This is a genomic window from uncultured Ruegeria sp. (genome assembly GCF_947489545.1).
Lineage (GTDB): Bacteria > Pseudomonadota > Alphaproteobacteria > Rhodobacterales > Rhodobacteraceae > Ruegeria.
In genome coordinates this window covers 55,835-112,057 of record NZ_CANLDZ010000004.1, presented here as the reverse complement: position 1 = coordinate 112,057, position 56,223 = coordinate 55,835, and the positions used below count along the sequence as shown (strand labels likewise).

The window sequence follows — 56,223 nt, the reverse complement described above, 5'->3', positions numbered from 1 at the left end:
CCGGGTCTGGGCGGGGGGGTGATACCTGTCCGTTGAACAAATCTAACTTGGGCGGAATCGGGTGATAGTCCTGCGCAAGAAACGCGATGTGTTCTGGGGACATCTCGTGCCCAACCTGCGGTGAGGGCTGATGTTCAGCAAAGGCTTTGGCATAAACCTCGGCGAATACAGCGGCCTGCGCCAGCAGACTTCTCTCGGTTTCCCGCGCGAATTGATTGCTGGACAACCGGGCCCCAAGCACGCCGACAATTGGCAAAGCCACGAGGCACAGGCAAACCATCGAAATCACCAAAGCCAGTGATGGGCGCCATTTTCGCTTGACCTTCAGCACTGACAGTTGCCTAGCTTTACCCCAACCCCATGAACGGTCTGGATTAGTTCCGGATAGCCAAGCATGCGTGCTTTTTGACGGATGTTGCGGATGTGGCTGTCTACCGTGCGACCAGAGAGATATGTGTTTTGTCCATAAACCAGCTCAATCAGCTGCGACCGCGAAAAGACCCGGTCAGGGGCTTTTGTCAGGATCGACAACACCGCGAATTCGATACCGGTCAGTTGAACCTCGGCATCTGCAAGGGTGCAACGATGGGCGGTCTCGTCCAGACGCAAATCCTGATAGACCGTTGATGTGTCTTTCGGGGTTGGCAAAACCGCTCGCGCCAGAATGGCTTTGATCCGCAGCACCAGCTCGCGCGGACTGAACGGTTTGGTGACATAGTCATCCCCACCGGTTTGAAAGCCCAGAATGCGGTCAATCTCCTCATCGCGGGCCGTTAGGAACAGGACGGGCACCGACGATGTCCGACGTAATTCCCGACACGTATCCAGCCCGTCCATATCCGGCATACCGATATCCAGCACAATCAGATCGGCGGGGTGATCTGAAAAACGCTCCAGCGCGTCCAACCCGGTTGCGGCTTCTGTCGTTTGAAACCCCGAGTCCTCCAATGCAAAGCGTACGACATCGCGAATGCGGGCATCGTCATCTACGATAAGGATGTGGTTCGCCATGGGTGTCTGCCGTTGAATTTGCGCTGTTGTGTCGATCACAGATCACACTGCCGTCGGCCCGGTCAAGTGAGACGACGGGCTGATGTTGCTGCCGTGGCACGCGCCAGTTGATGTCACCATCAAGCCACCACGCGTCAGTTTGCAGTTTGTACGGAACCCCCCTCATGCCGGTTTCCTCCGCAGACCGGTCAGGCGCAGGGTCGCAAGGGCCAGAAGGGTCAATATGCCAAACAGTGTTTGCGGCTCGGGGGTCGAGGACCCGCTGAACCCGGTCTTGGGGTAGGCTGCAGCACTGACACCCGCGACCTGAGGCGAAGGCACGGCAGTTTTCTGGGCTGGCAAGCCGCTTTCGTTAACGATGGTTTTCGAGACGGCGACAAAGGATGTGTACCGCGTCTGCAGGTTGAACCGCATCCCCAGATCGGCAATTTGCGTCTTCAATGTGTCCTTGTCACCAGCTTGCACCGCGATAGCGCGCTCCAGATCCGCAATGCGTGACCGGGCCCAGGTTAGCGGGATAGAGGCACCTTTCGACTGATCGTCTTCAGAGTCGGATTCCGCCGGTAACTTCAGCGACAAGGGCATCGCAGCCTTGCGCCCTTGTACCAGACCGTTGATCTGCACATTTGCCGGTCCGCCGCCGTTGTAGCGGGCCAACACACGTACCGATCCGCCATCAAATAGGTCGGGGACGCGCTGCGGGACCACGTCGGTGACTTGCAGTTCTCCCCAGTCGATCGAGATATCCGTCAGAACCGGCGATTTAAGATCGCGGGCCAGGGTTTCGGCCACATCGTCAGCGCGATCTGTCGGATCGACATAGCGCGCATAGCCGCGTCCTTCGTCGGCCATGGCATCAAGCAGATAGCGGTTGACCGCTGTCCCCACACCAAAGGCATAGACGCGGGCGTCGCCGATCTGCCTGCGGATCGTGCGCAACACTGTCGCTTCGTCGCCGATATAGCCGTCGCTCAGGAAAACAACCACACGCAAGGTGTTGTCCGGTCGCCGTGTTGCGAATGCGGTGCGGATGGCATTGTCAATCTCGGTCCCGCCCGAGGCGCGCAGATTTCGCACAAACCGAAGCCCCGCCTTTGTATTGCGCTCAGTTGCAGGAACCGCATCGGTGGAGAACTCAGATGCGTCCGAGGAAAACCGGATCACGCGGAAGTAGTCCTCGGGCCGAAGTCCCTTGAGGGCGGCTTGCATGAACCGTTTGCTGGCATCCAGCGGCGCACCGCCCATGGACCCGGATGTATCCAGAACAAAAACAAGCTCGCGCGCGGTGATCTGATCAGGGTCGGGGATGTCCGGGGGTTCAATCATCAAGGATACAAAGCCACCACGCGCATCATGATGGGACAGGACGCCCGCAGTCACATCTTCACCACCCAGTTCATAGCGCAGGATCACATCGCGGTTGTCGATGACACGTCCGGACAGAAAGCTTGCCTGAATCGAGTTCTCTGCCTGCTCGGTTTTAAGATCATGGGTGGGGCTGGTCAGGCTAGATACCGGAATGGCGGCTTCAAGGGTTACGTCTAGCGACACGCGGTCCATGTCGATCTCATCCGGGATGGTCAGACCCACAACTGGCGGATCGTCCGGCACTTTGGCGACCTGCCAACCACCATTCAAGACATTGGCATCAATCACCAGATCGTCGGACCCATAGAATTCTTCGGCGGATGGGGATCCCGGGGTGCTGCCTTCGTAGCGGGGCCCGACGACCAGCGGCAGAACAAGCTCATAAGCGCCATCGATCGTAGGAATCGCCTGAACGTAGCTCAGGGTTACGGTGATGGGCTGTCCGGGCATCAGATTGGCGATGTTCTGCGTGAACATGTTGGGACGGTGCTGGGTCAAAAGCGCTGCGGCCTTACCGGATTTTTCCGCATCCTTGAACGTCTCTTCCGCCTCGGCCTTGTGTTGGATCTGGGCCTCAACCATCTCCTCGCCCACCTGCATCTGCATGGCATAGATCGCGGCTTTTTGGTTCAGCGGAAACAGGTATTCCGCCGACATCGGCGCATCTGACGGGTTGGCAAAAACCTGACGAACCTGAACAGTTGCCAGATCCCCCTGAATGTCCACACTCAGGTCCGATTTCAGCAGGGGCATGTCCATTTGCCCGGAAGCGCTCGTCCCGATGACACGACCAGCAATCTCATCCGGGGTCTGAGCGTGAAGGTGTGATGCCCAAATCCCGGGCAACATGAGAAACGAGAGCGACACAATCTGACGTATCATAAGTCGGTTCCTTTGATGTTTTGAATGTCGAGCGCAGCAAGCGCCGCTGCGTCCAGGTCGCGGCGTAGTTTGGCGTCCAAAGCCCATGGCGTGATCCGTTGAATGCTGCTCCAGGTTCCGTTGGATCCGTTCATCCAGCGCCAGATCGCTTCGCCAACGCTGGGTGTGACCTGCCCGGACTGCGCCACGTAGCTGACGGCGACCAACCACTGGTCCCCCTCAGGTCCGGTGGCCTGGTAGTAGGCGCTGGGAACGCCCTCGTAGCGGGTGCCGAGGAAACGAACCGCGTAGCCCAGACCGCGCAGGCAAATTTCCGGGGCATGCAGATGCCGCAGCGGTGCGCGGGTGCTGACCACGTTCAAGCCCAAGGGACCGAACTGAACTTTCCGCGCCTGTCCGCCGTAGGTTTGGAAGTAAGACGTCTCGATACTTGTCAGCGGGACGTCGTCGGCCACAAACCCCTGAACCTGACTGGGAAGGATCGGCGGCGTGACCGATGCCGAAACGTCCACCGGATCAGCTTTTGTTGATATGATACCCAAGCTGCCCGCAAGACAGGCCAGGCAGGCTGACGCTCGGATCCATTTCGGCACAGCCGGTGTTTTGGGCCTTTGCGGTTGGGGGCGGACAGGATTGGAGCTGTAGGGGCGGTAGAACAGGGCAAAAGGCAGAACTGTTAGCCCAAGCGTCAGCAACCCGATGGCCGAATGCATTGGCTCGGACATGACATCCAGATCATGTGCAAGACCAACAGCCAAAAGCGAAATCCGCAAACTGTTGCCGATCGTTGCGCTTACAAGCACGGCAAAAAGGCTGAGGATGCCTACATGCCAACGCGGACGCATCACTGCGTTCTGTGCCACCACAAAGGCCAGCGACAGTAACAAACCTGACGCGCCGGAACATGGAAGGTCCACCAGAATGTCGCGCTGTTCCAACGTGATCCGAACACCATCACAGATCACTTCGGAGAACAGAGGTTTAAGTATTTTGCAGGATAGGTCCGCCGACACCATTTGCAGCGGAAATCCCATCGTGCGCTGCAAAACCATCTCGGTGGGCAAGGAAAACAGAAACAGCGCCGCCATCCAGAAGGGTGACAGTGCAAAGGGTCTCTGGTTTAACCGCAAAAGGCCAACCAGCGCAAACACATCAACTGCAAGGGCCAGTGCGCTTAGGATGTTGATGGCCAGAACCTGCCCAAGCAACCGGACCAGCGCCGCCAGAAACAAAAGCAGCAAAACGGGCGCTTTTGCACCAGCTGCGACGGGCTTGCCACTCAGTAAACTGGCGCCGCCAAGACCAAGGATCAGAACGACGTAAACATAGCCGTAAGATCCGTAGGCCGGGCTGACCCAGCTTTGGAAAAGCCATTGCAGCGGTTGTGCCGCCAGAATGAGTGATGCTGCGGCTAACGCGGACCAGGCAAGGGTATCAACGCTCAAATATCTCATGTCGTCTGGTGTGACGATCAGATGCGCACTTCCCCGGTCCGAGTTGTGCAGATTTTGATGAGAAATGTGTTTTCGCGCGTGTTTTGAGTTTGCTCACCGACCCCGCGAAAACGGTCGGGTCGCGCGGAAGATGGCGCGTTTGGAAGAGCAAAAGAATACGCCCGCCAAAAATGGCGGGCGTACAAATTCTACAAAGCGGGTCTCAGATCTTGTACAATTCGTACAAAATGCGTTTAGCGGCGGATGCCCAGCTTTTTGATCAGGTCCTGGTAGCGCGCTTCTTCTTTGCCCTTCAAGTAGTCCAGCAGCTTACGGCGCTGGGCAACCATCTTCAGAAGACCGCGACGACCGTGGTTGTCTTTCTTGTGGGTCTTGAAGTGCTCGGTCAGGGTGGTGATGCGCGAGGTCAGGATGGCAACCTGGACTTCTGGCGAACCGGTGTCGCCGTCCTTGGTGCCGAATTCTTTCATAACGCGTGCTTTTTCGTCAGCAGTAATCGACATCGGGGTCTCCTTTAAAGGTTAGCGTGAATGGCGCAGGCCGGGATGTCGTCCAGCACAGGCCCATGGAGAAAACCGCACCGATTCCGATGCGGATGGGCGCGTATAGGCGCTTTTTCAAGGAATAGCAAAAGGATTCTGCGGGCTCAGCCGGTCTGTCCGTATTGTGTCAGTTCAGCCTCTGATATCAACTGAATATCAGTGCTTGTTATGCCTTCCGCGCCGTACAGATGCGCCACTTCCTGACCGTTGACCAGGACAAGTGTCAAATTGGCATTCTCGTTATCGGTTTCAATCTCGATATCCGGGTCAATCGGATCGTCCCATGTGATCAAAAGCTTGTCCTGACCCGGTTGGAACCCCATGACCGTGACCTCTTCGTCATCCTCATCAGTGTCCAATATGATATTGTCACTGCCCTCGCCACCGGTTGCGACATCGCCGCCTTGGGCCAGAATCGTATCATCGCCCGCGCCACCATTCAGGAAATCGACCTTCGGCGCGCCGTCCGCATCATCGCCGTACAAAACGTCATTTCCATCACCGCCAAAAACTACATCTGCGCCCGCGCCACCGGCCAAGGTGTCATCGCCGAAACCTCCATGCAGCGCGTCATCCCCCGCACCGCCAGTCAAACTGTCGTTGCCCTTTCCGCCATAAAGCGCATCTGCGCCTTCGCCGCCGTCCAACTCATCTTCGCCAAGGTGACCATACAGACTGTCATCACCGTCATTGCCGACCAACAGATCATCACCCGCGTCGCCATGCAGGACATCGTCGCCATGCCCGCCTGACATCAGGTCAGCGCCCTCGCCGCCATGCAATACGTCGTCACCACAGCCGCCGGAAATGTCATCATCGCCGCCATATCCATTGATCTGATCGTCGCCATCCTGCCCGGTCAGGACATCCAATCCATCCGTCCCGGCAATGACAAGAGCGCCTTCAAATTCTGAGATTACAGCGCCAATCGAGGGGTCTTCTGGTTCGGATGTTTCGGGTTCCTCAACGTTCTCACCGGCCTCAAGCAGGTTCCCTTCGGAAACGTCTCCTGATAAATCATCTTCGTGTGAGTCCTCTGCCCCATCTTCGTCGGCGAGAAACATATCGCTCATCGCGTAAGCCGCGCCACCTAAAGCGGCCAATCCAAGCAATCCGGCCAGAAACATTTGAACCCTCCGAAAGCGTGCTGCCCCGAGGGTGAAATATCCCATGTCTTCAGACCTTTGGTCAAAGACTGGCTGAGGTTGTGGTTAACCCTTTGTCACTACCCCCAGGGCTCGGGTTGCTGCGTGTACGCTATATATAAAGGGTGTTTAGGGTGCCCGTCCTTGGTCAGGCCCAGATGAAACAAGGGCTGATTGGTGCCGCGAAGCAACTGTTCAACTGATGGGCCGCGCTCAAGATGTGCGCCATGGGTACCCCAGGCTGCAATGACCTGATCCGCCCAGTGCACACCGTCCAGAATAGCCGTATCATTTTCCGGTCCAACCGGATCGACTGCGGCGCGCATTTTGCGCGGATCGGTATCGCGCCAAGCAAAGATATTGGTGACCTGAAACGCCCCGAAGCCAAGCGCCCGCGCCCGCCGTTCGCAGCGTTCCACTGTCGGGTCATTCTGCACCTCGGTTGCCGTGGAGGGGTTCAGCATCACGAACAGCGCTTTGCGACCTTGCGGGTCCCAAACTCGGGTCAGGCTATAGCGGTATTTCTCGCAATCGGAATAGATGGCGGTTGAGGGCGCATCGCCCTTGGTATGGGTGCGGGTAATCATGAAATTCGCCTAGCACGGCTGTCAGCTGACGAACACCCGGCTGGGATGCAATTCGCCTGATTTGTAGATACCCACCGCCACGGCCTGACCGTCCAGCGAGGCCCAGGCTTCGTCGCCATATTCCACGTCCGAGGCCAGAACCATGCCTGGGTTGCCATTGCGCAGACGGGTGGCGCCCTCGGGCGTGCACTTCAATTCGGGTAGGTCGGTCAGGCCTGTTTCCAGCGGATGAAGATACTCGTCCAGCGCGGTGGTTTTGGCCATCTCGTCGATCTGCTCGATGTTCAGACCATCTTTGGCTTCGAACGGGCCGGACCAGATACGGCGGAGCTCGCGGACGTGGCCGTGGCATCCCAGCGCAGCGCCCAGATCACGGGCGATGGACCGGACGTAACCGCCTTTGCCGCAGGTCATTTCCAGAACGACGTGATCGTCATCAAGGCGGTCGACCAGCACCAGTTCTTCCACCCACAAGGGGCGGGCGGTCAGTTCTACGTCTTCTCCGTCACGGGCCAGTTTATAAGCGCGCTGGCCGTCGATCTTTACGGCGGAGAATTTTGGGGGAACCTGCATGATTTCACCTATGAAAGGCGACAGGGCTTGCTTGATGTCATCATCGGAAGGTCGTGCTGCGCTTTCGGCAATCACCTCGCCCTCGGCATCGTCAGTATTGGTCGCCTGACCCAGACGGACAGTGAATGTGTAGGCTTTCAGGGCATCGGTGATGTAGGGAACGGTTTTTGTGGCCTCGCCCAATGCCACGGCCAGAACGCCAGTTGCTTCAGGATCCAGCGTACCGGCGTGTCCAGCCTTCTTGGCGTCCATCGCCCAACGCACTTTATTGACCACGGCGGTCGATGTCATGCCCGCAGGCTTGTCCACCACCAGCCAACCGGAAATGTCGCGACCCTTGCGTTTGCGTCCCATCTTGCACCTTGAATCTTGCTGAGGCGCGCGACCTATCGGATCACATGGGCCCTGTCAATTTCAGGGCGCGTCTTCGACAACGCCAACAATCGGACCCAGCGAAAACCCAACATCGGAACGGTTCGCGGCGCGGTCGTAAACGCGTGAGATATTGCCGTCAAAAAACAGCGCATTTGGTGTTTCCAGCACGTCTCGAAACAGGCTGCCAAACTCGTGGAAGGTCACGTAGTCTTCTGAAATGGCAAAAACCGCGCGCGTTCCGTCTTTGCTGGTCCCAACGCCATTGCGGATGTAACGAGAGGTCGAATCGAGCAGGAACCGTGGGTGAAGCTCTCGATCGATCACCAGCATCGGGCCGGATTGGCTGGCGAAGCGGCATTCCGGTGCTTGATCGATGAAATCCAGCGTCTCGAACACATCGGCACGGCCCTCTCGGATGCAGAAGACACCGTTGGGCAGCAGGCCGAAATTCCCCGGACCGGGATTTGAGATCACGCGCATGACCTCCTGCCCGTCTTCGACATAGTGGCCGACGGGCGAGCGGTCGTCGTGATACATGCCCGCATTCATTGCAAAGGCCAAACGCTTACCTGTTGGCTCCAGCGTTTCATTCACGGATGAGAAATGCCCCAACAGCTCGTCGTTTTCGTCCTTCAGGAACAGGCGCAAGTCTTCAGTCGCGGCATCCACCTCGCAGATGGTGTACCGCTTATCCTCGTGAGTCAGTTTTTCGCAGGTGACCGCCGAGGCTTGCGCCGCCCAGAAAACAGCGCCCAGAACTACAAGCGTGCGGATCACTCGTCCAGATCGCGGCGCACCGCGTCCTGATCAAACATCCGGCGAGTGTCATCCAGACGGTCGAACGTGTCATCCAACCGGAACCGCAGATCTGGCGAGAATTTCAAACCAACCTTTTTGCCGACCATGCGCCGCAATTCGTGTTTGTTACGGGCCAGCAGCTCGATCACGTCCTCCTGCCCTTTGCCACCCAATGGCAGCACATAGGCGGTTGCGATCTTCAGATCGGGCGAGGTGCGCACTTCACCAACGGTGATCGACATGCGGTTCAGGTCGGGGTCGTGGACATCTCCGCGTGCCAACACTTCGGACAGGGTGCGGCGGATCAGCTCGCCGACACGGAGCTGTCGTTGGGACGGGCCGGGGCCATCGTGGAATTTGTTCTTAGCCATAAACCCCGATCTAAGCGCAAAGCGGGGCTTTGCCAAGCGGCCCCGAACCGGGTAGGAGGCTTTGAGCCGAATTTGACAAGAAGGACCAGCGCAATGACCCATATTCCGGGGATCGTCATCACAGGGGCTTCGGGCCGTATGGGGCAGATGCTGATCAAGACCGTGACTGACAGCGACGGGGCGCGACTGGCCGGAGTGGTCGAGCGCGAGGGTCATGACTGGATTGGTCAGGATGTCGGCGAAGCCATGGGCGGCCAGGCACTGGGCGTCACTGTGACCGACGATCCGCTTGAGGCTTTCGCACAGGCACAGGCGGTGATCGATTTCACCGCCCCTCAGGCGACACTCGAGTTTGCGGCGCTGGCGGCGCAAGCGCGCTGCGTGCATGTCATCGGCACCACCGGCATGACGGACGAACAGATCGCCGCGCTGGAACCAGCCTCGCGCCATGCTGTGATTGTACGGGCCGGGAATATGAGTCTTGGGGTCAACTTGCTGGTCCAACTGACCAAAAAGGTCGCAGCTGCACTGGATGAAGATTTTGATATCGAAGTGATCGAAGGTCATCACCACCACAAGGTTGATGCACCGTCAGGCACGGCACTGATGCTGGGCGAAGCGGCTGCCGAGGGGCGGGGCGTTAATCTGGCCGATGTGTCGGACCGGGGTCGCGATGGGATGACCGGAGCCCGCAAGCGCGGCGATATCGGGTTTCATGCCATCCGCGGTGGCGACATTGTCGGAGAGCATGATGTTCTGTTTGCCGCACCGGGCGAACGGATCGTGCTGCGCCATCTGGCCACCGACCGCGCCATCTTTGCCCGCGGCGCGCTGAAGGCGGCGCTGTGGGGGCAAGGCAAGGCTCCGGGTCAGTATGACATGGTGGATGTGTTAGGATTGTAGGCTCCGCCTTTAGATCTAGGCTGCGACAAAAGCGTAGGCAATAAACATCGAGACCCAAAACAGCCCCGCAATTACGAGTGAGGCAAACTGCAACAAGAGAAAGCGAAAACTGTTTGCGTTGGGAACGAGACGTATTGCATTTGGCATATGCTGGTCATTGCATTTCTCAACCATGAAAAAGTTGTTCGCCGCCCCATATGCATTCAGCAGAAACCTTCTGTGTGAGGGAGGGGCGCCGTGTGCTTTTGTCCAAAACTCGATAAATTCATCTTTGAAATTGAAGATCGAAATAGTCGAAGTAAGCAGAAGCATCGCGATCCATGACGAGGCAATCATGACAACCACGAAGCCAAACATAAACAGAAACAGAGCCAGCAGTTCTATTTACCTTCTGCCTCGCAAAGGTGTGGTTTTAGCTAGCGAAACGCAGTCAGGCCGGACGGCGCCACGCCGGTCTGCTCGACTTGTATCAACAGCGTGCCCAACCGTTCTTCCCATGTCGGGAACTGACCTGTCATGGCGTAAGTCAGGCGCTCAGCCCCGATGGAGATGCCAAGGGGTGCGACCTCGCCCCCAATGATTATCTCTCCGATCTCGGTCCAGTTGGGTAATGGCGGATAGGTGGCAGGCGCGGGCTCATCTGTCTCGCCGACGCGATAGTAGACACCCATGGTCACGAGGTAGTCCTCGCCAAAGGGGTCCGGAAAGAAGTATCCCGAAGCATCGCGCGCGGCCAATGCTTCGACATCGTCCCGCAGCAGAACTTTTTCTGGGAAGGGCAGGCCCATTTCGTCCAGAACAGGTCGCATATCGGTGGATTGCGGGACACTGACAAAGGCAATGCGCGCGGGGTCCAGACCAAGGTTGCCAGTCAATATGCGCACCATCAGGCGTGTGGCGACCTGACCATCCGTGCCGCGGGCTGGATGACAGCCGACTTCGTGAAACAGGGGCAGAATGTCAGCACGGACCTTTTCCGCGACATCCCCAACACGGGCTAAGGGCTGAATAACAAAGGCCTCGTTTGGCAGGGCAGATTGGTCAAAATCATGTCTCAGCCCGCCATTGTAAGCATCATCCCCGGTGACAATGGACAAAGGCTGGGTTTCAGCAAAACCGAGATCTAAAAACACGTCTTTGAGCCTGGCGAGTGTTCTCTCAAACGCCGCCTCAAAGTCCTGGTTCGGATCGATATTTGCATTAGTAACGCCTGGAAGGACTGCACCAAGCGTGGCTGCGGTGCCCAATTGCACAGCTCTGCGTCTGTTCAATTCCATGTCGCGGCCCTTCTTTTAGTGCATCTACGGTTCCATCTCAGACTATCGCAGAAGATTGGAGCAGATGTTAAGAAATTCTGAAAACCCGTTGGCAGGCCTATGACGCGGTTTTCAGATCAGGTTCTGACCGGGCCCGTTTAGGCGGCACCCAAATGCCGATCGACCATCCGCTGCACTATAGGGGCAAAATGGGGAAAATCGGGGGTCTCCATGTCGGCGCGTTTTCCAGCTTCGTCCAGGTACCGCACCTGAATGATCTCTTTCAGGTTCGGATTTGCCTCGAACTCGGTCACCTCCTCGGCACTCATCGGTCCGCCCTGTAACTCTAATGTGTGGACCGATGCCTCGGACAAACGGCTGAAATACTCAGGCTTGGTGGCGCACAGGTAGCGTTTGGCCGCGACATGATAGCGGCAGCAATCGGTGATGACGGTTGGAAAGAACTGCTCTAGCACATCTGCGCCTGCGTCTTCGTGATGGCGGTCTTCGGTATCGTCCGGGTGATAGGTGCCGAACTCGGACGTGAAATGCCCGATGTCGTGCAGCAGGGCACCGACAATGATCTCTGCGGCCATCCCATTCTGCTCGGCAATAGTTGCACCTTGCAGCATGTGTTCGGCCATGGTCACCGGTTCGCCCAGATATTCCTCGCCGCCGCGACGGTCGAAGATATCAGCGATGAACGCCACGATGTTGGCGCGGGTCAGGGTCGAAAAATCGGGTTTCATTCCGCCGCCTCCCGCTGCGTCGTTTCCATTGCCGCCAGAGTGGACAGCAGCCCGTCCTTATCGGCATAGCATCCCTGCAACCAACGCGTTCCCGAGCCGGAATAGCCCAATCGCGCGTGCAAGACACGGGTGTTGTCAACGATGAAGCTTTCGCCCGGTTCAAGCTTGAACGACACGCCCATGTTTGGGTCGTCGATAATCTCTCCCAACTGGCGATAGGCGGCATAATAAGCCTGCATCTGATCGAAGGGCACATCTACAAACGGCGCGGATGAACGGTTGTTGAACCGGATGCCGATCAGCTCACCGTCAGGCGAAAGTTCGATCATAGGGCGCCGCGAGCGCAGGCAGACACCGTCCGAACCCTTGTATTCGAAACGAGCGGGATAACCTGCGAGCAGGTCAAACCCTTGGGGATTCAGCTCATGCAAGCGCTGGGCGGCGCGAAAGCCATCGACGACAATAGAATCGCCACCTTCTGCCGAGTTTTCAAGGCAGTATAGGATCTGCAGAGTTGGCACCGGATCGCGATAGGGGTTGTCGGTGTGGGCCTGCAACCCAAGGCCGGTATAGGCTAGGTTGGTTGGGTTCACCTCGGTCCGGACTTCGAAATAGGGCCCATAGTTGGTTTCGCGCACATAACCGAACAGATCGGTCATCTGCAGCAGAGACTCCGGATCGGTGGGGCCGCCGGTCAGCTTGGCAAATCCAAACTCTGCAACAGCGGCCAGCCAGTCGCGTTTGGCGGTCGGGTTGGTGTGTACGTCGGACCAGTCGCCGCTGGGCGCGTCAAAACCACGTTGCCAGGTGGTCAGACCGGGCGTGAGCCAGCCGTTTTTTTGCACCCTGTCCCAGTCATAATTATGCGCGGCCAGCCAATCGGCAGGGAAGGTGACCGTTTTGCCTTCGGGTTGAAACGTGACGATCAGATCGCCATTGCTGATCGTGGCGGCGCTGACGGAAATGTCGGTTGGGATATCGCCGATTGTGATCAGGCGTTGGCCATTTCCGGGTGCGCGGGTTTCAGGGTCAAGCGCGTTGTCGCGCAGCCAGATGGCGTGGAAACGAGCCTGGGTATCGGTGTCGAACTCAACAGTCACGACCGAGGCGTCAAAAGTAGCGGAGCGCAGCATTGGGGATCTCCTGTTCAGCGCGGGCTTTGCTTGAGCACATACGCCCCTTGTGACATTACGACAATTAATCCTTCTTTCTGCTGAGGTATGGAAAATCTAATGGCTGGGAAAAAGATCGGACTGCCTCCGCTGGACTGGCTGCGCGTGTTCGAGGCGGCCGGTCGGCTAGGCGGATTCTCCGCAGCGGCGCGAGAGTTCGGCCTGACGCAAGCGGCAGTCAGCCAGCGGATCGGCAATCTTGAGGCATGGTTGGGTCGGTCCCTATTCGTGCGCGAGGCACGCGGCGTGTCGCTGACCGTTGAAGGCGAAAGCTATCTGCCGTTGGTGCAAGACAGCCTGCAGGCCTTGGAGCGCAATACTGAAGAGTTGTTCGGAAAATCGCCCCGCGCGTTACGGGTGGCGGCGCTGTCGTCACACATTCACGCGCTGGTATTGCCCTGTCTCGCGCGATTTCAAGAAACGCGCCCCAACGTGCGGGTTATGACCGACTCGGTGGCGCGACGGTCGTCGCTGGACGAAGAACGCACGTGGCTTCAAATCCGCTACGGGCGCGGTGCTTGGCCAGGCCGGGATGCAGTATTGATCGCGGATGAAGTGTTGGTGCCGATGGCCGCCGCGGGGGTGTGCTGGGGTGCCCCGCTGATTGACGTACGGGGGGAAAGGCCGGGGTGGCAGGACTGGTCCGTTAAGGCGGATCAGCCGGAGCTGCCGCAATCAAGCATCAGTTTCGATTCGATGGAACATGCATTGACGGCGGCGCGGCTGGGGATGGGTGTGGCTCTGGGGTCCGTCCCATTGGCCTCGGATGACTTACAGGCTGGGCGCTTGCATAGGCTGGACTTGCCGGACTTAGAAACCAAGGATGGCTATTGGCTGACCTGGCCCGAGGAACGGGCAAAATCCAAAAAGCAGCGCGCACTGATTGATGATTTTCTGCAAGCCTTGCGCGGTTGACCGATCAGAAGTCGATCGCCAGCCCTTTTTTCTCCCAGTCGCCATAGCGGGCAGGGTCCGGGCCATCACGTCCGCCCAGTTCCTTGGGCAGTTCCTTGGCCTGGGCTTTGGCTTTGCGGCGACGCTCTTCAGCCTCGGCCAGGGCGCGCTGAGCGGCGGCGGGCAAGTCTTTGGGGTCGTCACTCATGACATCGGGTTCCTTTCCGTCCACCGCCTTGATATACGCCCCCGTCCGCCAAAGGCAATGCGGATCCAGGTCACATGAAGGCGGTACCATGTCTAACAGCGCAACAGCAGCGCGGCGCAGCGCAATCTACCTGCTGGATCAGATTCTGGGTGAGGGTCGGTTGCTGTCTGAATGTCTGGCAGCGGGTACGCTCGATCGTTTGCCCCCGGAAGACCGCGCCCGGGCGCAGCGGCTGGCGCTCGAGACCCTGCGGGGTATAGAGCGTGCCGACCGTCTGCTGGAAAATCACCTGAACCGTGCTCCCGCTTTGACCGTGCACAACGCCTTGCGACTTGGTGCGGTTGAGCTTTGCAACGGTGAGGCAGCGCATGGCGTGGTGAATTCGATGGTCGAGATCATCGGACGGTCGCGCAAGCACGGGCGGTTGAAAGGGCTGGTGAACGCGGTATTGCGTAAAGTTGCCGCTGAAGGGCCGGAAGCCTGGCCAAAAATGCGGGTGCCGCGCCTACCAGAGTGGCTGCGCGACCCACTGGTTGCAGCTTGGGGACCCGAGGCTGTTGGAGGCATGGAGCAAGCGCACTTCGCGGGTGCGCCACTGGATCTAACCTTGAAACCGGGCCGTGGTGCTCCGGCTGGTGAGACGCTGCCAACCGGATCGGTGCGATTAATCAATGCAGGGCAAGTCTCGGCCCTGCCGGGATACACTGCCGGAGATTGGTGGGTTCAGGATGCGGCGGCGGCTTTGCCGGTTCAGATCCTGGCCCCGAAGGTTGGCGAAAGGGTGCTGGACTTATGTGCCGCGCCGGGAGGCAAGACACTGCAGCTGGCGGCTGCTGGCGCCGAGGTCACGGCGCTGGATATCTCAGAGGCGCGGATTGAGCGCGTGCGGGAAAACCTTTCTCGGACCGGGTTGAGCGCTCAGGTGGTTGCAGGCGATGCGCTGGATCATGCTGGACAATATGATGCGATCTTGCTGGATGCGCCCTGTTCTGCCACGGGCACGATCCGGCGTCATCCCGATTTGCCGTTCGCCAAGGATGGATCGGAATTCGGCGATTTGATCGATCTGCAATCCCGGATGTTGGCACATGCCTGGACGTTGCTCAAACCCGGCGGGCGGCTGGTCTATTGCACATGCTCCCTGCTGCCTGACGAAGGCGAAGTTCAAATCGAAGAGGCGCTGCCGCAGTATTCGGACATGAGCGTGGATCGCACGGCGCTGAACATACCCGGTATCGAAAAAGACTGGATCACCGAAGAAGGCGGTCTTCGGTTGCGACCGGATTATTGGCTCGATCACGGCGGGATGGATGGTTTCTACATCGCCTGCCTGAACAAATCCGCCTGAGCGCACGCTTTTCGATGACTTGACGATCGGCGCGGTCTATCGTTGGTTCAAGCGCCAGCAGAGCGCAAGGGGCAGAGTAACAAGCGTCATGTCAAAGTCGGATACCATGACCAGTCGATGGATGCGGTTTCAGAACCGTTTCTATGCACGCCTGAGTCAACGGCAAAAGGCTGTGACGGGCTTTGTGGCACAGCCGGAACCGCGCAGTGTTGGCGCCTTTGCGCGGGGACGGCAGCTTGTTGCCGGTAACCTTCTGTTCGCCGGATATCTGGTCGAAGCGCAAGACACAGGGTTGTGGGACGTCGCAGCCCCAAGCGCTGGATTTGATGAAGAACGCCACGGTTTTGCGTGGCTGGATGATCTGGCCGCTGTTGGAGACATGCGGGCAAGGGAAAAAGCACAACGCTGGGTCTGGGGCTGGATCGAGGCGCATGGTCGCGGTCACGGGCCCGGCTGGGAGCCTGATCTGACCGGACGGCGAGTGATGCGTTGGATCAACCACGCAATCTTTCTGCTGCGCGGTGTTGACGAAAAACAAAGCAATCAATTCTTCGGAGCGCTTGCACAACAAACCTGGTTTTTGTCGAAACGCTGGCATGCCGCGACGCCGGGGCTGCCCCGGTTCGAAGCCTTGGCGGGTCTGGTACAGGCAGGTCTTGCGTTGGAAGGGCTTGAGCAGATGGCGGATCCGGCCCTGCGTGCGCTGGCGCGTGAATGCGACAGGCAGGTAGACAAGCACGGCGGCATTCCAACGCGCAACCCGGAAGAACTGCTCGAGGTGTTCACGCTGCTCAGCTGGACTTCGTCCGCGTTGAATGAGTTGGGACGCGGTACGCCCGCAGCGCAAGCCAATGCCATCAAGCGGATCGCGCCGACCTTGCGCAGTTTGCGTCATGCAGACGGGGCGCTTGCACGATTCCACGGTGGCGGGCGCGGGGTTGAAGGCCGGTTGGAACAGGCTCTGGCCGAAAGCGGTGTGAAGTTCAAGGCCGCGACCGAACTGCCGCTGGGCTACGCCCGCCTCGCTGCTGCGCGAACAACAGTCATCGTCGATGCCAGCACACCACCTTCCGGCGCAGCGTCGCTGAATGCCCACGCCTCGACACTGGCATTCGAACTGACATCCGGACGTCGTCCATTGATCGTGAACTGCGGATCAGGTGCGAGTTTTGGTGTGGAGTGGCGTCGCGCCGGGCGGGCGACCCCCTCGCATTCCACGCTATGCCTGGATGGCTATTCCAGTGCCCGGCTGGCCAATCCCGTTGCAAGCAGCGAGCATCAGGCGCTGATGGATGCGCCGGAGGACGTTCCGGTCGAATTCGCCGACGCGTTCGAAGGGATCGGGTTCATGGCCGGGCATGATGGGTATGCAAAGGTTTTTGGCCTTACACATGCCAGAACATTCGAGCTACGATTTGACGGGCGCAAACTGGCCGGCGAAGATATCTTGGTGACGGCGACAGACAAAGCAAAGCGGCAGTTCGACAAAGCCATAGACGCATCTGGCCTGTCAGGCCTTGCCTTTGACATTCGGTTTCATCTGCATCCTGACGTGGACGCGGCGGTCGATCTGGGCGGGGCGGCGGTGTCAATGGCACTGAAAAGTGGCGAGATCTGGGTATTTCGCCATGATGGCGTTGGAAAGTTGTCTGTTGAACCAAGCGTTTATCTTGAAAAAGGACGTTTAAAGCCACGCGCGACAAAACAGATCGTTCTATCCGGGCGCGCGATGGAGTATGCGACGCGCATCGGGTGGACGCTGAGCAAGGCACAGGATACAGCCTATGCCGTGCGCGATCTGCACCGGGACGAGCCCGAATTCGACTGACGCCAAAAGGACCCTTGGACCCATGACCGACTTTCACCCCGTGCGCCGCGCGTTGCTTTCCGTTTCCGACAAGACCGGATTGATCGAGCTGGGAAAGGCGCTGGCCGAGCGCGGGATCGAGCTGCTGTCGACCGGCGGGACCGCTAACGCGCTGCGCGATGCAGGGCTAGAGGTCAAGGATGTCAGCGAAATCACCGGCTTCCCCGAGATGATGGATGGCCGGGTCAAGACGCTGCATCCCATGGTACATGGCGGCCTGCTGGCGCTGCGGGACAATGATACGCATGTAGCTGCGATGAATGAACACGGTATCGGTGCAATCGACCTGCTAGTGGTGAACCTCTACCCGTTCGAGGCGACCGTCGCCAAAGGTGCAGACTATGATGAATGCATCGAAAACATCGACATAGGCGGCCCGGCGATGATCCGCGCGGCGTCCAAGAACCATGCATTTGTGAACGTGGTGGTGGATGTCGAGGATTATTCCTCTCTGCTGGATCAGTTGGAAGAGAATTACGGCAAGACCTCGCTGGGGTTCCGTCAGTGGCTTGCCCAAAAGGCCTATGCCCGCACTGCAGCTTATGACAGTGCTGTATCGAACTGGATGGCCGACGCTCTGCGGCTTGAGGCACCCAAACGCCGCGCTTTTGCGGGTGAGTTGAAACAGACCCTTCGTTATGGCGAGAACAGCCATCAGCAGGCTGCGTTCTACACCGATGGGACCAATCGCCCCGGCGTGGCCACTGCCGTGCAACACCAGGGCAAGGAACTGAGTTATAATAACATCAACGACACCGATGCGGCTTTTGAACTGGTTGCCGAGTTCGACCCCGCTCAGGGTGCGGCTTGTGCAATCATCAAACACGCCAACCCATGTGGTGTGGCCAAGGGCGCGACGCTGATTGAGGCTTACAAGGCTGCGTTCGACTGTGACCGCACCTCGGCCTTTGGTGGGATTGTGGCGCTGAACCAGCCACTAGACGCCGAAACTGCACAGGAAATCACAGGCATTTTCACCGAGGTTGTGATCGCCCCGGGCGCATCGGATGAGGCAAAAGCGATCTTTGCGGCTAAGAAAAACTTACGACTGCTGACGACCGAAGCCCTGCCGGATGTAACTGCGGCCGGCAAGACGGTGCGTCAGGTGGCTGGTGGCCTTTTGGTGCAAGACAAGGACAATGGCTTTGTTGGCCTGGACGACCTGAAGGTTGTCACCAAGAAAGCCCCGTCAGATGAGCAGATGAGCGACCTGTTGTTTGCCTGGAAAGTGGCCAAACACGTCAAGTCCAATGCCATCGTCTATGTCAAAGATGGCGCAACTGTGGGCGTCGGCGCGGGTCAAATGAGCCGCGTCGATTCGGCCCTGATTGCTGCTAAAAAAGCCGAACGTATGGCCGATGTACTTAACCTGCCGCAGCCGTTGACAATCGGGTCTGCAGTGGCTTCGGATGCGTTTTTCCCTTTCCCCGACGGGTTGATGGAGGCCGCCGAGGCCGGCGCGACCTGTGTGATTCAGCCGGGCGGCTCGATGCGGGATGACGAAGTGATCGCCGCCGCTGACGAGGCCGGATTGGCGATGGTCTTCACCGGCATGAGGCATTTCCGGCACTGATGGGTTATCGGCTGTTGATCTGGGCCGGATTGGCCGCGTTTGTGATCGACCAGGTCAGTAAGTATCTGGTCGTTCATGTGATGCGCGTGGCTGATCAACTGGGAGGCATCGATGTGCTGCCGCCCCTTCTGGTGTTCAAATACGGTGAGAATCGCGGGATTAATTTCGGCCTGTTTCAGGGCGACGGTGACGCGTCGCGCTGGGTATTGATTGGTGTTTCCATCGCCATCTGCTTCGCTGTCGTGATCTGGTTGCGGCGTTCGACAGCGACAAACTTCATGCTGATATGTGGCGGTCTGTTGATTGGCGGCGCGTTGGGGAATGTGATTGATCGCATCTTATACGGCTTTGTTCTGGATTTTCTGAACATGTCCTGCTGTGGAATCAACAATCCGTTTGTGTTCAATCTGGCCGATGTGTTCATATTTGCCGGAGCAATTGGTCTGGTTTTGTTCGATGGCAAAAAGCCCTCGTGACGCGCCGGTTGATATGCGATAAAAGCTGACAAAACAGGCTGGAGACGATAATGCGGATGCCGCGCGCGATACTTGCTTTGACTGTTGCAGCCGCCGTTGCGGGATGCTCCAACCCCGGCTTGCGCGATCTCGAGCCTCCGGGTCAGGGACCGGATGAGTTTTCGGTGCTGCCGGTCAAACCGCTGACGGAACCGCAGGATTATGCTTTCCTGCCCGCGCCGACGCCGGGTGGCGGGAACCTGACGGATCCCAACCCAAATGCCGATGCAGTTGCCGCATTGGGCGGGAACCCTGCGGCGTTGAACCCGAACACCTCTGTTCCGTCTTCTGATGCAGCGCTGGTTACGGCGTCCAGCCGCTATGGTGTGCCCGCCAACACGCGGCAGGTCGTTCAGGAAGAGGATGATGCGTTCCGCAAGCGACGTGGTCGCTGGACCGGCCTGCGCTTGTTCCCGGTTGATCGCTATGCCCAGGTTTATGAACGTCAATCCATTGATCCGTTTCAGGAAACCGAGGCGGCCCGCGGCGTTGGCCTAGAAACACCATCATCCCCCCCTGCGAATGAATAATTCTTAACTTTCCGTCATCTCCCTTGAACCTGCGCCGCACCACCGTAGTTTGAAAGCCAGAAACGAAACGGAGGATGCCCCATGGTTCGGGCCCTGACACTGTCGGCCGCCCTGATTGCCGCCACCCCGGTTTTTGCCGAGGACGGACAAGAGGCGGTCACAACATTTACGCTGGACAACGGCATGGACGTTGTGGTGGTCGAAGATCACCGCGCGCCAGTCGTTCAGCATATGGTCTGGTATCGGGCTGGTTCGGCTGATGAACCTGTCGGATCATCCGGCGTGGCACATTTTCTGGAACATTTGTTGTTCAAAGGCACCGATACGCTGGCGCCGGGTGAGTTTTCGGCCACCGTTGCGGCAAACGGTGGCAATGACAACGCATTTACCTCGTACGATTACACCGCCTATTTTCAGCGCGTCGCTGCAGATCGTCTGGAACTGATGATGCGGATGGAGGCGGACCGGATGCGTAACATCCGCCTGTCCGAAAACGACATCCTCACCGAACGCGATGTGATTTTAGAAGAACGCAACCAGCGCACTGAAAACAATCCGCGCGCCTTGTTTGGTGAGCAGATGAGCGCGGCGCAATATCTCAACCATCGGTATGGCGTGCCAATCATCGGCTGGAAGCACGAGATGGAAACGCTGGATATGGATGACGCCCTGTCCTTCTACCAAACCCATTACGCGCCTAATAACGCCATTCTGGTCGTGACCGGAGACGTCGACCCGGACGAGGTTCGCGCCTTGGCCGACCAGTATTACGGTGTGATCCCTGCCAACGCGGATTTGCCTGAACGCGTGCGCTCTCAGGAACCGCCGCAAACCACCGAACGTCGGTTGACTTACAAGGACCCGCGCGTTTCGCAGCCTTATGTGCAGCGCAGCTATCTTGCGCCTGAACGCGACCCGGATGCGCAGGAAAAAGCCGCTGCTTTGTATCTGCTGGCCGAGCTTTTGGGGGGCGGAACGACCTCTTACCTGAATGAGAAACTTCAGTTCGAGGATCAGAAGGTTGTTTATGCTGGCGCGTTTTATCGCGGCGTATCTCTGGATGACACGACGTTTGATCTTTTGGTCGTACCTGCCGAAGGCGTTTCACTGCAAGAGGCTGAAGATGCCATGGATCAGACCGTCGCCGATTTCATTGCCGAAGGTGTGAATGAAGAGGATCTGGAGCGTATCAAGATGCAATTGCGTGCTGCTCAGACCTATGCGCGCGACAATGTGGATGGGATTGGCAATCGCTATGGCCGGGCATTGACCAGTGGTTTGACAGTCGAAGATGTTCAGGCTTGGCCAGACATCCTGCAGGCCGTCACCAGTGATGAGATCATCGCGGCTGCCCGCGACGTGCTGCAACCCGAGGCATCCGTCACCGGTTGGCTGATGCGCGACGACGAGGTGACGCAATGAAGGCCTTTTTCACAACTCTGATTGTCCTTGTTTTTGCGCTGCCCGCCTGGGCCGAGATCGAGATCAAAGAGGTCACCTCGCCCGGCGGCATCACCGCTTGGCTGGTCGAAGACCATTCGATCCCGTTCACCGCTCTGGAATTGCGGTTCCGGGGCGGAACATCGCTGGATGATCCGGACAAACGCGGCGCGGTTTACCTCATGAGCGGGTTGATCGAAGAAGGGGCTGGCGACATGGATGCCCGTTCTTATGCTCGGGAGCTTGAGTCTCTGGCCGCTTCATTCGGCTACAATGCCAGCGACGATACGGTGTCCATTTCCGCGCAGTTTCTGACCGAAAACCGGGACGAGGTTGTGGGATTGTTGCAAACCACCCTTCACCAGCCTCGGTTTGATCAGGATGCGGTGGATCGGGTGCGGGCGCAGATCCTGTCGGGCCTCAGATCGGATCAGACCGACCCGAACGACATTGCCGGGCGCAGTTTCGCCAAAATGGCGTACGGAGAGCACCCGTACGGGTCCGAAGGCAAAGGAAATCTGGACAGCGTTGCGGGCTTGACGCGCGAAGACGTGGTGGCAGCTTATGACAATGTGTTTGCCAAGGACCGCCTGTTTGTCGGTGCCGTAGGCGATATCACTGCAGAAGAATTGGGCGTATTGCTCGACCAGCTTCTTGCGGATCTGCCGGAGACGGGCAAGCCGATCCCGGGTAAGGCCGAGGTTTCAATCTCAGGCGGTGTCAGCGTTATCGACTTTGATACGCCGCAATCGGTCGCCCTGTTCGGCCAGAAAGGGATCGACCGTGATGATCCGGATTTCTTCGCCGCCTACATCCTGAACCATATCCTGGGCGGTGGCGGTTTCGAAAGTCGCCTGATGCAGGAGGTTCGGGAAAAACGCGGCCTGACTTACGGTGTGGGGACGTATCTGGTGCCCAAGGATTTGGCTTCGGTTTATCTAGGCTCGGTATCTTCGGCCAATGACCGGATCGCTGAGGCAGTCGAAGTTATCCGGGCCGAATGGGCCCGCGCTGCTGAGGACGGTGTCACGCAGAAAGAGCTGGATGATGCCAAGACCTATCTGACTGGCGCCTATCCGCTGCGGTTTGATGGCAACGCGCAGATCGCGGGGATCATGGTTGGCATGCAGATGGAAGGTCTGCCGATCGACTATATCGCCACACGTAACGACAAGGTGAACGCGGTAACGCTGGAAGAAGTGAACCGTATCGCGTCTGAATTGCTCGACCCAGACGGGCTGCATTTCACGGTTGTTGGCAAGCCGGTTGGTTTGGAAACCACCAATTGAATGATGGGGGTTGGGCGATGCTCAACCCTTTTTCATGCCACGCAGCATCTGACCCATCATTTGGCCGAACTTGCCTGAGCCTCGCTGATACAACGCACCATCAACGGCCAGAACTGTGCCGCTGATATAGCTGGCCATGTCCGAGCTGAGGAACAGGCAGGCATTGGCAACGTCTTGCGGTTGACCCCAGCGGCCCAATGGGACGTCCTTGCGCAACGCTTCTCCGGCATCGGGTGTGGGTGCCAGACGTTTGGCGCCTTCAGTGCCTTCGATGAAACCGGGCACAACCGAGTTCACGCGGATGCCCTCGACGCCCCATTCCATCGACAAAGTACGCGTGATCTGGTCCACGCCCGCTTTGGCGGCGCAGACATGGGCCTGGCCTTCATAAGGCAGATAAGACTGCGGGGCCGAGATGTTGATGATGCTGGCACCGGGGCGTTTCAGGTAAGGATAGGCCCCTTTCAACACATGGATAGTGCCCATCAGATCAATGTCTATCACCGTTTTGAATGCGTTGACCGACATCTCGGCAGCGAGTGCCGGGAAGTTACCGGCCGCGCCGGACACCAGCACGTCAAAATTGCCCAAAGCCTCATGGAATTGTCTAAGATCTGCAGCCACCGCGTCAGAGTCGCGAACATCAAAGGCGGTACCGATCGCCTCAGCCGCGCCGGCCGCTTTCAGGGCCGCGACCGTATCGTCCACTTTCTCCTGCGACCGACTGGCGACGGCCAGTTTGGCACCCGAGGCTGCAAAAGCCTCAGCAATGCCACGGTTGATACCACTTGTGCCGCCGATCACGATGACGGTTTTTCCTGCAAAGTCCATGTAGACCTCCCAAACTGCGGGAGCCCTACTCGCCGTAGGGCACCCAGATGTTCTTGATTTCAGTGGCAGCCTGAAGGAAGCGACGCGAATGGTCCATGCTCCAGTCAATTGCCGTCGCGTTATTGACCCAGGTCCGCTTGAGGTTCCCGGCGGATACGACCTCGATTTCCTTCGACAGGTCGGTGGACGAGAATGACCAGACCGCATCCACGTTCAGATGCGAGGCCAGCGGTTTCGCCAGTTCTGCGTGGCTGCCCGTCAGGATGTTGACCACACCTGCAGGGACGTCGGAGGTTTCGAGAATCTGATAGAAATCGGTGGCCGCCAACGGATGGGGCTCGGACGCAGCCAGAACCACGCGGTTGCCCATCGCAATCGCTGGGGCCATAGCCGAGACAAGACCCAGCAGCGGAGCTTCGTCGGCACAAAGGGCACCTATGACACCGACCGGTTCTTTCATGGCAATGGCGACGCCCCGGATCGGAACGCCATGCACCTGACCGTCATATTTGTCAGCCCAGGCAGCAGCGGTGAACAGGCGCTGGATCGAGGCCTCGACCTCTTTCGCACCGTCCTTCTTGCCAGTCATCGAGTCGATACGCGTTGCGAATTCGTCAGCACGGGCCGAGAGATTCTCGCCGATGTAATACAGGATCTGCGCCCGCAGGTGTCCGGTGGTTTTGGACCAGCCTTTGGCGCCCGCTGCGGCCTCAACCGCGTTGCGGATGTCTTTGCGGTTGGCAAGGCCCACATGACCCAATAGGCCCGACTTGCCCCAGATCGGCTTCGAATAGCCGGAATCGGGTCGCGCTTGTTTGCCGCCAACATACATTTTGGCGGTACGGTCAATCGGATCGATGGGAGCGCCTTCGCCGGTCGCCGCTTCAACCTTTATCAGCGACTTGGTCTTGCCTTTGGGTTTGGTGTAGGCCGCCAGACCCTCCCAACCGCCTTCACGGCCAAAGCCGCTTTCACGCACACCGCCGAACCCGGCAGCCGCATCGAACAGGTTGGTGGCATTCACCCAGACCACCCCCGCGACCAGCTTGGGCGCGATATCCAGTGCAAGGTTCACATTCTCGGTCCAGACGGTCGCGGCCAGCCCATAGCGGGTATTGTTTGCCAGCTCGACCGCCTCTTCCGGCGTGCGGAAGGTTGAAGATACCAGAACTGGGCCAAAGATCTCCTCTTGCATCAGCGGGTCGGACGTCTCGAGTCCCGAGATCAGCGTCGGCGGATAATAGCAGCCATTCGCGGGCAGCTCGCAGGCTGCCTGATGAACGTGGCCAGCGGTGTTGCTTTCGACCAGACCCTTGATGGTCTGCAGCTGGACCGGGTCCACAACCGCGCCCACGTCGATGCATTTATCCAGCGGATGACCAATGCGTAGCGTGTCCATTCGCGCGCGCAGCTTGTCGTGGAAGCGGTCCGCGATACCTTCCTGCACCAGCAGGCGAGACCCTGCACAGCAGACCTGGCCCTGATTGAACCAGATCGCGTCGACCAACCCTTCGATTGCTGAATCGATATCGGCGTCGTCAAAGACGACATAGGCGGACTTGCCGCCTAGCTCTAACGTCAGTTCCTTGCCCGAGCCACCAGTCGCTTCCCGAATGCGGCGGCCCACAACGGTCGAGCCGGTAAAGGCGATCTTGTCCACGTCCGAGGCCACGATCATCTCACCCACCGCGCCGTCACCGGTGACAATGTTGACCACGCCCTTGGGCAGCCCGGCCTGTGTGCAGATATCGGCAAACAGAAGCGCGGTTAGCGAAGTATATTCGGCAGGTTTCAGAACCACCGTGTTGCCCATTGCCAGAGCGGGGGCGATCTTCCACGCCAGCATCAGCAGCGGGAAGTTCCAGGGGATGATCTGACCACAAACCCCCAGCGCTTCTGCATCGGACAGTTCGCTTTCCATCAACTGCGCCATGCCCGCGTGGTAGTAGAAATGACGCTGCGCCAGTGGGATATCGATGTCACGCGATTCACGGATCGGTTTGCCGTTGTCCAGACTCTCCAGCACCGCAAACAGACGGGAATGCTTCTGCAACAGGCGCGCAATGGCATAAAGGTACCGTGCACGACCCGCACCGCCCAGTTTCTCCCATTTCGGTTGCGCCTTGCGGGCAGCGGCTACGGCTGCGTCCACATCGGCCTGCTTGGCTTGGCTCAATTTGGCCAACACTTCTCCGGTCGCTGGGTTGCGGCTTTCGAACCCTTTGCCCGGTTTGGTGAACGCACCATCAATATAGTGACCGAACTTGTCGCCTTGATCGACCAGCCAGGCCAGCGCCTCGGCAGCGCTTTCGGGGGCAGGGCCGTACTCCATGGTTTCGAAAATCTCTTTGACTGTCATCGCTTCATCTTTTCCCAAATACTCATCGCCCAGACGTCACCAACAGGCTCACCCCATAGAATGCCTGTATCCAGCCGAGTAGGCTCCAGTCACATAGTGTTCCAACTGCCGCTCAATATCGCCCAATAAGGAAGACGCGCCAAAACGGAAGAGGTCCGGCTCCAACCAGCGATCGCCCAATTCGTCCTTGATCAGAGACAGGTAGACCAATGCGTCCTTGGCTTTCGAGATACCGCCTGCAGGTTTGTAACCCACGCGATACCCGGTGCGGTCATAGTAATCTCGGATCGCGCGGATCATCACCAGCGACACGGGCAGCGTGGCATTGACGCTTTCTTTACCGGTCGAGGTTTTGATGAAATCCGCCCCGGCCATCATGCAGGCCAGCGAGGCGCGCGCCACGTTACGCAATGATCCAAGTTCGCCCGTTGCAAGGATGGCTTTGACATGTGCGTCGCCGCAGGCCAAGCGAAAGGCCTTCATCTCTTCATACAAGGCTTGCCAGTCACCCGACAGGACGTGGCGGCGTGAGATCACGATGTCGATCTCCTCTGCTCCGGCCTTCACGCTTTCCTCGATTTCGGCTACGCGCAGATGGAAGGGCGACAGACCTGCGGGGAAGCCGGTCGAGACGGCCGCAACAGGAATCCCGGTTCCTTCTAATGCGCTTACCGCGGTTTCGATCATGTCGTGATAGACGCAGACCGCCCCGGTTGTGATTGGTGGCATGTCCAATGCTTGCAGCGTAGAAGGAGCCACCGGCTGCCGCGCCTTGGCACATAGGCGCCGGACACGACCCACGGTGTCATCGCCGGACAAGGTGGTCAGATCGATCATCGTGACCGCCTTAAGCAACCATGCCGCCTGATACTCTTTCTTGACCGACCGTCGACCGGGCAGGGTGGCGGCGCGGCGCTCAATGGCCGAGGTATTGGCCTGCACGGCGCGCACCCAATCCAGATCGAGATCCATGCCCGGATTGCGGGGTTCAGTCACTTGCGGCAGATGCGCGGTGCGCACGGGGCTTTCTGAGCTCTGCGTTTCCATCTTCACGTCCTTTGGGAGGTTTGCGCCAAAATCGCACGGCATGCGACCAATTGGAAGGCATACAAGCCGATTGGCAGGAGATTATTTGACCATTTGGACAAAATATGAGGATTTAGTTGCGAATAATTCTCATTAGCGTTGACTTAGTTGCGAATGGTTCTCATATTCAGTCGCAAGAGGGCACCTTGAAAGGCACGCACATGATTCGTCGCAGTTTACTTGCAGCTTTGGCACTTGCCGCTGCTTTGCCCATCGCAGCCTGGGCTGACGCGCCACTGAAAGTGGTTGCGACGACAGGCATGATTGCAGATGCGGCGCGTCAGGTCGGTGGCGATCAGGTCGAGGTTAAGGGCTTGATGGGACCAGGCGTTGACCCGCATGCCTATCGCCAGACCCGCAGTGACATTGTGGCGATGACTCGTGCAGATCTGGTGCTTTGGCATGGTCTGTATCTTGAAGCGCAGATGGAAGGCTTCTTTCAGGATCTCGCGCGTAAACGGACGGTTATCGCGGTTGCGGATGGAATTGATAAGTCCAAACTGCGCGCCCATGACGACTATGCCGACAAATACGACCCACATGTGTGGATGACGCCCGAGCTGTGGCGTGATGTTGTCATCGAAGTGCAGGCCGCGTTGACGGAAGTACGCCCCGAAGCGGCCGAGATCTTTGCGACCAACGCGCAGGCCCATCTGGCTGATGTCGACCGTCTGACCGCCTATGCACAGGACACGCTTGGGACTGTGCCGGACAACAACAAGGTTTTGGTCACGGCGCATGACGCCTTTGGCTATTTCGGTGAAAGCTTCGGGTTCGAGGTGCTGGGAATTCAGGGCATCTCGACCCAGTCTGAAGCCGGGTTGAACCGGATTGGCGAGTTGGTTGATTTGCTGGTTGATCGTCAGATCACGGCCGTTTTTGTCGAAAGCTCAGTCTCGGATCGTTCGATGCGGGCGCTGATCGAAGGTGCTGCCGCGAAAGGGCACAAGGTTAAGGTTGGTGGTGAGCTGTTCTCGGACGCCATGGGCGATGACGGGACCTACGAAGGCACTTATGTTGGCATGCTGGATCACAACATAACGGTGATTGCCGGGGCATTGGACGGTGACGTGCCCGGTCGCGGCATGGACGGAAGACTGTCGGCGGGGTTCTGAGAAATGCTGGATCTGGTAGCGGATCAAGGTGTCAAAGTGGCGGACCAAGGGTTGGTGGCAAGCCCCCTGGCCATCCGGGGTCTGACCGTGTCCTACGGCCAAAAACCGGCCGTGTTTTCGGTAGACATGACCGTGCAGCCCGGCGCCATGACAGCGATCATTGGTCCGAACGGGGCCGGGAAATCGACCTTGCTGAAAGCGGCGCTAGGGATTGTCTCACCTTTATCTGGTCAGGTGAGCGTGTTTGGCAGGCCGCTGGAAAAACAGCGCGCACGTATCGCGTATGTCCCGCAACGTGCCAGTGTAGATTGGGACTTTCCCACCCGTGTGATCGATGTGATTCTGATGGGGCTGTCGCGCGAATTGGGCTTGCTGAGGCGTGTTCGTGCCCGCCATGTGTCTTACGCCAAGGAATGCTTGAAACGAGTTGGCATGCAGGATTTTGCAGACCGACAGATCGGACAATTGTCTGGCGGTCAGCAGCAGCGGGTCTTTCTGGCGCGCGCGCTTGCTCAGGATGCAGATCTGTATCTACTGGATGAACCCTTTGCCGGGGTCGACGCGGCCACCGAAAAAGCGATTATCGAGGTGCTGAAATCGCTTAAAGAGGCCGGCAAGACCGTTGTGGTCGTGCATCACGACCTGGCGACGGTCACGGATTACTTTGACCATGTCTTCCTGATCAACACACGCAAAGTGGCTGAGGGAACAGTGGCAGAAGCCTTTACCGCTGAGACCCTGCAATCTGCGTATGGCGGTCGGTTGGCAACTGCGCAGATCGACCAGATCTCACGCGCACTGGGATAAATCATGCTTTGGGATGCTCTGAGTTTGCAGCTTGGCTACAACGCCACGCTTGTCGCCATTGGTGCAACCTTGCTGGGTGTGTCTGCTGGGGTAACAGGTACGTTCCTGTTCCTGCGCAAGCGCGCGCTGGTCAGTGACGCCATCAGCCACGCGACCCTGCCGGGCGTGTGTCTGGCCTTTATGGTTCTGGTCGCGCTGGGTGGGGATGGACGCAACCTGCCGGGACTGCTCGCTGGCTCTGCTATCTCGGCTTGGGTGGGCCTGCTTTGCATGAACTGGCTGACCCGTCACACACGATTGGCAGAAGACGCCGCGATTGGCGCGGTTCTGTCTGTATTCTTCGGGTTCGGAATTGTCTTGCTGACGGTCATCCAGACCATGGGTGTTGGCCGTCAGGCCGGGTTGGAAGGATTCCTGTTAGGCTCGACCGCCGGAATGCTTTGGGCTGATGCGCTGATCATCGCCATAGGAGGAGCGGCAACGTTACTTTTGGTCGTGTTGATCCGGCGGCCAATGACAATGGTTGCGTTTGACCCGGACTATGCCGCGGCACGCGGGCTACCCGTGCACCGGATTGACCTTGCCATGATGGGGCTGGTGATGGCTGTGACCGTGGTCGGCCTGAAAATCGTCGGCCTTATCCTGATTGTTGCCTTGCTGATCATCCCGCCAGTGACAGCCCGGTTTTGGTCCGAACGTTCGGATCGGGTGGTTCTGCTGGCAGGTCTTGCGGGTGGATTGGCGGGCTATGTCGGGGCGGCCTTCTCGGCGTCAGCCCCAAATTTGCCGACTGGCCCAATCATCGTTCTGGTCAGTTTTGTGTTTTTCGCCCTGTCTTTGTTTTTTGCCCCGGTCCGAGGTGTTCTGGCCGCCGTATTGCGCCATCTTCAGTTCCAGCGACGCGTGCATATTCGGCAGGGCCTGTTGGCACTGGCGCAGGATCAGAAGATTTACGAACCTCTGACGCTGCGCCTTTTGCGGCGCGCCGGTTTGGTTCGCGCGGATGGTGTCGCGACAGAGCCCGGCAAAGCCCGCGCGGCCAAAGCATTGCGCGACGAAAAACGATGGGAGGTTGTGCGGTCGGATCAAGCGCACGAGGCGACGGCGGCGCTTTACGATGGTCTGCGCGACATAGACACGGTTCTGACCCAGGACCAGATCGCCGAGATTGATCGCCGCATTGGTGGACCGCAGGAGGTCCCGTCATGAGCGGTGAGGAATTTGTCCCCCTGTCGCTGACGCCCCTTTTGATTGGCACGTTTGCAGCCATCGCCTGCGCCTTGCCTGGCAACTTTCTGGTCTTGCGCAAACAAGCTTTGATTGGGGATGCGATCAGTCATGTTGTTCTGCCCGGCATCGTTGTGGCGTTTTTGCTGACCGGTGCGATTTCAACCTGGCCGATGATGCTGGGGGCCGCAGGTGCCGCCATTGTGGCGGTGGTTCTGATTGAGGCAATTCGTCGTCTGGGGCAGATCGAACCCGGTGCTGCAATGGGTGTTGTTTTTACGACAATGTTTGCGGCGGGTGTTCTGTTGCTTGAGCAAACTGATACGTCGACCGTGCATCTGGATGTTGAACACGCGCTGTATGGCAATCTGGAAAGCCTGATCTGGCTGGATGCGACCGGCTGGTCTTCGCTTTGGGACCTCGAAGCACTGGCGGGGCTACCGTCTGAGCTGTCGCGTATTGCGCTGACCCTGATTGGGGTGATCCTGTTCACCTGGTTGTTCTGGCGTCCGTTGAAGATATCCACGTTCGACGAAGGGTTTGCCCGGACCATCGGCATTCGCACGGGTGCATTGGGCATGGCCTTGGTCATCACGGCGGCTATCGCTGCCGTGGCGGCCTTTGATGCCGTGGGGTCTATCATCGTGATTGCCATGTTCATCTGCCCGCCTGCAGCCGCCCGGATGATGACCAATCGGCTGGAAACGCAGATTATCTGGAGCGTTGTCTTCGCCATCACTTCGGCGGTCGCCGGCTATGTGCTGGCGGGGTATGGGCCATTGTGGCTAGGGGGCGCGGATGCAGTCAGCGCGGCGGGAATGATCGCTACGATATCGGGTCTGATTCTTGCCCTAACGGCCATGTTTGGCCCGTGTCGCACCCGTGTCGGTGTGCAAAACTCTTCGTGAATTGGCGCTTTATCGCCAGCGTCGATCGCACGTCATCGGCCAATCTCTGCCCAGAAATTTGCGACATGAGTCTTAACAAGATTTTTAGAAAATCGCGTGTTAGGTCGATTGATATTAGGAGCTATCACATCACCACTCACTTCGGCTCGTCCGGACGGTCGTGATCAACGCTGGCCGCATTTTGGTGGCTGGTAACGATTGTCCGGACGCCTGCTGAAACAGCAATCAATGACATTCAAACCAGTGGCAGAATCGCGCTTGGTTGTGCTAGGTCTAGCGGTATGGCGCAACCAAACCCCAATATCCGCGAAAATCGCCCATTGATTCGGCAACTCGATGATGCTGCGATAAACCGGATCGCGGCGGGTGAAGTCGTCGAACGTCCTGCCTCGGCCGTCAAGGAGCTGGTTGAAAACGCCATTGATGCAGGTGCCACCCGGATCGCCATCGATATTGCCGACGGGGGCAAGACACTTATCCGGGTCACTGACGATGGGTGTGGGATCGCGTCGCATGATCTGCCGCTGGCCTTGTCGCGCCATGCGACGTCCAAGATTGATGGGTCTGACCTGCTGAACATCCATACTTTCGGCTTTCGTGGGGAAGCACTGCCTTCGCTGGGAGCTGTCGGCCGATTGACCATCACGAGCCGCGTGCCAGAGGGTGAGGCCGCCTTGATCCGGGTATCGGGTGGGAAAACCGAGGCTGTGAAACCTGCGGCCTTGCGCTCCGGAACTGTGGTTGAATTGCGGGATTTGTTTTTTGCCACACCCGCACGGCTGAAGTTCATGCGTACAGACCGGGCCGAGGCGCAGGCAATCTCGGATACGGTGAAACGCCTCGCTATGGCGGAACCTGCGGTGACCTTCACTTTGCGTGACGTATCGGGTGGCGGTGAAGGCCGCGTGATCTTCCGCGCTGATCGCGAGAACGGTGATCTGTTCGACGCTTTACATGCCAGACTGGCCCGCGTGATCGGCCGCGAGTTCGCCGAAAATGCGTTGCAGATTGATGCCACGCGTGAGGGGATCAGGCTGTATGGTTACGCCGCATTGCCCACATATTCGCGTGGCGCGGCTGTGGCACAATATCTGTTCGTCAATGGTCGACCAGTGCGTGACAAGATGCTGACCGGCGCCCTACGCGCCGCCTATTTTGATTTTCTCAGCCGCGACCGCCACCCGGCGGCGGCGCTGTTTATCGACTGCGACCCAACTCTGGTGGACGTGAACGTGCACCCCGCGAAGTCCGAAGTGCGGTTCCGTGATCCAGGCGTCACACGCGGGTTGATTGTTTCAAGCCTGCGCCACGCTCTGGCCGAGGCCGGGCATCGGGCGTCATCGACGGTCTCCAGTGCAACCCTGGGCGCGATGCGGCCTGAACAGGAGGCACCCGGTCAGGCACGCGTCTATCAGATGGATCGGCCATCCCCTGCCGCGCGACAAGCGGCTTATAGGGCGCAATCGCCGGGCTTTGCTGAGCTGGCCAATGACTACAGCGGGAGCGTCGTTGACGCGAAACCCGCCGAGCTTGCGGGTGCTGCAGAGGTTGAACAATCTGCACAGGACCTTCCGTTGGGGGCAGCGCGCGGGCAGGTTCATGAAAACTACATCATCGCTCAAACCGCCGAAGGTATGGTGATCGTTGATCAGCACGCCGCTCATGAGCGGTTGGTTTACGAAAAACTGAAAACCCAGATGGCTGAGAATGGCGTGGCCGCGCAGGCGCTGTTGATTCCAGAAATCGTAGAACTGTCCGATGGGGATTGTGCGCGTCTGATGGCCGTCGCCGAGGATTTGTCGCGTCTTGGTCTGACCATCGAACCATTTGGTGGCGGTGCGGTTGCGGTGCGGGAAACTCCGGCCATTCTAGGAGAAGTCAACGCCCGCGCCATGATCCTCGACATACTGGATGAGCTGGCAGACCAGGGCGAAAGCCAGACGGTGCAGGCGCGGATCGAGGCGATACTGAGCCGGGTGGCTTGTCACGGGTCCGTAAGATCGGGCCGCCGGATGCGGGCAGAAGAGATGAACGCCCTGCTACGCGAAATGGAGGCGACGCCGCATTCCGGTCAGTGCAATCATGGGCGCCCAACATACGTTGAGCTCAAGCTGAGCGATATCGAACGGCTGTTCGGACGCAGTTGATCCGACGCGTGGAACCGTTTACAAGAATAGAAACAAAACAAGAACATACTGACTAAGATGATAGAGATTGCAGGCATACAGTATTCGTTGACCGACCCAATGGTTCTGACCGTTTTGGCGGGGGTCGGAGTTGTCCTGTTGATTCTGGTCCTGCTGTTTTTGTCGTTGCGTGCGGCCAGTCGATCAGCCCGGATGGCGGAACCTTTGGCACGGCAAATGGCGCATTTGGGTCAACATGTGCAGCAACTGGGCCAAGGGCAGGATCAATTGCGGGGTGGGTTGCAGCACGTCTCGGACACGCAGGCCAACGCGCAGGTGCAGGTGATCCAGACGGTCGAGGCGCGGCTGTCTTCGGTTCAGCAGCAGATGAATGACCGTTTGGCCGACAACGCCATGAAATCCGCCCGTGCACTTGCTGATATGCAAGAGCGGATGAAGGAATCCTTGCACGGATCATCGAAACAAACCGCGACGTCGCTGACGCAATTGCAGGAACGTCTGGCGGCGATTGACAAGGCGCAGGACAACATCACCAAGCTGTCGGGTGACGTGTTGTCCTTGCAGGATATCCTGTCGAACAAGCAAACGCGCGGTGCCTTTGGTGAGATTCAGTTGAACGATATTGTGTCCAAGGCTTTACCCTCTGACAGTTTTAAGCTGCAGGCGACCCTGTCAAATGGCCGTCGCGCTGATTGTCTTATTCACCTGCCGAACCCGCCCGGACCTATTGTCATCGACAGTAAGTTCCCGCTGGAAGCCTATGAGGCTTTGATCAATTCCAGCACCGATTTGGAGCTGAAAGCGGCGGTACAGATGTTCCGAAGCACGGTGCGCAAGCACATCACGGACATCTCAGAGAAATACATACTGGACGGGGAAACTGCCGACGGTGCGCTGATGTTCCTGCCCTCCGAGGCTGTTTATGCCGAGCTGCACGCCAAGTTCCCGGAACTGGTTCAAGAGAGCTTTTCCAAGCGCGTCTGGATCGTCTCACCCACAACGTGCATGGCGACCTTGAACACGATGCGCGCCATTCTCAAAGATGCGCGGATGCGGGAACAAACAGGCGCGATCCGCAAAGAATTGGGATTGCTCCACAAGGACGTCGACCGTCTGGGCGACCGGGTGACCAACCTGGATCGGCATTTTGGGCAGGCGGCAAAGGATATCTCGGAAATCAAGATCAGTGCCGAAAAGGCAGGCCGTCGGGCGCAACGGCTGGACAATTTTGATTTCGAAGAACTGGCCCCGGATGAAACACCGGGAGTTGTTCCGTTGACCCGACAGGAAGGGTGATCCCAAGAGAGCGCACCGGTAGACAGGCAGCGTGGGGCTCATACAGCAAAATGAACACAACCAGTCAGTCGCCGAATACCTCTGATCTGCTCGAACAGGCCGAACAGGACGCAGAACGGATTGTCGGATTGCTGCGTATGCTGGTCGCAGCTGGCCTGGCCCTGTTCTTTTTGTTTACGGTTCAGCCGGTGCTCAATTCAGGGCACGCCGTTCTGGAGCGGCAATGGGTTTTTGCGCTGAGTACGATGCTGGCCTATTTCGTTCTGGGATTGGCAACGTGGTGGACCGCACGACGCGGTCATTTTTCAGCCTGGGTTGCCTGGCCTGTCTCAGCGGCGGATTCCTTATTTCTTGTCGCGAATGTCTGGGTGGGAATGCGTAATGTGGGTCTGTCCGGGGATGCGATCTTTGTGCTGCCAGCGGTTTGGTTGGTCCCGATTGTGCTCGCGTTCGGTGTCTTGCGTGGAAACCCAAAGATCATGGTACTGCAGGTAGGGTTACTTGTACTGGGGTTGTTGATTTTGGTTGGCGTTGACGCAGGGTCGACGCGTGGATTGGAAGACAACCCGATCTGGTTGTTCTTGTCACTGCCGCCAAATCTTATCCGACTGTTCATGATTGCACTTGCAGGCATCGTGCTTATCGTCGCGGCACGCCGCGTCCATGCCTTGCTGTTCCGCTCGATTACAGAAGCACAACGCCGGGCCAACCTGACGCGGTACTTACCGTCTCAGGTGGTTGAAGATCTTGGCGACAGTGGCTTGGCCGCTCTCAAAACTGGGCGACGTCAGATGGCAGGCTTGATTTTCATCGACTTGCGGGGGTTCACAACAGTGTCGCAACAGCTTCGCCCCGAGCAAGTGTCCGAACTGGTTTCGGATTACCGCAGCCGCGTTTCAGCGGTCGTTCGGGCCCAGAACGGGATCATCGACAAGTTTATTGGCGATGCGGTGATGATTGTCTTCGAAGGGGATCAAGCTGCCAGCCGTTGTCTAGATTGCGGTATGGGGCTGTGGAAAGAAATGCAGGAGTGGAGCACCGAACGTAGACAGGCAGGGCGGCCAGCTTTGGACACAGGGATCGGGCTGCACTGGGGAGAGGTCTTTATCGGCGTGATTGGCGATCAGGAGCGGTTGGAATTTTCGGTGTTCGGGGACACCGTCAACATCGCGGCCCGGCTGGAAAACCTGACGCGATCACACGAAATGGGCATGATCCTGTCGGCTGATCTAATCAGTGCTGCCGGTGAGGCCGGGCAGAATGCAAAGCTGGTGTCGCTGCCCCCGATCGAAGTCAGAGGTCGCAGAGGTACCTTGGAATTGCTTGGGATACCTCAAGAACACTACACGAGCAGAAGCTAATCCGACTGACGCCTGGGTCAGATCCGCAGGAAGGGCTGGAATAGGCGCGGCACGAGCTTGCTGAATTTCAGCGGCGCGTCAGTGACCGCAAGGCAGATGCAATCTTCGCCGATATCTGCAACAGGTGTGTGTTCCAGATCTTCGTCGGCAATCTCGACATCGCCACGGGCGAAGCGATCAACCTCATCGGAAAACGCACCCTGAAGCACCATTGTCAGTTCCACGCCGTTGTGGCCGTGATCGGGCACGGCGGCACCTGCGGGAATGAACAGCAGCCTTGCAGTGGCATCTTTCCCAGTTGGCAGGATCGCCTGCTTGACGCCCATGCCGATGGACCGCCAGCGAATATCAGCAACACTACCGCCAACATAATCCTGCAGTGGGGCAGGTAAAACGGCGCAACCCGGTCGAGCGGGTTTGGGGGTCGGTGCGCCCTGAGCGATCAAAGCCATCGTGGCAGCTAGGGATTCATCGCTCATGCTGACGGGTTGGCCTTGCTGTTCCAAAACATGTCCACCCACAGCATCAAAGCTTTCAGCCCGCGCGCGGCAATCGTCGCACAGGGACAGATGCGTGGCAACCATCAGGTCGAACGCCTCGGACAAGCTTCCGGCCGCATAAGCCATCAGCAAGTCGTCCGTCAGATGATGTTTAATCGTTTTGCTCATCTCATTCATCTCAGTTCATCGCATGGCGCAGGCGATCCAGCGCCAGCCGTATCCGTGATTTGATCGTGCCAAGGGGCAGCCCGGTCTGAGAGGCGATTTCTCGATGGCTCAGATCTCCGAAGTACGCCTTCTCGATCAGCTGTCTCTGCGCGTCTGGCAACGCCGATAGGGCGGTACGCAATTGCGCGGTTTCTTGTTGCAGAACGATGACATCGTCCTGTTCGGGTTCCGCTTCGGGGCCCCAACCCAGTTCTTCGGGTTCGGGGCGGCGTTGCTTGCGCAGAACATCAATTCGTTTGTTCCGGGCGATTGTGAACACCCATGTCGCCACGGTTGCCCGTGTTGGATCAAACAGGCGAGCCTTGTGCCACAGGGTCGCCATCACCTCTTGTGCGCACTCCTCGGCCATTGCAGGGTCAGATCCTGAGCGGATCAGGAAGGCCTTAATACGAGGTGCGAAGTGTTGGAACAGTTCGGCAAATGCCGCCTGATCCTGCGTGTCCCGAATGCGTTTGACATGGTCCACCCACTCGGCCCTGGTGTCGCAACTTTCTTTGGTTCCGTTCACCGGCTTGCCCTTGATGTGTTTCTTTGCACGCCATGACCGAGACACGACCGTCTCGGTCGGGGGCTCGTCGATGGTCGCGGTATTCATCTCGGTAAACATAACCACATTACGTGGCGCGGCCCAAGCCGGATCACTTTACGGGGTCATTTTAATCCAAACTGCGCTAGCTTTCGTATTCAGGTAAACAGGCTTTCGGGGAAAAGAACGCCTTTTGAACAGTTTACAGGCAGAACAGAAAACAACGAATGACACAAATAGTCGATCATATTGCCGGTCATACCTATCATGGGCGCAAAGGCGCGATTGAAAACGCGTTTCGCTATTCGATAGACTACATTTTGCTCGACCCGGAAGCAGAACTGAAAACGCCAGCGCTGTTCTCAATTGACCGCGTGAACATCACAAATTGGCGGGCCCGAGATCATGGTGGTGAGCCGGGACAAGGCACAGGTGCCGCTTGGTTGCGTGCGCAATTTGACGTGAAAGATGTGTCGCAACCCGCGCGGATCATGTTGTTGACGCAACCTCGTGTGCTGGGCCACGTATTCAACCCGGTCAGTTTCTGGTTCTGCTTTGACAAGGAAGAAACGCTTTATGCGGTGGTGGCCGAGGTCACCAATACCTTTGGCACGCGTCATAGCTATCTGTGTCACAAACCCGAATTTTCGCAGATCGAACCCGGGGATCGGGTCGTTGCGGACAAGTTGATGCATGTCTCGCCCTTCCAAAAGATCGAAGGGTCATACACGTTCCGCTTTGACTATCGCCCGGATCGGGTTGGCGTTTGGATCGACTATGGGCGCGACGGCGGTGGTCTGATTGCCACGCTGACCGGTCCGCGCCAGCCGCTGACCAATCGCGTGATTCTCTGGTCGCTGCTAAGGCGCCCATTCGGTGCGCGGCGAACGTTCACGCTGATCGTTTGGCAGGCCTTTAAGCTCTTGTTCAAAAAAGCAACCTTCCGTCCGTTTCGCACTGCCCCGGTTCCAGATCGGCCCATGTCCCGCGTACGCCGATAGCCCTTTCAGTTTGCGTGAGATCAAAGACTCCGGCTTGGTTGAATGGTTGTCATGGGCAAGAACCGCGAACACGAGGAGCTGAAGGATGTTGGAAATCTCGGCAAGAAAAGTCGCCCAGGTTGCGATGATGGGCCGCGAGTTGAACCGGGCCGAGGGCGAGCTACGCGCCTTTGTCGATCACATGAGCGAAGATGAGCAGGCCGAACTGGTTGCAATAATGTGGGTCGGTCGGGAGAGCTTTTTCGCCGAGGATCTGGCCGAAGCCATTGCGACAGCCAAAGCCGAAGCTTCGACCCCCTGCGCCGACTACTTGATCGGTACACCGCATATGTCTGACCATCTGGAAAACGGGTTGGACGCGCTTGGAATATCAGCCGAGGATGTTGAGAACGACCTGATGTAGCTGTCTTTATCGACCAAACGCTCTTGGTGGCAGTTCGGGTGTCTTCCGACGTTTACCGTGAATTGAAGATCCGTGTTGAGACACGGGTTGTAGCGTGGTCTCAGCGTATCATACCCGCCGAAGCCTTGCTGCCAACGAGTCTAAAAGAACCTTAATGACCCGCTTTGGCAACGTTAAGGAAGCAGTCCCAGATATGAAGCTGTGAAGACAACGCAATTAAAGCTTAGGAGGAGAAAGACATGGCACATACACAGACTGTAGACGCCCGGAGCGGCCCTCTTGACGGCCTGTTTGCAAAATACGCAGATGCAAAGGTTGAGCACTTTCGCCGCCGGATTTACTCGAAAACCGTGCGGGATATGGAAAGGCTCGAAGATCATCAGCTGGCCGACATCGGTGTCCAGCGGGACCAGATCAAGCGATGCGCGTATGAAAGTGTGTATCACAACAAGCCCTACCGGCAGTGACGACGCACTCAGCGTGAACTGATCCCAATCCCCATGACCATGCTTGTGAGGTAACCAGTATGTTTGACGTTATCCGGCAAACCGATCAACCGGCCCCGGCTGCCAGCGCATTGTTGTTGTTCGACCGTGCTATGCGGATCCGGGCGATCAGCCCTGACATCGTCTGCGCTGCTCAGCAATTGAACGCTATGACCGATCACCAGTTGTCAGAGCTTGGCATCAACCGAAGCGATGTCGAAGACACGATAGAGCGGTATATCTGAAGGCCCAGTAAGATAAATTCAGACGATTGTTACACACCCAAAGAAGAGCAATGAAAGCCATTCTAGAAAGTCTGGGATGGCTTTTTTGTTTCAATCAGGTCAGATGATCCACGATTTGCAAATGCTGCGCCAACGTGTCGATTTGGCTCATCCATGCAGAGACCAGCTTCGGATCGCTGGGCGCTGCATACACGCCGACCGGGATCGCGCGGTTCAGAACGGCTTCGACGGCGAGCGATACCGGGACTGATACCAGCCGTGCCATTGCGGTGCCTCGTGCATCACCCCAGGCATCCATAACATAGGTTTTATGCCAGACCGCGACGCCGTCTTTTTCGGCCTTCAAGCCAACGCACAGCACGACGCGATCGGGTTCGCCGTCGTCATAGGCGTTTTCGTCCCAGAACTGATCCGACATTTCCTTCAGGCGTGCGTCGCCTTCCGGGCCGGTCAGGGTTTCGATTTCGCTAAAAACGCCTGACCATGCATCTGACCAGCCATTCAGGCGCAACGTGCCACGGACGAACTCTTTGACCGTCCAGTGCTCCTCAAAATGGTACTGCCGCATGAAGGGCAGCGAGTCGCGGTTTGGATAGACCTCAAAGCTCTCTGGCGTGGGCAAAGGGGCCGTGTAACTGCTGATCGCGTCCCACGGGCGGGACACATCCAGCGGCGCGTAATCTCGGATCGAGCGGGAAGGCGACCGCAACGCTTTGAGCACACCCAGAGGCGACCAGCTGAACTTGTACCGGAACGGGTTTGGGTTCTTGGGGATGCCGCCGCAATAGGAAATGAAGCTCAGGTGGTTTTCCGGATCGAACACGCCCAAGGCACGGTAGTCGTCCAATAGCGCATGCGCCATCAGGTGATCGATGCCCGGATCAAGTCCAACTTCGTTGACAAGAACCACACCGGCTTCGCGGGCCTTGTCATCCAACGCGCGCATTTCCGGCGCGATGTATGAGGACGAGACAAAATTTGCCTTCCTTGCGATTGCAAGTTCGGCCAAAGGAACGTGCCAGTCGCCCGGCAGCATCGAGACGATGACATCTCCGGGTTCCAGAACAGCTGTGAGTGCGTCAATTTCAAAGGCGCGGATGTTGTCGGTCAGATCTCCGATCTCGGCCCTGGCCTTTTCGACGGTTCGGTTCCACACCGTAACACTGTGCCCGCTTTCGATCAGTCGACGCAGGCCGGGAATGGCCGATAGGCCGGTGCCACACCAATGGATGGTCATCGCTCAGATCCCTTCGATATGAGAATGGTAAGTTGCTGCTGCCCGGCCCCAAACTCCACTTTCTAGGTCTGGCAGGGTCAGCAGGGACGGCAACAATTGCGCCGCATAGTCTTCCGAACTTTCGACCGGCAGCATCGACGGAAGATTGTCGATGGCGATCACGTCCAGTACAGGGTTGGTGGCCACCCGCAAGGCGGGGCGTGCCCACGTGGTGGCCTGATCATAGACAGGCACAGGGTTATAGTCGCTGTCCGGATCGCAGGCGACATCGCCAATGGCTGTCAGGGTGCGCCTGGCATTCAAAGCCTCTGGTGGGACAAAGACAGGGGTTCCGGGGCGGGCAAAGATGCAGTTAAGGAACAGGTCATGGTCAAGGATCTCGGGGAATGGACCGCCGCTGGCGGTTTCGGCCATATCCCATTTGGTGACCTGTACACCCATCGCCTCGCACAGATCAGCGGCGCCGGTTCCAACCCGACCTAGTGCCCCGATGACAATGGCCCGAGGGTGGGGGCACTCGGTGGCATCCACCTCGGCCAGCAATTCTGAATTCAGGGCGTCTTTACTGGAATAGACGCCGACCGCAGGGCATTCTTGGCCGCGTTGCTGCGAGGCCCAGGTTTTGAGCGTCACCGCGGCCCCGGCATAACCGGCCCAATAGCCAAAAGCGGCGACACGGCGGCCGTCTTCTTGCACCAGATATTCCAGATCATACAGTGTTCCGCCCCCGGCCTTGAAGCGTTCCAGCAACGCGCGGCCGGAGTGTTGTCCCTTGTAAGCATGGCCAAACATGATGTGCCGATGAGGCAGGGGTGAACCATCTTCGGGCAGCTCCTTGAGGCCAAAGATGATCGCATCTGCAGGCGCCTTGGGCCAGGAATTCTCGGCAGCGATTTCGCATCCGACTTCTGTGTATCCATCTATCGGGATCGCCCGGACCGAGCTTTCCTCGACTGTCACGCGGATGCCCGCAGCGATCAGGTCTGCGGCCCCCTGGGGCGTCAGGCCGACCCGTTCTTCGTTGGGGCGCTGTTCTGCCCTGACCCAGAGATGTGTCATTTGCTATCCTATGTTCAGAGCATTCCGGCGGCCCTGACCGCCTGAACCGACGCGCGCGCCTCCATGGCGTCGCGAAATGCGACGATCTTTGGGAAGGCGGCAACGTCTACACCGTCGCCTTCAAGCCAACTGCACACAATATAAAGATAGGCATCTGCAAGGCTGAACCGGTCGCCCAACACGAAAGGGCCTCGCAGACCATTTGATACAATGTAGTCGCAGGATGCGGTCATCGTCTCGGCCACTTTGGCAGTCATGTCGTCCCAGCTGGATTTTTTGTCCGCCCAGCGGTGCCCCCGCAACTTGTGAGCGTGGTTCACATGCATTGTGGTCGCAAGGTAATACATCACTTCGCGCATTCGGCCCGCCATAACGGGTTCATCGGGCACCAGTCCGGCCTCTGGGGCTTGGGCCGCGACATATTCCAGTAGTGCTCCGGTTTCGGTCAGAATTCCGCCATCCACCGCCAGCGCTGGAACCCGGCCTTTGGGATTGATTTGTTGATAGGCCGGTTTGGTTTGTTCACCTGCGGCGAAGTCTAAACGGATCGCTTCATACTCCAACCCGGATTCTTCTAGAGCGATGGCGACAGCGACCGAAATGGTCCGTGGGGCATAATAAAGCTGCATCGCGTGTTCTCCGTTGCGATCGTATTATAAGTGCGTTTGGGCAAACTGCCGGTCTGGTGCTTCCAGGTGCGGAACAGCATTGAACAGAACTGGGCTAAGTTGTGGGCCAATCGGGTGCAGACGATGCATCGACGTGTTCATGATGGCAAGAGCGACGCGCGCCATCGATGAAACGTCCAACCCCATGACCTGTCGAACCACCATCGAGATCAGACCACCCGAGGTTACGACGATTGCAGGGCCCTCTTCGGTTCCGATGTCATGCAGCGCGCCGGACACGCGTGCCTCGAATTCGGCAAATGTTTCCGGCGTATCGCTGATTTGGCCACTGGCCCATGCGGCGAAGGTTTTGGGCAGATGTTCCACAAACCCTTCGCGATCCGTTGGAACGACCTCACCATGCTGTTCTTCGAACAGTTTTGCGATGTTGAAATACTCGATCTCATTCAGCCGAGGATCCTGAATTGGATCTGACAGCCCCATGCTGGCTGCAGTTTCGATATGCCGAACAAGCGTACCGCAGTAAACGCGCGGGTGATGCGCGCGTGTGTCGCGCAAATGCGCGCCCAGCCATCGCGCTTGCTGATGGCCAAGCTCACTTAGCTTGTCATAGTTCTTTTCATCACGTGCGGCGGTATTGGCCTGGCCGTGACGAACCAGTGTGATGTGTGACATGGCGGTCCCTCTTGGCCGAAGTCTTAGGGCAGGATCCGTGCAGGGACCAGAGGGGTTTGCCAGCCACGCACTAATAACACCGTGCAATTCATGCGATCGGCTTGCACGACGACGCGCCGGGCGTATGTTTGGGCCATCGTGGGAGGGGAGCGATACATGGCCATTGACGAAAATCGGTTTCTGGCTGACCTGCACGCGCTGCGAGCGTTCGGTGCTGCGGGCGTAGGTAAGGGTGTGACGCGACCCGCCTATTCACAGGCAGATATTGCTGCGCGCCGTTGGCTGGCCACGCGCATGCAAGAGGCTGGACTGCAACCGCATTTCGATCCGGTCGGTAATCTGTTTGGTCTTGCCCAGGAACCATCCCTTTTGATGGGATCGCATTCAGACAGTCAGCCAGAAGGCGGCTGGTTGGACGGTGCGCTGGGTGTGATTGCAGCCCTTGAAGTGGCGCGCGCCTCAGACCGGCCCATTTCGGTCGTGAGCTTCCAGGACGAAGAAGGTCGGTTTGGTGTGACAACCGGATCAGCAATCTGGTCCGGAGGGTTGAACTTGTCACAGGCGGACAGTCTGACCGATCACGCAGGCGTAACCCTTGGGGCTGCACGTGCGTCCATGCGGGATTTGGCGCGGGGTTTTGTCGATCCCGGTCAGTTCACCGGGTTCATCGAAATGCATATCGAACAGGGCCCGTCGCTGGATGAAAGCGGCGATCTGATCGGCGTTGTGACGGATATTGTGGGCATCCGGGACATGGTGATCAGCTTCGAAGGTCAACAGAACCATGCCGGAACCACTCCGATGCACCTGCGCCGCGATGCGTTTCAGGCTTTGTCGCTGTTCAACGCGGAAATCAACACGCGGTTCCGGAACGTTGTAACGCCACAAACGGTTTGGACGATCGGGCATGTGGAGGTGCATCCCAATGCATCCTCAATCGTTCCGGGCCGCGCCCGGTTTTCGATGCAGTGGCGCGATAGTGATCCAGACCGTCTGCTGCGAATGGAGGAGATCATTCGAAAGACCGCGCAGGACATTGCCGATCGCTTGGAAATGGGTTTGGCCTTTGGCCCGATGTTGGGGCTGGAGCCGGTCTCGATGGACAGGGCATTGCAGGCGAAACTGGAAATTGGCGCACAGCGTGTTGCGCCCGGAAAGTGGCGGAGCATGCCGTCGGGTGCGTTGCATGACGCGACCAACGTCGCAAAGCTGATGCCAGCGGCGATGTTGTTCGTGCCTTCGATCAAGGGAATCAGTCACGATTTTGCCGAGGACACTTTGGAAAAAGACCTGATTGCAGGCCTTCATGCGCTGGTTCTTGCCGTTAACGGGTGACCGAGCAGTAAGATCGCGTCATTTAACCATTTGATGTATTTGTGAATATTCTAGAAACGCCTGAAAGTCACCTGCAAAGCTCATGCGATCACATCGCCTAAGGTTGGTTGTTGCCGAATGGAAAAAAGTTTCCTATAGGAGACAAAACGCGGTGTATCACCGTATACAGTTCGTCATTTGATCAAGCATCGGGGCAGTCATGATGGCCAGTGAATGGATACGGCAAAGACCAATATCAGGGTGTTTCTCCGATGTCTTTTGGACCGGTGCCACGTGTTTGGGCGCAAGATCATTCGACGCAACTGCCCCAAAAACAAGCATTGAAAAACCGGCCATGTTCTTCGACCATAACGCCACCCGATCTCATGCCGCGACAAGAGAAGGAGACTCACAATGACTGACCCAAAACGCACTCCGCTTTATGATCTGCATGTTGAGTTGGGTGGTAAGATGGTCGATTTTGCCGGGTGGGAGATGCCCGTTCAGTATCCTCTGGGGATTATGGGCGAACACAAGCAGTGCCGCGAAAAGGCAGCGGTGTTTGACGTGAGCCATATGGGCCAAGTGATCCTGCGCGGCGAGAATGTGGGGGAGAAGCTGGAAGCTTTGTGCCCGCAGGCTTATGCGACGCTGAAGGAAGGCAAGGCGCGGTATGGGTTTTTCACCAATGCGGACGGCGGGATCATGGATGACCTGATCGTGTCGAACGCGGGCGATCATTACTTTGTGGTGGTGAACGCGGCGCTGCGGCATCAGGACATTCCGCATATGCAGGCCAATCTGGACGGCGTCGAAGTGATTGAAATCTTCGACCGCGCGCTGGTGGCGGTTCAGGGTCCTGCCGCAGAAAACGTTGTGGGCGAGCTGTGTCCGGCGGCGCGGGATCTGAAGTTCATGGAAACCACCGTGGCCGATATCAACGGCGTCGAATGCCGCATCTCGCGGTTGGGCTATACCGGCGAGGATGGGTACGAGATCTCGATCCCCGAAGAAAAGGCCGTGGAGGTGACCCGCGCCTTTCTGGCGCATGAAGATTGTGAAGCTGCCGGTCTCGGCGCGCGAGACAGCCTGAGGCTGGAGGCAGGTCTTTGCCTATATGGCAACGACATTGACCAGAGCACCTCACCGATCGAAGCATCCTTAGGCTGGGCGATCCAGAAGCGCCGCAAGGAAGAAGGCGGTTTCCCGGGCGCGGACCGGGTGCAAAAGGAACTGGCCGATGGGGCCTCGCGCAAGCTGGTCGGCATCAGGCCAGAAGGCCGCGCACCGGCGCGCCACGGCGTGGAGATCCAATCTTCCCAAGGAAACAGGATTGGTCAGATCACGTCGGGCGGGTTCGGCCCCACAGTTGGTGGCCCGGTGGCGATGGGCTATGTCGCAGCCGGACATGGTGAGCCGGGTGAGGTGGTGAACCTGATCATTCGGGGCAAGCCACAACCGGCGCAGATCGTGGCGCTGCCCTTTGTCACACAGAATTACAAGCGTTGAAGTCAGGAGAGAGACAACATGGCAACCTATTATTCCGATGAGCATGAATGGCTGACCGTCGAAGGCGACACGGCCACGCTGGGGATCACCAAACACGCGGCCGAGCAATTGGGCGATGTGGTGTTCGTGGAACAGCAGGAAGCAGGTGACGAGTTTGAGAAAGGCGGCGAGATCGGTGTGATCGAATCCGTCAAGGCAGCCTCCGAGCTGTACGCGCCGGTTGATGGCGAGATCGTCGAGGTGAACGAGGCGCTGGCCGACAACCCCGGTTCGCTGAACGACGATCCCGAAGGTGAAGCCTGGATCTACAAGATCAAGATTGCGGATGCATCGCAGTTGGAAGATCTGATGGATCTGGACGGCTACAAGGCCCTGATCGGGTAAACCCAAACGGCGGGTCCTTTCGCGGATCCGCCCCTTAATCTGGCTAAAAATATCCCCGCCGGAGGCTCCTGCCAGAGCGGCCGGGCGAGACATTCCCTGAGGAGCATGACCTATGGCCTTCAAACTGACTGATTACGAAGCCTATGACTTCGCCAACCGCCGCCATATCGGGCCCAGCCCGACGGAAATGCGCGACATGCTCAAGGTGATTGGCTTCAAGACGCTGGACCAGCTGATCGACGCCACCGTCCCGCCTGCGATCCGGCAGAAAGAGCCGCTGGACTGGGGTCCGGCGATGACCGAACGCGATGCGCTCTTTTACATGAAAGAGGTAGCGAGCAAGAACAAGGTTCTGACCTCGCTGATCGGTCAGGGCTATTACGGCACCACCACACCGGCGCCGATCCTGCGCAACATCCTGGAAAACCCAGCCTGGTACACCGCCTACACCCCCTATCAGCCCGAGATCAGCCAGGGCCGTCTTGAGGCGCTGCTGAACTTCCAGACCATGGTCAGCGACCTGACCGGGCTGGACGTGGCCAACGCGTCCTTGCTGGACGAAGCCACAGCCGCAGCCGAAGCCATGGCGATGGCCAAACGCGGCGGGCGGTCCAAGGCCAACAACGCGGCCTTTTTCGTGGACAAGAACTGTCACCCGCAGACCATCGCCGTGATCAAAACCCGGGCTGAGCCTCTGGGCATCGACGTGCAGGTCGCCGATCCAGACACGCTGGATGCAGGGTCGGTGTTTGGTGCGATCTTCCAGTATCCCGGCACCCATGGCCATGTGCGCGACTTCACCTCGGAAATCGCCGCGTTGCATGAGCACAAGGCGATTGCCATTGTTGCCGCCGACATCCTGTCGCTGGCGCTGCTGAAATCCCCCGGTGAGATGGGCGCGGATATCGCCATCGGCTCGACCCAGCGCTTTGGCGTGCCGATGGGCTATGGCGGCCCGCACGCCGCCTATATGGCGACCACCGACAAATTGAAACGCTCGATGCCGGGCCGGATCATCGGCGTCAGCATCGACAGCCGCGGCAACAAGGCCTACCGCCTGTCGCTGCAGACCCGTGAACAACACATTCGCCGCGAAAAAGCCAACTCGAACGTTTGCACCGCGCAGGCGCTGCTGGCGGTAATTGCTTCGATGTATGCCGTCTATCACGGCCCCGATGGCATCAAGGCCATCGCACAATCGGTGCACCGCAAGACCTCGCGTCTGGCGGCCGGTCTGGAAGAGGCTGGCTTTGCCGTGGAACCGGAAGTGTTCTTCGACACCATCACGGTCGAGGTTGGTCATCTGCAGAATGTCGTGATGGAGGCCGCCGTGGCCCGCGGCGTCAACCTGCGCAAGGTCGGCGACACTAAGGTAGGCATCAGCCTTGACGAACAGACCCGGCCTGAGACCATCGAGGCCGTCTGGGGTGCCTTCGGCATCGACCGCAAGGATGACAGCTCAAACAAGCAATACCGTCTGCCGGACTATGCCCTGCGTGAAAGCGCGTATCTGACCCACCCGATCTTCCACAAGAACCGAGCCGAGGCCGAGATCACGCGCTATATGCGCCGTCTGGCCGACCGCGATCTGGCGCTGGATCGGGCGATGATCCCGTTGGGGTCGTGCACTATGAAGCTGAACGCCACGATCGAGATGATCCCGGTCACCTGGCCCGAGTTCGGCAACCTGCACCCGTTCTGCCCTGAAGATCAGGCGCAGGGCTACATGCAGATGATCGACGATCTGAACGACAAGCTGTGCCAGATCACCGGCTATGACGCGATCTCCCAGCAGCCCAATTCGGGCGCGCAGGGGGAATATGCGGGGCTGCTGACCATCCGCAACTACCACTTCGCCCGCGGCGAAGGGCAGCGCAATGTCTGCCTGATCCCAACCTCGGCGCATGGCACCAACCCGGCCTCGGCCCAGATGGTGGGATGGCAAGTTGTGCCTGTGCAGGCCGATGAGAACGGCAATATCGATCTGAATGACTTCCGCGCCAAAGCGGAAAAGCACGGCGACCATCTGGCTGGCTGCATGATCACCTACCCCTCGACCCATGGCGTGTTCGAGACCACCGTGCAGGAGGTCTGCCAGATCACCCATGACCATGGGGGTCAGGTCTATATCGATGGTGCCAACATGAACGCGATGGTCGGCCTGTCGCGTCCCGGTGACATTGGCGGTGACGTTAGCCACCTGAACCTGCACAAGACGTTCTGCATACCGCATGGCGGCGGCGGCCCCGGCATGGGCCCGATCGGCGTCAAGGCGCACCTGACCGAGCATCTGCCGGGCCACCCGGAATACGGCACCGCAGTGGGTCCGGTCTCGGCGGCGCCCTTTGGCTCACCGTCGATCCTGCCGGTCAGCTGGGCTTATGTGTTGCTGATGGGTGGCGCGGGTCTGACGCAGGCCACTAAGGTGGCGATCCTGAACGCCAACTACATCGCGGCACGCCTGCAGGATGCCTACCCGATCCTCTACACCTCGGAAACGGGCCGCGTGGCGCATGAATGCATCCTTGACACCCGCCCGCTGGACGAGGCCGCGCATGTGACCGTGGATGACGTGGCCAAGCGTCTGGTCGATTCAGGTTTCCATGCCCCGACGATGAGCTGGCCGGTGGCCGGCACCTTGATGGTTGAGCCCACGGAATCGGAACCCAAGGACGAGTTGGACCGCTTCTGCGACGCCATGCTTTCGATCCGGGCCGAGGCGCAAGACATCATAGACGGCAAGATTGACGCGGAAAACAACCCGCTGAAAAACGCGCCCCACACGGTGCGCGATCTGGTTGGTGATTGGGATCGCCCCTACACCCGTGAGCAAGCTTGCTTCCCTCCGGGTTCGATGGGCGTCGACAAGTATTGGTCACCCGTCAACCGCGTCGACAACGCATATGGCGATCGAAACCTCGTCTGCACGTGCCCGCCGATGTCGGAATACGAAGAAGCCGCCGAGTGAAAAAGAAAACCCCCGCCAGCGCTGGCCGGGGGTTTTCTTAGGGTATAAACCCGGCGGGTACGCCAAACGGCAACGTGTCTACGCTGGTTCCGGTTAACGCATTCAGGAAGGCGACGAGATTGTCGATTTCCGCGTCTGACAATTCCACTGGGGCAATGTCGATCCTGTTGCGTTGGCGTTCCATTTCGAAACGATCATCCCAAACCACAAAATCTGCCTTTTGCAGCCACGGCACCTGTGGCAAAGCAGCCATTGCACGCTCCCATCGTGACAGGCTGCTTTCAGGGTTCAGATGGTGGCGGATCATGCTTTCCAGATCGGGAAACGCCCCGTTGTGACCATAGGGCGCCGTCAGCGCAACGTTGCGCAGCATTGGGGTGCGGAACCGATAGGCGTCTTCCAATCGGTTGCTTTCGCCCATGCGTCCCACATCCCGGACAAAAGGATCCCACTGTCGGGTCCTGCCCGGCCCGAAGGGCGGCAGACCCAAAGCGTGAAACTTTTGGTCAGACATCAACGGACCGGAATGGCAGGTCGCGCATCGCGCTTTGCCATAGAACAGGTCCATGCCGTTTTTTTGTGTGGCAGAAAGCGCGGCGGTGTCCCCGGCCAAGTATTGGTCGAACGGGCTGTCTGTGCTGCGCCACTCGATCGCCATGAAGGCCGCAAGCGCATTTGCGATTTGGGTTATTGTTATGTCTTTGGCCGTTTCAACGTCGTCGAATGCGTCGACCATGGCTGACCCGTAGCGCGGGTCTGTGCGGACACGTTTGGCAAGGATGGGCCAGCCCATGTCGATCCGGTCATGTACCGCTCCGGTGACCTGATTTTCGGCCACATTCCCGGCCATTTCGAACTGCGCGGTTAACGGGAACAGCGCCTGTGCGGCCAGTAACGAGTTTAATCCCTCGGGCAGCCATTCCTGCGCCGGAGAATTGAAGCCGTTGTCATAGATATCGGATTTGCTGAGACGTCCATCGTGAAACAGCGTGTGTATGTCTTTGGCCCCAAGGTTCCACAAGCCGGGTGCATTGCGTGGGATGCGCTTGCGAATTCTATCCGCCCCGGTTCCGGGCGTGCGGTCTGGCCCCAGTCCAACGCCACCTTCCCCGATGCCCAAGGACAGCCCGTCAGACGTACCAAAATCCGGATGGTGGCAATGGGCACAGGTAATGTTCTGATTGCCCGACAGGATCGGATCGTAAAAGAGTTGATGACCGATGGCGGCCTGTTCCATATCAAAGGGCAGGAAATCATCATCGGTCAGCGGGCGCGGCAAATCCTGTGCCGCAGCAGCGCCAGCCCACAGGAGTACAGCACCCATATGCGCCAGTTTGTAATTGCCCTTTGCCTGATTGCTACACCGGCGCTGGCCGAACTGGAACAAGCCCGCGATCTGATGGAGGCCGGAGAATTTGAGGCTGCCCGCGAAGAACTGTTGCCAGCCGCGCGGTCCGGCAATGCCGAGGCCGAGGAACTGATTGCCGTGATGTACGGGTTGGGCCTTGGGGTCGAACAGGACTATCAGCGGGCGTTTGATTGGTATCTGCGCGCCTCGATGAAGGGGCATCCGGGGGCGCAGTCCGGGGTGGGGTGGTATTATGAGTTGGGTCTTGGCATGCCCTCGCCTGATCTGGTGCGCGCTTATATGTGGTACACGCTCAGCGCGATTGGTGGTGATCCCGATGCCGCGATCAGCCTGGAAGAAGTGGTCAAGAAAATGACGCCGGAGCAGATCGAAAAGGCTCATGTTCTGGTGAACGATTACAAAGTGTGGATGTATCCGTTTCGGTAGATGGGCCGGGCTGAAAAAACCCGGCCCATATCGGTTAGTTCAGGTCCGCGTCGCGTGACGCATTGATATCCGCCTCAGCCGCTGCCACGGCATCTGTCAGCGCAGTGAAGACCTGATCGCCACGGGTTACGTTGGTTTGGAACCACTCATAAACCGGAGTTGCGGCCTCTTTGAACGCGGCCTTTTGATCGGGTGTGGGCACATAGAGGTCACCGCCACCGGCGACGAAATCCTCATAAGCCTGAATCGACTTGCGTTTGGGCGAAGCAAAGGTCGCCTGCTGCAAAGCATAGAACCCGTCGACAACCACACGACGCATGTCTTCAGGCATTTCCTGAAACTTGGCGTTGTTCATCCACCACAGCGCGCCCATGTAGGCGTGTCCGTCCAGAGTGACATATTGCAAACCCGCATCCGGAAATTTCATACCCATGATATCGGTGATGCCGTTCTTGGAGCCTTCAACGACGCCTGTCTGGAAGCTGGTGAACAGTTCCGGCCACGGGATCGGGGTGGGCGAGGCGCCCAGCGCCTTGACCAGTTCCTGCGGCAGATCCGCAACCACGGTGCGGATCTTCAAGCCTTCCATGTCAGCCGGTTCGGCAACGCGGCGCTGTGTGTTGGCAAAGTTGCGCCAGCCACCAGTGTTACCAATGGTCATCAGGCGGATCGCGCCGCCAGAATCCTCAAGCGCCATATCGCGCACCTGGCGGGTGAAATCACCGGACAGAACATGCTCGGCCACGCGGTCATCCGCCATCAGGTAGGGCAGATCCAGAACCTGCACGTAGGGGAAGATGCCTGATGCACCGCCTGAGGTCGAAATGTAGATATCGATGGTGCCATCGGCGACACCCTGTAGGCATTCGGCGCCGTTGGAACACAGCTGCGTACCGATGAACAACTCAACCTCAATTGCTCCGTTGGATGCATTCTCGACGAAGTTCTTGAAGACGATCAGGCCGTCATAGTCTTCGTCGTTTTCATTCGAGTTGGCCGTGGCGCGCAGCGTGTAGTCGGCCGCTGTGGCTGCGATGGCGGATGCTGCCACCAGCGATGTGGCCACCGCTGCGGTTTTGATGAATCTTCTGAGCATGCGTTTCCTCCCTGTGATACTCAGTTAGTTTGCAAATCCCGTTATTCTCGGGATCGTCATTGATAGTGCCGGGATATAGGTGATCAGGAAGATCACTATGATTTCGACTGCCAGGAACGGCAGGATGGCCTTGGCGATGGTCTCAACCCGCTCACGCGAGACTGCCGCGGCCACAAACAAGACCAGCCCCATTGGTGGCGTGGCCAGACCAACGGTCAGGTTGACGCTCATGATGATGGCGAAATGGATGGGGTCGACGCCAAGGCTGGTGAAGATCGGACCCAGGATCGGGCCAAGGATGATGATCGCTGGCCCAGCGTCCAGGAACATGCCGACAACAAACAGCAGCAAGTTGATCAGGAACAGAAGGATCAGCGGGTTTTCCGACAGGCTGAGGATCAGCGATGCCAGTTGTTCCGGCGCGTGGCTGAGGCTGACCACGGTCTTGAACGCCATCGCGGCGCCAACCAGCAGCAGGACAACCGCCGAGGTCATACCAGCGTTACTGAGAACCTCGGGCACTTCTTTCCACGACAATGTGCGCAAAACGAAAAATCCGATGAGGAAGGCATAGCCCACGGCGACAGCCGCCGCCTCGGTCGGGGTAAAGATACCGCCCAGGATTCCGCCAAGAATGATGACGGGCGTCAGCAAAGGAAAGAACGCCTTGAGGCTGGCTTGCCTGCGTTCGCCCCAGGTGTATTTTCGGCTGGCAACCGGGAAGTCGTAGCGATCTGCCATGAGTTTGATCATCAGCATCAGGCCTACGCCAACCATAACCCCGGGCACGATCCCGGCCAGAAACAGCGCCGCGACGCTTTCGCCCATGACATATGCGTAGATGATCATGATGCCCGAGGGTGGGATGATCGGACCAATGACCGAACTGGCTGCGGTAATGGCAGCGGCGAACTTGCGAGTATAGCCCTGTTTCTCCATCGCCGGGATCAGCATGGATCCCAGGGCCGAGGTGTCGGCTACTGCAGAACCCGAGAGACCCGCAAACAGGATCGAGCTGAGCACGTTTACATGTGCCAGACCGCCGCGCAAATGACCCATCAGGGCCTGACTGAATTCGACAAGACGGATGGTTATGCCGCCTCGGTTCATCAACTCTCCGGCCAGCATGAAGAACGGGATCGCCATCAAGGGGAAACTGTCCATGCCATTGTAGACATTGCGGTAGAGCAGGGTGATGTCGTTGGTCTGACCGTTCAGCCACAGCAGAATGCCGGGCGCGGCCAACAGTGCGAAGAACACGGGCAAGCCGATCAATAGGAAGATCAGGAAAGTGGGCAGGAACCATATCAGCATTTATTCAGCCCCCACTGCGGCATCAGGAATTTCTGGCAACAGGTGACCGCCGCCCAACATGGTGATGAATGACCGGAGGATCAGTTCGATGTTGACTGAAATCAGCAGAACGATCCCCACAAGTAACGAGGCCATCATCCAACTGCGGGGAATGCGGTACCATTCGTCAAACCCGAAGGATGTTGGAAGGTAAAGCGCAGCGGTAGCGAACTTGCCGCCAAAGCCCGTCACCTCGGACCAGCCGATTGTGACCGCGACCAGCAAAACCGCCAATGAGACCAGAAGGAGAAAAATGTTCAGTGTTTGTCCGACAACGCGCGGCAGGAACCGTTGCAGCATGTCGATGGCGACGAAACCACCGCGTCGGAATGCGGTCGGAGCCATCAGACCGGTCATCCATAACATGCAGAACCGCGCTGCCTCATCCGGCCAGGGCAGGGCGTTGCCCAGAACATACCGGAAGAACACCTGAGTTAGGATCGCGATCACCATCAATGCAATCGCAACGACACCAACCGCGCGGCCCAGACGCAGCGCGGCTTCGTTCACGAATGCAATCGGCGCCAGCACCGATGCCAGTCCGCCCATGCGGTTCCTCCCTATGTCAGCTGCGGGTTTTTCCGCAGCAGTCTTCTCGCGCTTATTGGTGCGCGAATTGGCCGAGTTTCCCGGCATAAAAGGTCAGCGCGTCTCCATCCGCCATGCTGGCCTTCAAAACTTTACCCACGACAATAACGTGATCACCTGCGTTGTGATACGCATGTTGTTCGCATTCGAACCGCGCCAGACAATCCGGCAGCAGCGGCGTTCCGTTTTCACAGCGCTCATGTTCGATATCCCGCAGGGCATGGGCGTTCTTGGAACACCCAAAGCACAGCTCGGCCTGTTCGGCTGACAAAACGTGAACGCTGAAGTGGCGCGCCTTCTGAAAATAGGGGAAGCGGCGAGAGTTTCTGTCGCCAGCCCACATCACCAAAGGCGGATCCAGTGACAGGGACGAAAAGCTGTTGGCTGTGATGCAGATCGGCCCGTCATCGCTGTGGCAGGTCACGATCGTCACCCCGGTGGCAAAACGGCCAAAAGCATCCCTAAGGGTTCGGGTGTCGTCTTTATGCGGGACGAATGTACGGCTCATGTCCTTTGAGATTGCGTTCATCATGGTACCTCATGTCCCAGCGCCGCCTCATACAGGCGATACCAGGTTTCGCGATCCAGATTGACTTTCAGGGCGTCGGAAATCCGTTTGATACGGTCCAGATTGTTGGTGCCTAGCACCGGAAGGATACCTGCCGGATGAACCAGCAGGAATGCAACCGCAACAGCAGCACGGTCGACACCGAACTCCTCGGCAATTTCGTCAGCAACCAATCCGACCGGGGGATTCCCGGCCATCAGCATCCCGCCACCCAAGGGGGACCACGCCATCACAGCGTGGCCGTGCTGCTGGTGAAACGCCAAATCGCCATTGGTGCAAGGGCCAATCTCGCCCAGAGAAATTTCGATCTGATTGGTGACCAGCTGCGTTTTCATGGCCGATTGCAACAGCTGCCAATCCCACGGACGGAAGTTGGATACACCAACGGCCCCCACTTTGCCGCTGGCGACCACCTCATCCAGCACCGCACCAGTCTCGTGGTGATCCATGAACGGATCGGGGCGGTGAATCAGCAGTAGATCGATGTGATCAATAGCCATTTCCTGCAGTGAAGTTTCGACGGACTTCAGGATGTGCGCTCGCGACGTGTCATAGTATTTGGCCTTGGCATCGGCATACCGGCCGCAGGGCGCAACGATGTCACATTTGGTGACAATCTCCATCTTTTGACGCAGGCCGGGATTGGCACGCAAGGCGTTTCCCAGAACGGCTTCGGCGCCATAGTCGCCATAGATATCTGCCTGATCGAAGGTGGTGATGCCCTGATCCAGGCAAGCTTGAATCTTGGCATCGACATGACCAGCCGAGGTGTCGCTGTCATCGCCCAGCCGCCACATGCCGTAAACCAGACGGCTCAATTTCAGCGTTTCAGATAGTTTGACACGTTGCATCAACGACGCACTCCGTTGCCCAGCGGCGTCGCTGGGATGTTGTTGGGAACCCGTCCGTAAGCTTCGGGAAGAGAGCAGGTTTTTAGGTTGGGCATCACGCGGGTGCCGAAATGGCGTGCTTCGTCCATGTGTGGATAGCCCGAGAAGATGAAGGCGCGGATGCCCATCTTCTGGTATTCTTCAATCTTCGACATGACCTGATCGGTCGAGCCGACCAATGCCGCACCGCAACCCGACCGGGCGCGGCCAACGCCTGTCCAAAGGCCCGGCTCGACATACCCATATTCATCGGCCAGATCGCGGTTTTTGGATTGATGTGCGACGCCCAGAGATGTGGAGTCCAAGGCGCGCTCTCGTATGGCGCGGCCATATTCATCGTCCAGCTTGGACACGATGTAGTCGGCGTATTCCTGTGCCTCAGCCTCGGTATCGCGGACAATCATGTGAACCCGCAGACCATAATCCAGTGTGCGACCGCATTCGTCGGCGACTGCATGAACGGCTTTCATCCGGTCGGCCAATTGATCCTTTGTTTCCGGCCACATCAGGTAGACGTCACAATGTTCGCCGCACAACTGCAAGGCGGATGGGGAATAGCCACCGAAATACAGCAGCGGGCCTCCGGTTTGATAGGGTTTTGCGGGATCAGTGGTCAGACCGCCGAAATTGTAGACCTCACCTGCGTAGTTGATTTCATCCTGTGTCCAGGCCTGTTTCAGGATCTCGACCACTTCGCGCGAGCGTTGGTAGCGATAGGCGCTGTCAGCTTTTTCGCCGGGAAAATCGGATGAGATGATGTTGACGGTTAACCGTCCCTTCAAC

Annotated in this window: 56 protein-coding genes (2 of these 56 only partly in view); 25 read left to right on the top strand and 31 right to left on the bottom strand. The window is 58.2% G+C overall.

The window, feature by feature from the left end; translation table 11 throughout:
* The 10 genes from Q1B13_RS07595 to rbfA form a co-directional block, all read right to left on the bottom strand.
* Positions 1–331, bottom strand: the start of a protein-coding gene (locus Q1B13_RS07595; RefSeq protein WP_299079063.1) for an ATP-binding protein. 1,226 nt of this gene lie to the left of the window's left edge; only the first 331 of its 1,557 coding nucleotides appear in the window; its start codon is at positions 329–331; its stop codon lies off the left edge, out of view.
* Positions 325–1,011 carry a response regulator transcription factor gene (locus Q1B13_RS07590; protein ID WP_299079060.1) on the bottom strand — a complete coding sequence of 229 codons (687 nt, stop codon included), beginning with the start codon at positions 1,009–1,011 and terminating at the stop codon, positions 325–327. Before Q1B13_RS07590 ends, Q1B13_RS07595 begins: the two co-directional genes overlap by 7 nt.
* Before the next feature lie 162 nt (positions 1,012–1,173).
* On the bottom strand, positions 1,174–3,261 hold the full coding sequence (locus Q1B13_RS07585) for a VIT and VWA domain-containing protein (RefSeq protein ID WP_299079057.1): 2,088 nt from the start codon (positions 3,259–3,261) through the stop codon (positions 1,174–1,176).
* Positions 3,258–4,715 carry an exosortase T gene (gene xrtT / locus Q1B13_RS07580; protein ID WP_299079054.1) on the bottom strand — a complete coding sequence of 486 codons (1,458 nt, stop codon included), beginning with the start codon at positions 4,713–4,715 and terminating at the stop codon, positions 3,258–3,260. The genes Q1B13_RS07585 and xrtT overlap by 4 nt, the downstream gene beginning before the upstream one ends.
* Before the next feature lie 233 nt (positions 4,716–4,948).
* The gene (gene rpsO, locus Q1B13_RS07575; RefSeq protein WP_120634641.1) at positions 4,949–5,218 is read right to left on the bottom strand and encodes a 30S ribosomal protein S15; all 270 of its coding nucleotides are present in this window, start codon (positions 5,216–5,218) and stop codon (positions 4,949–4,951) included.
* Positions 5,219–5,361: 143 nt separating this feature from the next.
* Positions 5,362–6,429 (bottom strand): calcium-binding protein, encoded by a 1,068-nt coding sequence (locus Q1B13_RS07570; RefSeq protein WP_299799756.1) that lies wholly within the window; start codon positions 6,427–6,429, stop codon positions 5,362–5,364.
* 53 nt (positions 6,430–6,482) lie between these two features.
* Entirely contained in the window at positions 6,483–6,989 is a 507-nt protein-coding gene (locus Q1B13_RS07565) for a DUF1643 domain-containing protein (RefSeq protein ID WP_299079048.1), read from the bottom strand.
* Between the two features lie 21 nt (positions 6,990–7,010).
* Positions 7,011–7,916: a tRNA pseudouridine(55) synthase TruB gene (gene truB, locus Q1B13_RS07560; RefSeq protein ID WP_299079045.1), complete on the bottom strand. Its 906-nt coding sequence runs from the start codon at positions 7,914–7,916 to the stop codon at positions 7,011–7,013.
* Between the two features lie 60 nt (positions 7,917–7,976).
* Positions 7,977–8,714, bottom strand: coding sequence for a phosphodiester glycosidase family protein (locus Q1B13_RS07555; protein WP_299079042.1), 738 nt, complete (start codon positions 8,712–8,714; stop codon positions 7,977–7,979).
* The gene (rbfA, locus tag Q1B13_RS07550) at positions 8,711–9,106 is read right to left on the bottom strand and encodes a 30S ribosome-binding factor RbfA (RefSeq protein ID WP_085822706.1); all 396 of its coding nucleotides are present in this window, start codon (positions 9,104–9,106) and stop codon (positions 8,711–8,713) included. The genes Q1B13_RS07555 and rbfA overlap by 4 nt, the downstream gene beginning before the upstream one ends.
* Positions 9,107–9,199: 93 nt before the next feature.
* Here rbfA and dapB point away from each other — a divergent pair, with 93 nt between their 5' ends.
* Entirely contained in the window at positions 9,200–10,009 is an 810-nt protein-coding gene (gene dapB / locus Q1B13_RS07545; protein WP_299079035.1) for a 4-hydroxy-tetrahydrodipicolinate reductase, read from the top strand.
* Positions 10,010–10,024: 15 nt separating this feature from the next.
* On the opposite strand, the gene Q1B13_RS07540 is transcribed toward dapB, so the two are convergent.
* The 4 genes from Q1B13_RS07540 to Q1B13_RS07525 all read right to left on the bottom strand — a co-directional run bounded on the left by Q1B13_RS07540 (position 10,025) and on the right by Q1B13_RS07525 (position 13,147).
* Positions 10,025–10,366: a hypothetical protein gene (locus Q1B13_RS07540; RefSeq protein ID WP_299799754.1), complete on the bottom strand. Its 342-nt coding sequence runs from the start codon at positions 10,364–10,366 to the stop codon at positions 10,025–10,027.
* Between the two features lie 59 nt (positions 10,367–10,425).
* Positions 10,426–11,286 carry a hypothetical protein gene (locus tag Q1B13_RS07535; protein WP_299079032.1) on the bottom strand — a complete coding sequence of 287 codons (861 nt, stop codon included), beginning with the start codon at positions 11,284–11,286 and terminating at the stop codon, positions 10,426–10,428.
* A gap of 137 nt (positions 11,287–11,423) precedes the next feature.
* Entirely contained in the window at positions 11,424–12,014 is a 591-nt protein-coding gene (locus tag Q1B13_RS07530; RefSeq protein ID WP_299079029.1) for an HD domain-containing protein, read from the bottom strand.
* A complete protein-coding gene (locus tag Q1B13_RS07525; RefSeq protein ID WP_299079026.1) occupies positions 12,011–13,147 on the bottom strand; it encodes a gamma-butyrobetaine dioxygenase in 1,137 nt (378 codons plus the stop codon). The genes Q1B13_RS07530 and Q1B13_RS07525 overlap by 4 nt, the downstream gene beginning before the upstream one ends.
* A gap of 99 nt (positions 13,148–13,246) precedes the next feature.
* On the opposite strand from Q1B13_RS07525, the gene Q1B13_RS07520 reads away from it, so the two are divergent.
* Entirely contained in the window at positions 13,247–14,101 is an 855-nt protein-coding gene (locus Q1B13_RS07520; protein WP_299079023.1) for a LysR family transcriptional regulator, read from the top strand.
* A 4-nt stretch (positions 14,102–14,105) separates the two neighbouring features.
* Here the strand turns inward: Q1B13_RS07520 and Q1B13_RS07515 are convergent, their stop codons facing one another.
* Complete coding sequence (locus Q1B13_RS07515; protein ID WP_298934552.1) at positions 14,106–14,288, bottom strand: DUF1674 domain-containing protein; 183 nt, start codon at positions 14,286–14,288, stop codon at positions 14,106–14,108.
* Positions 14,289–14,376: 88 nt separating this feature from the next.
* On the opposite strand from Q1B13_RS07515, the gene Q1B13_RS07510 reads away from it, so the two are divergent.
* From Q1B13_RS07510 to Q1B13_RS07480, 7 genes are all read left to right on the top strand, one after another.
* Complete coding sequence (locus tag Q1B13_RS07510) at positions 14,377–15,636, top strand: transcription antitermination factor NusB (RefSeq protein WP_299079020.1); 1,260 nt, start codon at positions 14,377–14,379, stop codon at positions 15,634–15,636.
* Between the two features lie 88 nt (positions 15,637–15,724).
* The gene (locus tag Q1B13_RS07505) at positions 15,725–17,464 is read left to right on the top strand and encodes a heparinase II/III family protein (protein WP_299079017.1); all 1,740 of its coding nucleotides are present in this window, start codon (positions 15,725–15,727) and stop codon (positions 17,462–17,464) included.
* 22 nt (positions 17,465–17,486) lie between these two features.
* On the top strand, positions 17,487–19,076 hold the full coding sequence (gene purH / locus Q1B13_RS07500) for a bifunctional phosphoribosylaminoimidazolecarboxamide formyltransferase/IMP cyclohydrolase (RefSeq protein ID WP_299079014.1): 1,590 nt from the start codon (positions 17,487–17,489) through the stop codon (positions 19,074–19,076).
* Positions 19,076–19,552 carry a signal peptidase II gene (gene lspA, locus Q1B13_RS07495; RefSeq protein ID WP_299079011.1) on the top strand — a complete coding sequence of 159 codons (477 nt, stop codon included), beginning with the start codon at positions 19,076–19,078 and terminating at the stop codon, positions 19,550–19,552. Before purH ends, lspA begins: the two co-directional genes overlap by 1 nt.
* 50 nt (positions 19,553–19,602) lie before the next feature.
* Positions 19,603–20,121 (top strand): DUF3035 domain-containing protein, encoded by a 519-nt coding sequence (locus tag Q1B13_RS07490; RefSeq protein WP_299079008.1) that lies wholly within the window; start codon positions 19,603–19,605, stop codon positions 20,119–20,121.
* Positions 20,122–20,202: 81 nt separating this feature from the next.
* Positions 20,203–21,543 carry a pitrilysin family protein gene (locus Q1B13_RS07485; RefSeq protein WP_299079005.1) on the top strand — a complete coding sequence of 447 codons (1,341 nt, stop codon included), beginning with the start codon at positions 20,203–20,205 and terminating at the stop codon, positions 21,541–21,543.
* Positions 21,540–22,850, top strand: a complete 1,311-nt coding sequence (locus Q1B13_RS07480; protein WP_299079002.1) for a pitrilysin family protein — start codon at positions 21,540–21,542, stop codon at positions 22,848–22,850. The genes Q1B13_RS07485 and Q1B13_RS07480 overlap by 4 nt, the downstream gene beginning before the upstream one ends.
* 21 nt (positions 22,851–22,871) lie before the next feature.
* Here Q1B13_RS07480 and Q1B13_RS07475 read toward each other — a convergent pair whose 3' ends face one another.
* From Q1B13_RS07475 to deoC, 3 genes are read right to left on the bottom strand one after another with little or no spacing between them, the layout of a single operon-like run.
* Positions 22,872–23,681 (bottom strand): SDR family oxidoreductase, encoded by an 810-nt coding sequence (locus Q1B13_RS07475; RefSeq protein WP_299078999.1) that lies wholly within the window; start codon positions 23,679–23,681, stop codon positions 22,872–22,874.
* Positions 23,682–23,706: 25 nt separating this feature from the next.
* Positions 23,707–26,040 carry an aldehyde dehydrogenase family protein gene (locus Q1B13_RS07470; RefSeq protein ID WP_299078996.1) on the bottom strand — a complete coding sequence of 778 codons (2,334 nt, stop codon included), beginning with the start codon at positions 26,038–26,040 and terminating at the stop codon, positions 23,707–23,709.
* Positions 26,041–26,088: 48 nt separating this feature from the next.
* Entirely contained in the window at positions 26,089–27,087 is a 999-nt protein-coding gene (gene deoC / locus Q1B13_RS07465; protein ID WP_299078993.1) for a deoxyribose-phosphate aldolase, read from the bottom strand.
* Between the two features lie 200 nt (positions 27,088–27,287).
* Between deoC and Q1B13_RS07460 the strand changes: the two genes are divergently transcribed.
* From Q1B13_RS07460 to Q1B13_RS07430, 7 genes are all read left to right on the top strand, one after another.
* Positions 27,288–28,241: a zinc ABC transporter substrate-binding protein gene (locus tag Q1B13_RS07460; RefSeq protein ID WP_299078990.1), complete on the top strand. Its 954-nt coding sequence runs from the start codon at positions 27,288–27,290 to the stop codon at positions 28,239–28,241.
* Between the two features lie 3 nt (positions 28,242–28,244).
* Positions 28,245–29,048, top strand: a complete 804-nt coding sequence (locus Q1B13_RS07455) for a metal ABC transporter ATP-binding protein (RefSeq protein ID WP_299078986.1) — start codon at positions 28,245–28,247, stop codon at positions 29,046–29,048.
* A 3-nt stretch (positions 29,049–29,051) separates the two neighbouring features.
* Positions 29,052–30,257, top strand: coding sequence for a metal ABC transporter permease (locus tag Q1B13_RS07450; RefSeq protein ID WP_299078983.1), 1,206 nt, complete (start codon positions 29,052–29,054; stop codon positions 30,255–30,257).
* Positions 30,254–31,183, top strand: coding sequence for a metal ABC transporter permease (locus Q1B13_RS07445; protein ID WP_299078980.1), 930 nt, complete (start codon positions 30,254–30,256; stop codon positions 31,181–31,183). Before Q1B13_RS07450 ends, Q1B13_RS07445 begins: the two co-directional genes overlap by 4 nt.
* Positions 31,184–31,464: 281 nt before the next feature.
* Positions 31,465–33,330, top strand: a complete 1,866-nt coding sequence (gene mutL / locus Q1B13_RS07440; RefSeq protein WP_299078977.1) for a DNA mismatch repair endonuclease MutL — start codon at positions 31,465–31,467, stop codon at positions 33,328–33,330.
* A 57-nt stretch (positions 33,331–33,387) separates the two neighbouring features.
* On the top strand, positions 33,388–34,626 hold the full coding sequence (locus tag Q1B13_RS07435) for a DNA recombination protein RmuC (protein WP_298934472.1): 1,239 nt from the start codon (positions 33,388–33,390) through the stop codon (positions 34,624–34,626).
* Positions 34,627–34,676: 50 nt separating this feature from the next.
* A complete protein-coding gene (locus tag Q1B13_RS07430; protein WP_299078974.1) occupies positions 34,677–35,987 on the top strand; it encodes an adenylate/guanylate cyclase domain-containing protein in 1,311 nt (436 codons plus the stop codon).
* 17 nt (positions 35,988–36,004) lie between these two features.
* Here the strand turns inward: Q1B13_RS07430 and Q1B13_RS07425 are convergent, their stop codons facing one another.
* Positions 36,005–36,655 carry a ChrR family anti-sigma-E factor gene (locus Q1B13_RS07425; protein WP_299078971.1) on the bottom strand — a complete coding sequence of 217 codons (651 nt, stop codon included), beginning with the start codon at positions 36,653–36,655 and terminating at the stop codon, positions 36,005–36,007.
* A gap of 10 nt (positions 36,656–36,665) precedes the next feature.
* Complete coding sequence (locus tag Q1B13_RS07420) at positions 36,666–37,322, bottom strand: sigma-70 family RNA polymerase sigma factor (RefSeq protein ID WP_298934475.1); 657 nt, start codon at positions 37,320–37,322, stop codon at positions 36,666–36,668.
* A 146-nt stretch (positions 37,323–37,468) separates the two neighbouring features.
* On the opposite strand from Q1B13_RS07420, the gene Q1B13_RS07415 reads away from it, so the two are divergent.
* The 4 genes from Q1B13_RS07415 to Q1B13_RS07400 all read left to right on the top strand — a co-directional run bounded on the left by Q1B13_RS07415 (position 37,469) and on the right by Q1B13_RS07400 (position 39,375).
* Entirely contained in the window at positions 37,469–38,242 is a 774-nt protein-coding gene (locus tag Q1B13_RS07415; RefSeq protein WP_299078969.1) for a DUF1365 domain-containing protein, read from the top strand.
* Between the two features lie 85 nt (positions 38,243–38,327).
* A complete protein-coding gene (locus tag Q1B13_RS07410; protein ID WP_298934477.1) occupies positions 38,328–38,645 on the top strand; it encodes a DUF3775 domain-containing protein in 318 nt (105 codons plus the stop codon).
* A 239-nt stretch (positions 38,646–38,884) separates the two neighbouring features.
* On the top strand, positions 38,885–39,112 hold the full coding sequence (locus tag Q1B13_RS07405; RefSeq protein ID WP_298934478.1) for a DUF1127 domain-containing protein: 228 nt from the start codon (positions 38,885–38,887) through the stop codon (positions 39,110–39,112).
* Positions 39,113–39,171: 59 nt separating this feature from the next.
* A complete protein-coding gene (locus Q1B13_RS07400) occupies positions 39,172–39,375 on the top strand; it encodes a hypothetical protein (RefSeq protein ID WP_299078966.1) in 204 nt (67 codons plus the stop codon).
* Between the two features lie 94 nt (positions 39,376–39,469).
* On the opposite strand, the gene Q1B13_RS07395 is transcribed toward Q1B13_RS07400, so the two are convergent.
* From Q1B13_RS07395 to Q1B13_RS07380, 4 genes are read right to left on the bottom strand one after another with little or no spacing between them, the layout of a single operon-like run.
* Positions 39,470–40,612 carry a saccharopine dehydrogenase family protein gene (locus Q1B13_RS07395; RefSeq protein ID WP_299078963.1) on the bottom strand — a complete coding sequence of 381 codons (1,143 nt, stop codon included), beginning with the start codon at positions 40,610–40,612 and terminating at the stop codon, positions 39,470–39,472.
* A gap of 3 nt (positions 40,613–40,615) precedes the next feature.
* Complete coding sequence (locus Q1B13_RS07390) at positions 40,616–41,671, bottom strand: saccharopine dehydrogenase (RefSeq protein ID WP_299078960.1); 1,056 nt, start codon at positions 41,669–41,671, stop codon at positions 40,616–40,618.
* A gap of 14 nt (positions 41,672–41,685) precedes the next feature.
* Positions 41,686–42,300: a glutathione S-transferase family protein gene (locus Q1B13_RS07385; RefSeq protein WP_299078957.1), complete on the bottom strand. Its 615-nt coding sequence runs from the start codon at positions 42,298–42,300 to the stop codon at positions 41,686–41,688.
* A 24-nt stretch (positions 42,301–42,324) separates the two neighbouring features.
* Positions 42,325–42,975, bottom strand: a complete 651-nt coding sequence (locus Q1B13_RS07380) for a histidine phosphatase family protein (protein ID WP_298934483.1) — start codon at positions 42,973–42,975, stop codon at positions 42,325–42,327.
* A gap of 156 nt (positions 42,976–43,131) precedes the next feature.
* Here Q1B13_RS07380 and Q1B13_RS07375 point away from each other — a divergent pair, with 156 nt between their 5' ends.
* The 4 genes from Q1B13_RS07375 to gcvP all read left to right on the top strand — a co-directional run bounded on the left by Q1B13_RS07375 (position 43,132) and on the right by gcvP (position 49,150).
* A complete protein-coding gene (locus Q1B13_RS07375) occupies positions 43,132–44,310 on the top strand; it encodes a Zn-dependent hydrolase (protein WP_298934484.1) in 1,179 nt (392 codons plus the stop codon).
* Positions 44,311–44,703: 393 nt separating this feature from the next.
* Positions 44,704–45,798 carry a glycine cleavage system aminomethyltransferase GcvT gene (gcvT, locus tag Q1B13_RS07370; protein ID WP_299078954.1) on the top strand — a complete coding sequence of 365 codons (1,095 nt, stop codon included), beginning with the start codon at positions 44,704–44,706 and terminating at the stop codon, positions 45,796–45,798.
* An 18-nt stretch (positions 45,799–45,816) separates the two neighbouring features.
* Positions 45,817–46,182 (top strand): glycine cleavage system protein GcvH, encoded by a 366-nt coding sequence (gcvH, locus tag Q1B13_RS07365; protein ID WP_298934486.1) that lies wholly within the window; start codon positions 45,817–45,819, stop codon positions 46,180–46,182.
* Positions 46,183–46,294: 112 nt separating this feature from the next.
* Entirely contained in the window at positions 46,295–49,150 is a 2,856-nt protein-coding gene (gene gcvP, locus Q1B13_RS07360) for an aminomethyl-transferring glycine dehydrogenase (protein WP_299078951.1), read from the top strand.
* A gap of 37 nt (positions 49,151–49,187) precedes the next feature.
* On the opposite strand, the gene Q1B13_RS07355 is transcribed toward gcvP, so the two are convergent.
* Complete coding sequence (locus Q1B13_RS07355) at positions 49,188–50,474, bottom strand: cytochrome c peroxidase (RefSeq protein WP_299078948.1); 1,287 nt, start codon at positions 50,472–50,474, stop codon at positions 49,188–49,190.
* On the opposite strand from Q1B13_RS07355, the gene Q1B13_RS07350 reads away from it, so the two are divergent.
* The gene (locus Q1B13_RS07350; RefSeq protein ID WP_299078945.1) at positions 50,475–50,945 is read left to right on the top strand and encodes a tetratricopeptide repeat protein; all 471 of its coding nucleotides are present in this window, start codon (positions 50,475–50,477) and stop codon (positions 50,943–50,945) included.
* A 34-nt stretch (positions 50,946–50,979) separates the two neighbouring features.
* On the opposite strand, the gene dctP is transcribed toward Q1B13_RS07350, so the two are convergent.
* The 6 genes in view from dctP to Q1B13_RS07320 are tightly spaced (at most 52 nt apart) and all read right to left on the bottom strand, a layout consistent with a single transcriptional unit that may run on beyond the window.
* Positions 50,980–52,041: a TRAP transporter substrate-binding protein DctP gene (dctP, locus tag Q1B13_RS07345; RefSeq protein WP_299078942.1), complete on the bottom strand. Its 1,062-nt coding sequence runs from the start codon at positions 52,039–52,041 to the stop codon at positions 50,980–50,982.
* A 24-nt stretch (positions 52,042–52,065) separates the two neighbouring features.
* Complete coding sequence (locus Q1B13_RS07340) at positions 52,066–53,355, bottom strand: TRAP transporter large permease (RefSeq protein WP_120634119.1); 1,290 nt, start codon at positions 53,353–53,355, stop codon at positions 52,066–52,068.
* Positions 53,356–53,943, bottom strand: a complete 588-nt coding sequence (locus tag Q1B13_RS07335) for a TRAP transporter small permease (protein ID WP_299078939.1) — start codon at positions 53,941–53,943, stop codon at positions 53,356–53,358.
* Between the two features lie 52 nt (positions 53,944–53,995).
* Positions 53,996–54,511 (bottom strand): flavin reductase family protein, encoded by a 516-nt coding sequence (locus tag Q1B13_RS07330; protein ID WP_298934493.1) that lies wholly within the window; start codon positions 54,509–54,511, stop codon positions 53,996–53,998.
* Complete coding sequence (locus Q1B13_RS07325) at positions 54,511–55,401, bottom strand: aldo/keto reductase (RefSeq protein WP_299078933.1); 891 nt, start codon at positions 55,399–55,401, stop codon at positions 54,511–54,513. The genes Q1B13_RS07330 and Q1B13_RS07325 overlap by 1 nt, the downstream gene beginning before the upstream one ends.
* Positions 55,401–56,223, bottom strand: the 3' portion of a protein-coding gene (locus tag Q1B13_RS07320; RefSeq protein WP_299078931.1) for an LLM class flavin-dependent oxidoreductase. The gene runs 332 nt beyond the window's last position; 823 of the gene's 1,155 nt are visible here — the last part of the coding sequence; its start codon lies off the right edge, out of view; it ends in the stop codon at positions 55,401–55,403. Before Q1B13_RS07320 ends, Q1B13_RS07325 begins: the two co-directional genes overlap by 1 nt.

Excerpts from the sequence above, each read along its gene's own strand:
- rpsO (WP_120634641.1), bottom strand. The coding sequence starts at position 5,218 with ATGTCGATTACTGCTGACGAAAAAGCACGCGTTATGAAAGAATTCGGC.
- Q1B13_RS07385 (WP_299078957.1), bottom strand. The coding sequence starts at position 42,300 with ATGCAGCTTTATTATGCCCCACGGACCATTTCGGTCGCTGTCGCCATC.
- Q1B13_RS07415 (WP_299078969.1), top strand. The coding sequence starts at position 37,469 with ATGACACAAATAGTCGATCATATTGCCGGTCATACCTATCATGGGCGC.
- Q1B13_RS07435 (WP_298934472.1), top strand. The coding sequence starts at position 33,388 with ATGATAGAGATTGCAGGCATACAGTATTCGTTGACCGACCCAATGGTT.
- Q1B13_RS07570 (WP_299799756.1), bottom strand. The coding sequence starts at position 6,429 with ATGGGATATTTCACCCTCGGGGCAGCACGCTTTCGGAGGGTTCAAATG.
- Q1B13_RS07325 (WP_299078933.1), bottom strand. The coding sequence starts at position 55,401 with ATGCAACGTGTCAAACTATCTGAAACGCTGAAATTGAGCCGTCTGGTT.
- xrtT (WP_299079054.1), bottom strand. The coding sequence starts at position 4,715 with ATGAGATATTTGAGCGTTGATACCCTTGCCTGGTCCGCGTTAGCCGCA.
- dapB (WP_299079035.1), top strand. The coding sequence starts at position 9,200 with ATGACCCATATTCCGGGGATCGTCATCACAGGGGCTTCGGGCCGTATG.
- Q1B13_RS07530 (WP_299079029.1), bottom strand. The coding sequence starts at position 12,014 with ATGAAACCCGATTTTTCGACCCTGACCCGCGCCAACATCGTGGCGTTC.
- Q1B13_RS07470 (WP_299078996.1), bottom strand. The coding sequence starts at position 26,040 with ATGACAGTCAAAGAGATTTTCGAAACCATGGAGTACGGCCCTGCCCCC.
- Q1B13_RS07350 (WP_299078945.1), top strand. The coding sequence starts at position 50,475 with ATGCGCCAGTTTGTAATTGCCCTTTGCCTGATTGCTACACCGGCGCTG.
- gcvT (WP_299078954.1), top strand. The coding sequence starts at position 44,704 with ATGACTGACCCAAAACGCACTCCGCTTTATGATCTGCATGTTGAGTTG.
- Q1B13_RS07390 (WP_299078960.1), bottom strand. The coding sequence starts at position 41,671 with ATGACACATCTCTGGGTCAGGGCAGAACAGCGCCCCAACGAAGAACGG.
- Q1B13_RS07475 (WP_299078999.1), bottom strand. The coding sequence starts at position 23,681 with ATGGACTTTGCAGGAAAAACCGTCATCGTGATCGGCGGCACAAGTGGT.
- gcvH (WP_298934486.1), top strand. The coding sequence starts at position 45,817 with ATGGCAACCTATTATTCCGATGAGCATGAATGGCTGACCGTCGAAGGC.
- Q1B13_RS07455 (WP_299078986.1), top strand. The coding sequence starts at position 28,245 with ATGCTGGATCTGGTAGCGGATCAAGGTGTCAAAGTGGCGGACCAAGGG.
- Q1B13_RS07490 (WP_299079008.1), top strand. The coding sequence starts at position 19,603 with ATGCGGATGCCGCGCGCGATACTTGCTTTGACTGTTGCAGCCGCCGTT.
- truB (WP_299079045.1), bottom strand. The coding sequence starts at position 7,916 with ATGGGACGCAAACGCAAGGGTCGCGACATTTCCGGTTGGCTGGTGGTG.
- Q1B13_RS07510 (WP_299079020.1), top strand. The coding sequence starts at position 14,377 with ATGTCTAACAGCGCAACAGCAGCGCGGCGCAGCGCAATCTACCTGCTG.
- Q1B13_RS07340 (WP_120634119.1), bottom strand. The coding sequence starts at position 53,355 with ATGCTGATATGGTTCCTGCCCACTTTCCTGATCTTCCTATTGATCGGC.
- Q1B13_RS07590 (WP_299079060.1), bottom strand. The coding sequence starts at position 1,011 with ATGGCGAACCACATCCTTATCGTAGATGACGATGCCCGCATTCGCGAT.
- Q1B13_RS07505 (WP_299079017.1), top strand. The coding sequence starts at position 15,725 with ATGTCAAAGTCGGATACCATGACCAGTCGATGGATGCGGTTTCAGAAC.
- Q1B13_RS07410 (WP_298934477.1), top strand. The coding sequence starts at position 38,328 with ATGTTGGAAATCTCGGCAAGAAAAGTCGCCCAGGTTGCGATGATGGGC.
- Q1B13_RS07585 (WP_299079057.1), bottom strand. The coding sequence starts at position 3,261 with ATGATACGTCAGATTGTGTCGCTCTCGTTTCTCATGTTGCCCGGGATT.
- Q1B13_RS07565 (WP_299079048.1), bottom strand. The coding sequence starts at position 6,989 with ATGATTACCCGCACCCATACCAAGGGCGATGCGCCCTCAACCGCCATC.
- Q1B13_RS07535 (WP_299079032.1), bottom strand. The coding sequence starts at position 11,286 with ATGGAATTGAACAGACGCAGAGCTGTGCAATTGGGCACCGCAGCCACG.
- Q1B13_RS07515 (WP_298934552.1), bottom strand. The coding sequence starts at position 14,288 with ATGAGTGACGACCCCAAAGACTTGCCCGCCGCCGCTCAGCGCGCCCTG.
- purH (WP_299079014.1), top strand. The coding sequence starts at position 17,487 with ATGACCGACTTTCACCCCGTGCGCCGCGCGTTGCTTTCCGTTTCCGAC.
- deoC (WP_299078993.1), bottom strand. The coding sequence starts at position 27,087 with ATGGAAACGCAGAGCTCAGAAAGCCCCGTGCGCACCGCGCATCTGCCG.
- Q1B13_RS07395 (WP_299078963.1), bottom strand. The coding sequence starts at position 40,612 with ATGACCATCCATTGGTGTGGCACCGGCCTATCGGCCATTCCCGGCCTG.
- gcvP (WP_299078951.1), top strand. The coding sequence starts at position 46,295 with ATGGCCTTCAAACTGACTGATTACGAAGCCTATGACTTCGCCAACCGC.
- lspA (WP_299079011.1), top strand. The coding sequence starts at position 19,076 with ATGGGTTATCGGCTGTTGATCTGGGCCGGATTGGCCGCGTTTGTGATC.
- mutL (WP_299078977.1), top strand. The coding sequence starts at position 31,465 with ATGGCGCAACCAAACCCCAATATCCGCGAAAATCGCCCATTGATTCGG.
- Q1B13_RS07430 (WP_299078974.1), top strand. The coding sequence starts at position 34,677 with ATGAACACAACCAGTCAGTCGCCGAATACCTCTGATCTGCTCGAACAG.
- Q1B13_RS07330 (WP_298934493.1), bottom strand. The coding sequence starts at position 54,511 with ATGAACGCAATCTCAAAGGACATGAGCCGTACATTCGTCCCGCATAAA.
- Q1B13_RS07375 (WP_298934484.1), top strand. The coding sequence starts at position 43,132 with ATGGCCATTGACGAAAATCGGTTTCTGGCTGACCTGCACGCGCTGCGA.
- Q1B13_RS07420 (WP_298934475.1), bottom strand. The coding sequence starts at position 37,322 with ATGTTTACCGAGATGAATACCGCGACCATCGACGAGCCCCCGACCGAG.
- Q1B13_RS07425 (WP_299078971.1), bottom strand. The coding sequence starts at position 36,655 with ATGAGCAAAACGATTAAACATCATCTGACGGACGACTTGCTGATGGCT.
- Q1B13_RS07380 (WP_298934483.1), bottom strand. The coding sequence starts at position 42,975 with ATGTCACACATCACACTGGTTCGTCACGGCCAGGCCAATACCGCCGCA.
- Q1B13_RS07540 (WP_299799754.1), bottom strand. The coding sequence starts at position 10,366 with ATGTTTGGCTTCGTGGTTGTCATGATTGCCTCGTCATGGATCGCGATG.
- Q1B13_RS07445 (WP_299078980.1), top strand. The coding sequence starts at position 30,254 with ATGAGCGGTGAGGAATTTGTCCCCCTGTCGCTGACGCCCCTTTTGATT.
- Q1B13_RS07485 (WP_299079005.1), top strand. The coding sequence starts at position 20,203 with ATGGTTCGGGCCCTGACACTGTCGGCCGCCCTGATTGCCGCCACCCCG.
- Q1B13_RS07460 (WP_299078990.1), top strand. The coding sequence starts at position 27,288 with ATGATTCGTCGCAGTTTACTTGCAGCTTTGGCACTTGCCGCTGCTTTG.
- Q1B13_RS07405 (WP_298934478.1), top strand. The coding sequence starts at position 38,885 with ATGGCACATACACAGACTGTAGACGCCCGGAGCGGCCCTCTTGACGGC.
- rbfA (WP_085822706.1), bottom strand. The coding sequence starts at position 9,106 with ATGGCTAAGAACAAATTCCACGATGGCCCCGGCCCGTCCCAACGACAG.
- Q1B13_RS07400 (WP_299078966.1), top strand. The coding sequence starts at position 39,172 with ATGTTTGACGTTATCCGGCAAACCGATCAACCGGCCCCGGCTGCCAGC.
- Q1B13_RS07520 (WP_299079023.1), top strand. The coding sequence starts at position 13,247 with ATGGCTGGGAAAAAGATCGGACTGCCTCCGCTGGACTGGCTGCGCGTG.
- Q1B13_RS07480 (WP_299079002.1), top strand. The coding sequence starts at position 21,540 with ATGAAGGCCTTTTTCACAACTCTGATTGTCCTTGTTTTTGCGCTGCCC.
- Q1B13_RS07525 (WP_299079026.1), bottom strand. The coding sequence starts at position 13,147 with ATGCTGCGCTCCGCTACTTTTGACGCCTCGGTCGTGACTGTTGAGTTC.
- Q1B13_RS07450 (WP_299078983.1), top strand. The coding sequence starts at position 29,052 with ATGCTTTGGGATGCTCTGAGTTTGCAGCTTGGCTACAACGCCACGCTT.
- Q1B13_RS07355 (WP_299078948.1), bottom strand. The coding sequence starts at position 50,474 with ATGGGTGCTGTACTCCTGTGGGCTGGCGCTGCTGCGGCACAGGATTTG.
- Q1B13_RS07335 (WP_299078939.1), bottom strand. The coding sequence starts at position 53,943 with ATGGGCGGACTGGCATCGGTGCTGGCGCCGATTGCATTCGTGAACGAA.
- dctP (WP_299078942.1), bottom strand. The coding sequence starts at position 52,041 with ATGCTCAGAAGATTCATCAAAACCGCAGCGGTGGCCACATCGCTGGTG.